This window comes from Pseudomonas sp. RA_105y_Pfl2_P56, from assembly GCF_963970845.1.
Lineage (GTDB): Bacteria > Pseudomonadota > Gammaproteobacteria > Pseudomonadales > Pseudomonadaceae > Aquipseudomonas > Aquipseudomonas baetica_A.
Genome location: NZ_CAXAPL010000010.1, coordinates 1 through 57,671 on the forward strand (window position 1 = coordinate 1; position 57,671 = coordinate 57,671).

A 57,671-nucleotide genomic window follows, 5' to 3' on the forward strand; every position below is an offset into this window, starting at 1 on the left:
ATGCCGCACGAATTCCCGGCCAGGCGTTGAGCGAACTGAGCAGCCCGAGTAGCGCCAGAAACGCCGGCACCACCAAGGTAAACAACTTGCCCCACTCTGGGTTGAGGTTGGACATGCACGATGCAAAGGCAATCACCAGAAACGACTGTGCGGCCAGATAAGCGTCGGTGCGATTGGCGAGAATGCTGGTTTCGTACTGGATCTCCCGGCGATAGAAATCCAGCCGTTCCTTGGGCGAGCCGAACATCTTGGCGTCATGTTCGGTCAGGGTTTCTTCAGCGGTCGGCTGGGTCAATATGCGAGACAAGGGACGCACGCTCCGGAGCGGGGGGAACCGTTTAGAAGCATCGCGTTACGCACTAGTTCAGCCGGATTTACCGGGGCGTCATTCAATCCGGTTGCGCAGGCGCTTCGTTATGGATGGCCCACCAGCGTGGCAACAACTGTTTGATCCGACGCTCGGCAAAGCGGTCGTCGATCAGCATCACCACGCCGCGATCCTCGCGGGTGCGGATCACGCGTCCGGCCGCCTGGACGACTTTCTGCACGCCAGGAAAAAGGTAGGTGTAGTCGTAGCCAGCACCGAAAATCGCCGCCATGCGCCGTTTCAACTGTTCATTGACCGGATTGAGTTGCGCCAGTCCCAGCGTGGCGATGAACGCGCCGATCAGGCGCGCGCCCGGCAAGTCGATACCCTCGCCGAAGGCCCCGCCCAAGACCGCAAAGCCAACGCCCTGACTCTCGGCGGTGAACTGGTCGAGAAAGGCCTGCCGCGCCCCTTCGACCATGCCTCGCGACTGCTGCCACAGGGTGATGGTTGGGTGCCGTTCGGCCAGTAACGTTGCCACCTGTTGCAGGTAATCGAAACTGCTGAAGAACGCCAGATAGTTGCCCGGGCGCTCGCTGAACTGCCGGGCGATCAGTTCGACAATCGGCTCCAGCGATGCCTGGCGATGATTGAAGCGTGTCGAAATCCGGCTGATGACCTGCACCTGCAATTGCTCGGCGCTGAACGGCGACTCGACGTCAATCCAAACGGTGTCGGCCGGCGTGCCGAGCAAATCGGCGTAATAGTGACGCGGGCTCAGCGTGGCGGAAAACAGCACGCAGCTACGCGCCGCTTTGAGGCGCGGGCCAATGAACGCCGCCGGCACTACGTTGCGCAGGCACAGTTGCGATAGCGGGCGTTTACGGTCGAGGTCGCGCTTGCTGATGTCGAACAGGAAATGCGCGTCGTACAGTTCCGCCACCCGGGCAAATTGCAGCAAATCGAAGTAGAAGTTCTGCAATCCGCTGTCGAGCCCTTGCGGGTGATCATTGAGGTAGTCGCCAATGGCTGCGCTACACAGGGCGATCGCCTGCAGGAGTTTTTCCGGAGCCTTGTCATAGGCCTGATACGGCGCCAGTTGCGGCGCCTGCAACGCATTCCACTCACGGTTGACCCGTTGCAGGGAGTTTTTCAGCGCTTGGGGGGCTGTTTTGCGAACGCTGCCCAGCGTGGCTTGATCGAGACTGGCGCTGTACATCTGCCGACCGCGCTCAACGAGGTTGTGTGCTTCGTCCGCCAGGACCGCCACCTTCCATTGATTGAGCTGAGCGAGGCCGAACAGCAACGCGCTGAAATCGAAGTAATAGTTGTAGTCGGCGATCACCACGTCCGCCCAACGGGCCATTTCCTGGCTCAGGTAATACGGACACACCGAATGCTGTGCAGCGACTTCACGCATCGCTGCTTGATCGAGCCGGCGGATTCGACTGGCCGCTTCACGGGCGGCCGGCAGGCGATCATAAAAGCCCTGGGCCAACGGACAGGACTCGCCGTGACAGGCCTTGTCCGGGTGTTCGCAGGCCTTGTCCCGAGCCACCATCTCCAGCACGCGCAAGGGCAAGGTGGCCGATTGATCGAACAACACCTGACTGGCATCCAGCGCCAGTTTGCGCCCCGGTGTCTTGGCGGTCAGAAAGAACACTTTGTCCAGTTGCTGCGGTGCCAACGCCTTGAGCATCGGGAACAGCGTACCGAGGGTTTTGCCGATGCCGGTGGGCGCTTGCGCCATCAGACAACGGCCCGTGCTGACAGCCTTGAATACCGATTCCGCCAGATGGCGTTGCCCCGGACGAAAATCCGCATGGGGAAACACCAATTGCTGCGCGGCCAGATTACGCGCCTGGCGATGCACCATTTCCCGTTCGGCCCAATGCAGGAACAAAGCGCATTGCTGCTCGAAGAAAACCTGCAAGGTCTGGGCGCTGAACGCTTCCACCAGACAGGTTTCCTTTTCGCTGACGATGTCGAAATACACCAGCGCCAGATTGATCTGCTCAAGTTGCAGTTTGCAGCACATCAGCCACCCGTAGACCTTCGCCTGCGCCCAGTGCAACTGGCGGTGATTGGCCGGTTGTTTGCTCAGATCGCCGCGGTAGGTTTTGACTTCTTCGAGGCAGTTTTGCGCCGGGTCGTAGCCATCCGCCCTGCCCTTGACCTTCAACTGGCGGAACTCACCTTCCAGTGCCACTTCGCTTTGATAGGTGTCGCTGCGCCTGGACGCGACGGTGCGATGGCCGGCCATGCCTTCCAGTGCCGTCGGTGACGGCGTGAAGCGCAGGTCGAGGTCGCCGGTCTTGGCGGTAAACTCACACAGCGCGCGCACCGCAACGCTGTAGCTCAAGCGCTCTGCTCCGCCCATTGCACGTAACACACCGCGACCGGCATCTGGTGTTGGTGGCAAAACTCCAGCCAGCGCAGTTGGTTGTCCTGCAAGCGGTCGCCAGGACCTTTGACTTCGATCATTCGATAGGTTTTGTGCTGCGGCCAGAACTGGATCAGGTCCGGCATGCCGGTACGGTTGGCCTTGATGTCGAGCAGCAAACGCTGGAACCAGTGTTTGAGGTGTTCGGCGGGCAGACAGGCCAGCGCTTGCTCCAGCAGTTCTTCATTCAATGCACCCCAGAACACGAACGGCGACTGTATGCCCCACTTGGCGACAAAGCGCTCGCGGATGGTGGCGGCATAACGGCCATCCTCCAGCTCAGCGAGGCAGGCTTGAAACACGTCGGCGCGGCGTTGCGAGAAGTCTTCATTGAGCAGGTCCACCGGCCCGCGCTGAAACGGGTGAAAGAACGCCCCCGGCAACGGTGCGAATATCGCCGGCCAGCAGAGCAACCCGAACAATGAGTTGATCAGGCTGTTTTCAACGTAATGCACCGGGCCCTCTTCGTCATGCAAGTGCGCCTGCACGTAATACTCCACCGACAGCGCGGGATCGCTGCGCGGCAAGTGCAGATCCAGACGCTCCACCGGTTTTGTCATCGCACGTTTGAGCGGCGGACCACCGAGTTTGCGCCGCAAGCGCGGCAAAATCCGTTGCAGGCCTTGCTGCTCGGCAGCGCTTTCGGGGGTTTGTTCGGCGAGCGTGGCCAGTTCCAGCGCCCGGCCGTATTCGCTGCGGCGTTCCAGCACGCGGATCATCCGCAAGCGAGCACCGGGATAGGCGCAATCGCGATAGACAGTCAGGGCCAAAGCAAACTCGCTGATGCGTTCGCAGTATTGGGCGATCTGGAACAACACCTTGGCGCGTCGCCGTTGCAGCCAGGGGTTGTCGAAGTGCAAGGCGCTGACCTGCCCGACAATGGTTTCCAGTGGCTCACCGGCCTCGAAGCGCAATTGGCAGTGGTGCAGAAACAGACACGCGTCGACGTCCTCACGGCTGCGCAGACCACGGGAATCGGCGCAGAACTCGACTTTTTCGTAGGTAAAGATGCCGAGGTCAGCCAACACGAATTCGGACCAGTCCTGATACAGGTTGCCGAAAAACATCAGTCGCAAGCGATCGCACAGGTCCATGATGGTCAGGCTGAACAAGCGCTCAGCCAGCAGAGGCGCCCAGTCGCGCAGGCTTCTGGCTTCGGGGAACTGCTCGGCGAGCAGCGCCAGCCAGTCGTCCTTGCGCCCCTTGGGTTGCTCGATAAAGGCGCCGAACGCTTGCACAATCTCGGCTTTGAGCAACACATCAAACAGTTCTGCCATCGCCAACGGCGCGTGTTCGTCGAGCCAGCCGCAAGCCAGCAACGGTTGCGCCGCACAGGCGATATCGCCGATTTCCGCGTAACTGAGCTTGCCGGCACGAAAATGCACGCCCTTGCGCATGACCATCCGCACCAGCAAGCCCTGCGACGCGCGAGGCAACGTTTTGAACGTCGCCGATAAATGCGTGCTCCGCTTCGCTCAATACATCGGCATAACGAAGCTCAAGCCAATCAAGCACTTGCCGGAAGTTGTTGAGGTAATAGAACGGATCATCAAGGGGATTGGCAGTCACGGGAATTCAGGGCCATGGAGGACGAATACTGGTTATGCGTACAGATAACAGCTCTGCCCCACCCGGCGCAAACGGAAAAAGATAAATGGCATTTTTAACCGGCCAATAGAACTTTTCCCGGCGCGATGGCACCAACCGCCTAGGACTCCGACATTGCTCGGTATCACGCGAAATGAGGCATTTGAGGTGGATATGAATATCAAGACACTGGGCATCCCCCTGGCGGTAGCGGCCCTGCTGACCTTGGGCGGTTGCTCGACCCAGACCGTGGTCACCCTGCAAAACGGCACTCAGTACCTGACCAAGGACATGCCGAAAACCGAAACCAGGGATGGCTTCTACGAGTTCGAGGATATTTCCGGTGCGAAAGTCAAAGTACGCGCTGATGAAGTGGCCACGGTGCGCAAGGAAGACTGACCGTTGCGGGCGGAGCTGCCGTTGCGGCAGCTCCTGAAGGCCATTTACTCAGATATCGTCATTCCAGGAATGCTGTTATCGCAACGCATGTAAGTCCCGCCACGCCGGGCGACTTCCCTCTGTAAGCGCTGGCACCGTTCAAGCTCCTGCTGGACCATGCGATCGATGCTCAGATTGCCGGTGGTTTGCGGTTGTTTCCCGTCCCCCAGGCGGATAGTCACGAACGGTTGTTCGGGCTGAATCTGAAAGCGGCTTTTCTCTTCGACGGGTTCCACCACCTCGGTTTTAGCCGGGCCAGGCAGTTGATCGTCGGTTATTCCATAACGGCTCAGGATCGAGCTTTGAGGCAGATCGGCCCAGGCATTGGCCGAACTCAGCGCCAGCCCCACAAACCCGACATACCTCTTGAAACCTCTCACGTTTGAATCTCCTGTACTCAATGGCTGCCTGTACATGACGTGCGCGCACGCCCAGGCTTTAGTGCCGATTCCTGTTACTGCAGGGGTTGAGAGTCAGGTAGTCGCCAATGAGTCACGTTTTACCGCCGCGCTATTGGACTTCGCGAACAAGTCCGCCCTACAGGGAACCTGTGAGCGACACAGATCCAGTGTAGTAGCGGGCTTGCTCGCGAAGGGGCCCTTACAGCCCCCCCTCCAACATCAAGCGATCACAATCGCGTCGCCACTCAAGCTATTGAGCGAGACCCCGACCAACGTTACCGAATCACTGCCAAACGTCAGCAGCGTGTCCTGCCCCACCGATGAGGCATGAGCGCGGAAGTCTTCGTTGGGCAAAACACCCTGTACGCCGAAGAACACCAGCTTGTCGTTCGACGTAAAACCCACCACCCGATCCTGGCCGAACGCGCCGTTGAACACGAACGTATCGGCCCCGCCACCCGATTCCATCAAGTCATTACCGGCGCCGCCGACAAATACGTCATTGCCCGCGCCGCCGATCAAATGGTCGTTGCCATCCAGGCCAAACAACCAGTCACCACCGGCATGTGCCTTAAGCGTGTCAGCGCCATATGTGCCCTTCACACTGGATTCGTACGCCGTGACATTGTTGCCGACCTTCAGTCCGCCGGCCGTGACGCTGTGGGTCACATCATCCTTGAACAGGCCCCAGAGGAAACCTGGCTCCCTGGTGACGATGCTGCCGATGTCGCGGGTCAGGCTGATCCCGCCATTGGCATCGCGAATGTACAGATTGCCCGCACCATCATTGGCGAAGTCGAACTTGTTCACCGATTGCTGCAGATCCAGGGTATTGCTGCCCTGTCCGCCAAGGATGATGTTGTAGCCGCCGCTGTCGCGGAAAGTGTCGTTGCCGGCGCGGCCCTCCAGATAGTCATTGCCACTGCCGCCCTGGATCAGATCGTTGCTGTCGCTGCCGATGATGAACGTGCTGCCCTTGTGGGTTTCGGCGTTGCGATTGAGGTCCTGCACCCAGGTATTGGCCCGCGCGGGGTCCGACAGGTTGGCGACGATGATCGTCGAGTCCTTGCTGGTCAGGTCGTAGAACTTCGACTCGATGACCCGATTCATCCCGTCGCCATAGGCGGTGGGCAGGTGCGAGATCCAGGTTGGGATGTTGAGGATCGAGTACGGCAGCACATTCCATGCGTTCGAAGCGTAGTGGTCATTGAAGCTGACGATGTTGTCGGTGGCCGACTCCTTGGGCGCATCGTGCACGCCGACCGAAGCGCCGGTGAACGTCGAGCCGTCGAGCGCGCGAAACACCGGGTCGTTCTCGTAGCCGACGTTGAGCACCTTGTCAGTGCTGCTTTGGGTCGGCGAGGCGTAGGCGATGTAGTTGGAATCGGCGAAGAACCCGCCCCACTTGCCGCTGCTCAAGTCCGCCATGCTGTTGACCGCGAGGCCACCGAGGCTGTGGCCGCTGACCAGCACGTCCTTGCCGCTGAGGCCGTTGGCCTTGGCGAACGCCACCACGTCATTGAGCAGATTGCCGAAGGCTTCGCCGACGTAGTTCTTGGCGTAATCCTTGGGGCCGAATGCCGCGAGCAGGTCATTGATCACGTCGCCGATCGAGTCACCGATGAGGATTTCCCGCGGGCCACTGGTGCCGCGAAAGGCAATGCCCAGTTCGGTGAGATGACCTTGTGCGTCGTACTTGCCGAGGATTTCGACTTGAGCGCTGGTGTAACCGGCCTTCTCGCCAAAGAAGGTTCCGCGCGCGTCGGTCTTGCCGTCGTAACCCAATTGCGAGGCAGTGATCGGCGTCCAGCCCGCCTTCTTCACCGCATCAAGCGCGAGTTTTTCCGAGTCGGGATTCCACGGAACACCGGGGATCACCCCTTGTGAATCGGTGCCACCAATCAGCGCGGTAACCAGCGTGGCCGGCAGGCCGAGACCGAAGCCGTTGTGCTGGTACCCGGCGGCAAAGCCGTTATCGAGGTTGTGGTAGGAATACAGCGTGATGGCCATGGCGTCGCTGAACAACGCCTTGGAATCGGCTGTACCGAAGTTTTTGTAGTCATACACACCCATTGCCATTGCCTCTCTTCTTGTTGGAATTGTTCAGAGATAGCTCACAGCCAGGGCTCCCCACGCGGGACGCCCCGGAGCATTTCAACACATCGTGCACATCGCTCTATGCGAGCAGGATCTAAGCGAACACGAACGCCGAGTCCGACAGGTTAGCCACTCCAACCCCGATCAGGGTCACGGCATAGTCGCCAATCTTCAGCACGGTATCGTTGCCAGCCTGCGCGACATGTTGCTTGTAGTCGTAGCCCTGGCCCGCACCTTCGACGCCCATGAACACCAGTTTGTCGTTGCCCTGATACCCGTTGATGGCATCAAAACCGAACGCGCCGCTGAACAGGAAGGTGTTGTTGCCACCCACCGCGGTCATCACGTCGTTACCGGCGCCGCCCACGAACGTCACATGGCCCTTGTCGCTGATCAGTTGGTCGTCACCTCCCAGACCGAACAGCCAGTCACCGTCGGCCGTCGCGTGCAGCGCATTGCCGTATGCATCGCCGTTGAGTGAATGGTTGTACTGCGTGAGTTCGCTGCCATGGGTCAGCCCCTTGGCGGTGACGCCCCAGGTGATGTCCTTGCTGCCCCACCATGACCCCGCCTCCTTGCTCACCAGCGCGCCAATGTCGCGAGTCATGCTGATGCCGCCGTAGGCGTCGCGAACGTACAGCGTGCCGTCACCGTCGTTGGCGAAGCTGAAGTTCTGCAACGGTTTGTGCAGCTCAAAGGTGTTGTGGCCCTGGCCGCCGAGCAGGATGTTGAAGCCGCCATCATCCCGAAAACGGTCATCACCGCCCAAGCCTTCGAGGAGGTCGTTGCCCGCCCCGCCCTTGAGCCAGTCATTGCTGTTTGTGCCGATGATGAAGGTGCTGCCAGTGTGCGGTTCGCCGCTGCGCCCCAAGTCTTCGACCCAGGTGTTACCCCGGGATGACGCCTCCAGGTTGGAGACGATGATGGTCGAGTCCTTGCTGGTCAGGTTGTAGAACGTTGAGCCAATGACCCGATTCAAACCATCGGCATACCCCAGCGAACCATGCGCCGACCAGCTCAGCGGATTGATGATGCTGAACGGCACCAGGTTCTGTGCGGTGGACGCGTAGTTGTCGTTGAAGTTGACGATATTGTCGGTGGTCGAATCATGCGGCTTGTCGTGTTTGCCCATCGAGGCGCTGCTGAACGTGGTGCCGTCGAGCACGCGGAACACCGGATCGTTCTCGTAGCCGATGTTCAGCACGTGGGTACCGGTGCTGCTCTGGGTGGGCGAAGCGAAGGCGATGTAGTTGGCATCCTTGAAAAAACCGCCCCAGTGACTGGCGCTCAGATCCGCGACGCTGTTGACGCCCAGGCCGCCAAGGCTGTGGCCGCTGACCAGCACGTCTTTGGCGGCGATGCCGTGAGCAATGGCAAACGTTGCGACAGCCTTGAGCAGGTTGTCGAACGCATTTTTGGCGTAGTTGCTCGCGTAATCCGACGGCCCGACGGCGGCCAGCAGGTTGTTTTTCAAGTCCCCGAAGGTGTCGCTGTAACCCAGCCCACCGGTGCCACGAAAGGCAATGCCGATACCAATCAACTGGCCGGCGGCGTCGTATTTGCCGAGCACTTCGGCCTCGGCGCTGGTGAAGCCGTCCTTCTCGCCGAAGAACGTTCCCTGCGCGCCGACGTTGCCCTGATAACCCAGCGCCGTCGCCGTGACCGGCCTCCAACCGGTCGCCGGCAATGGCTGCCCCGTCGGCGTGTAGGCGTACAGCGTCAGTGCGATGGCATCGCTGTACAACGCTTTGCCATCGGCATTTTTGTAATCAAACAGTCCCATGTTGTGCTCCCTCTTTCAAATCAGAACTGCCAGTCCAGAGTCAGGCCAACACCGTGGTCTTTCTCATGGGAACCGATCAGCCCGTTGTAATCCAGGTTGACCCGCACATCGCGATTGAGCGCCAGACCGGCACGCACGCCGACCACAGCAGCATCACGCTCCATCGACACACTCTGCACCTTGAACGCACTGTTGCCGTTGGCGAAGGCCAGGTGACTCTCGGCATCAACGCTGCTCAGGTTGTGTTGCCAGCCCAGGCTCGCACCCAGTTCCAACTGGTGCTTGTCCGACAGGGCAAACGTGCGTTTGGCCCGTACACCGAGGGTCGACAGCACTGCATCACGATTGTCTTCGCCGCCCTTCAGTGCGGTGGCGTCACCCTTCTCGGTGAAGCTGTCGCTGTTGAGGTGCACGTAAGCCAGATTGGCGAACGGTTCCAGGTTCATCGGTTGCAGACGCAGATCGTAAGCCGCCTCTGTGAACAATTGCGCAGTGCTCGCATCGCGTTTGACCTTCTGCTTGCCGCTGACATCGGCCAATTGCAGGTCACGTTTCACATCGATGCGATGCCAGCTATACGCACCGCCAACGGTCAGGCGCAGCGCATCGATTTCATGGCCCAGATAGGCAGCCAAGTGATAACTGTCGACCGACGCCGAGGAATGCGTGCCACTGCCCATGTTCAACGAGCTGTCGCTATAACCGGTCACGAAGCCCAGACGGGTATCTTCAGTTATCAAGCCGTCAACGCCGGCCAGCAAGCCGCCGATGGAGGTGGTGCTGTCAGCATTTTTGTACCCGCCGTCACTGCTCCCCCAGGAACCCAGCACCTTGACCCAAGCGTTGCTGCGATCGTCGGTGGGGGCATTGGCATTGAACAGGTCACGTTCGCGCAGACGTTCACCCACGGCATCGCGCAGGTAACGGCTGTCGTTGATCAACAGGGTACCAATGGCCGGGTGAATCTCACCGGACAACTGCTGGAACGCTTGCTGCGCCGATGCCGCGTTTGGTGACAACAACAGCGTTTCGAACAGGGCATTGCCCGCGCCCAAACGCTCGGCAGCGGCACCGACGGCGCGCTGGTTCGGCGTCAGCCCCACGCTGGCGAACGATGCGTCGTTACGCCCCACCGCCAGTTGAATGCCACCTGCCGAGTAATCGAGGGTGCCACCGAGGAACGCGTAGTCCGGCAGCACCTGCCCGAAGCGTCCTTCGATACCGCCCGCCGCTTGCAGGATGTTGTATTGGGTGCCCAGCAGGCTTTTCACTTGGCCGGTGGTCAGCAGTGTCGGGCTGTTTTCCAGCGACATGCTCACCGTCGCCCCTTCGATCACAGCCTTGCCGGTCGCAATGATCTGGTCACTGCTGGTTGGCGATAACTCCACCGCGTAGGTCGAGCCCGGCGCGAAGGTCACATCCCCCGCCACATTCAGGGTGCCGATAGAGTTGCCCGGAGCGACCGTACCGCCGCTTTTCACCGACAGCGCGCCGATGTGGCCGTTACCGCCGAGGATACCGCCGTCATTCACGGTGACCGCCGATTGCAGCGACCCGTTGATGGCCAGGCGCCCCTGATTGACCAGGGTCGGGCCGCTGTAGGTGTTGTTACCGGTCAGCACCAGCGTGCCGATGCCTTGTTTGGTCAAACCGCCGTGCCCGGAAATGTCGTTGCGCCAGGTATCGAGACCGCACGTGATGTCGGTGCACACGCGCTCGGTGGGTTTGCCTTGGTCGATGATCGCGCCGATGCCGGGCAAATCCGCGACAAACTGGCCGGAGCCATAGGCGCCGTCGATACGGAATTCAGCCGGAATGTCCTGCTCGGTGACGAACATCGCCGGGCCATCAATGCCTTTGCGCAGGTTGATCATGCCCCAGCCGTACAAGGCGTCGATGCCCGGTGCGCCAAGGTCGGTGGCCGTGGTTCGCAAAACGCTGGCGACCTGATCGCCGGACATGTACGGGAAGCGCTCCATCAACACGGCCATGGAGCCGGCCACATGCGGCGCGGCCATTGAGGTGCCGTTGTAGTTGGCGTAACCCGTGGCGAGGTTGTCAGCGTTGGTGCCACTGATGATCGAGCTGTAGATCCGCGTACCCGGTGCCGAGACGCAGAAACTCGCGGTGTAACCGCAACGCGAAGAAAACGTACTGATGATGTACGGGTCGGAACTGGCCAGACTCGGGTTCTGTTGCAACGCCGCGACGGTGATCCAGTTCGGCGCAATGTCCGGGACGAAATAGCCGAGGCCGGCGATGGCGTCCGGGTTGTTGAGGTTGTAATCGTTGCCGGCGGCGAAGATCGTGACGATGCCGCTGCGTGCGGCGGCAATCGCCCCGTCATACGCACCGCCGGGCTTGGTGCCGAGCAGTGTGCGGATCTCGTTGAACTGCAATTGTGCGTCGTTGACCGTGAAGTGCGGGTACGCCGGGTCGCGGCCGCCAAGGTCGAAACGGTCGGTAATGCCGATGCCCCAACTGTTGTTGATGATCCGCGCGCCGCTGGCGATCAGCGCATCCCACCCGGCCTTGTACACCGCGCCGTCGTTGCCGCGAACAATGCCGTCTTCCGGGCCTGGGTCGCCGTTGTCGGCGCTGATGATTTGCGCGCCGAACGCCACGCCGTGCATCGGACCGCCATCGCGACTGCCCGCCGCGATGCCGCCGACGTGGGTGCCGTGGGCGCCAAGTTTGCCGTTGGAGCCGACTGAGGGCGAACCGTCATAAAGGAACGTATCCCCGGCTTTGACCGGGATGTACGGGTCGGTGTATTCGCGAATACCCCGGGTGACCAGCGTGATGACTTTGTTGCTGCCGGAAAACTCCGGGTGCGCGGCGTACACCGGTTGGTCAAAGATCCCCAACTTGACGCCTTTGCCGGTGTAACCGGCGGCGTAGGCGTAATCGGCCCCGATAGCGCCCAGCCCCCAATCGGCCTGGAATTCGGCGCTGCGCCAACTGCTGGCATCGCCCGTGCGACCGTTTTCCACATAGGGTGCAGCCTGCGCTGTGCCCCAGGTGGTCAGTGCGCACAACACCGCGCAATTCAGGGTTTTAAGGGCGAAGCGACCACCCGATTGCGCGCAGGTATTGTTGTTATTCATCCAGCGACCTTCCTTAGTGATGTTGCGAAAAATCCGTTTGTTCAAAACAGCCAGTTCAGACTCACGCCGACGCCGTGGCTCTTCTCGCGATTGGCCAGTTGTGCGCTGTAATCAAAATTCACCCGTACATCGCGGCTCAGCGCCAGGCTCGCTTGCACGCCGACCAGCGCGGCATCGCGTACCAGCGCCGAACTCTCCACCGAGTAAGGCGTGCCCCCGCTGGCAAAGCGCAGGTGTTGCTCGGATTCGATGTCGCTCAGGCTGTGTTGCCAGCCGAGGTGGCCGCTCACATCCAGTGTCTGCTGAGCCGACAGATTGAAGGTCTTGATCGCCCGCACGCCGAGCGTGCTCAGCACCGCGTCACGCTGATCGCCCGAGCTTTTCAGCGCGGCACCAGCGCCCTTCTCGGTAAAGCCCTCGCTGTCCAGATGCACGTAGGCCAGATTGGCAAACGGCTCCAGCGCGAGTGGCTGCAGGGCCAATCGATAAGCTGCCTCGCCAAACACTTGGGCGGTGCTCGCCTCCACCTTGGCTTTCTGTTTGGCGCTGACGTTGCCGTACTGCAAATCACGCTTCACATCGGCGCGATGCCAGCTGTAGGCCGCGCCGGTGCTCAAGCGCCAGGCACCAATGTCATGTCCGGCGTAGGCACCCAGGTGATAGCTGTCGACCTTGGCCGAGGAATGCGTGCCCGAACCCATGCCAAGCGAGCTGTCGCTGTAACCGGTGACCAGACCGATGCGGGTCTGCTCGTCCAGCGCGCCGTCGACACCGGCCAGAAGACCGCCAATCGACGTGCTGTAACCCGCCGCGTCATGACTCGAATCGGTGCTGCCCCATGCGCCGAGGCCTTTGATCCAGCCATTGCTTAGCGCAGCGCGGGGTTCACGTAAACGCTCGGCCACCGCATCGCGCAACGGGCGGCTGTCGTTGATCAGCGCCGAACCGAGGGCCGGGTAGATTTCGCCGCTCAGTTGCTGGAAGGCGTGTTGCGCGACAGCCGCGTCTGGCGACAGCAGCACACTTTCGTAAACCGAGTTGCCCGCGCCCAAGCCTTCGATTGCAGCGGCCACCGAACGTTGATTCGGCGTTTGGCCGACGCTGGCAAACGTGTTCGCGTTGCGTTCGACGTTGAGTTCAATACCACTGGCGGCGTAGTCGAGGCTGGCGCCGATAAACAGATAGTTCGGCAGCACAGCGCCGAACTGGCCCTCGATGCCACCGGCCGCTTGCAGGATGGTGTACTGGCGCCCGAGCAGGCTTTGCGCCTCGGCGGTACTGAGCAAGGTGGGGCTGTTTTCCAGTGACAGGCTGACGGTTGCGCCGCTGACGGTCGCGGTACCGCCGGCAACGATACGGTCGCTGCTGGTGGGCGACAGTTCAACGGCATACGTCGAACCCGGTGCGAAATTGACATCGCCGGCCACGTTCAAGGTGCCGATGGAATTGCCCGGCGCCACCCGGCCACCGCTGTTGGCGGTCAATGAACCGACCCGGCCGGAACCGCCAAGCGTGCCGCTGTCGTTCACGGTGACGGCTGACGTCAGCGACCCGTTGACCGTCAGCAAGCCGCCGTTGATCGTGGTGGCACCGCGATAAGTGTTTTCCCCGGTGAGGATCAAACGCCCGGCGCCGGACTTGATCAGGCTGCCTTGATACGTCCGCCCCGCTGCTGCAGCGTCGCGAGCGCTGCCCACCGCGTAATCGGTTAGATCCTGTTGACTGGCATTGGCCCCGACACCGTTCTGCCAGCCCTTGTCCCGCAAGGTTTGCTGCCAGGCACTGTGTTCGGCAAGGTCTTCGCGTTGGCGCTGAATCAATGCCTTGTCGGAGATGTCGTTGCTCCACACATCGCTCTGTCCGCCCGCCAGGCTGACGTCGAACGTGCCGAGCAACTGCCCCGGCCCGTGCATCGCCCGGTTCAGGTTGGCCACCCCCCAACCGACTCGCTCGCTGGGCGCATCGGTCACTGAACCATCGAGTTGCGTGGCGGTGGTCAGCAGCGTTTCGAGCGCCTGCTGATTGTTCATGTACGGGTAACGTTCCATCACCAGCGCCAGTGCCCCGGTCGCGTGTGGCGCCGACATCGAGGTGCCGGACTTGATCGCGTAACCGCCGCCGGGAACGGTGCTGTCGACCTTCGCCCCCGGCGTGGTAATGCACCAGAATTTGGCGACGCCGCACTGGTTGTACTTCTGCTGATTGCTTTGATCCAGGCCCGACACCGCCAGCCAATGACCTTCAAGATCCGGCTGAAAGTACGGCAACGTCGAGCGCACGCTGGCGTTCGGATAGCCACTGTTGCCCGCGCTGAAGACGTTGATCACCCCGCGTCGCGAGACGTCGGCAGCCGCGTCGAGCCAGGTGCCTTTGTTGAAGTGCTGGGCGTAGGCCGCCTGCAAATCGGCGAGTGTGCGGTAACTGACATCCGGCGGCTGGCTGCCCCAACTGTTGTTGATCGCCCGCACGCCGGCATCGGCCAGTGCGTCATAAACCGCTTTGAAATAGCGCGGATCAGGATTGGGGCCAAACAGGAAACGGTCGTTCTTGTTGGTGTTGCCGACGTAGATTTGCGCGTTGTAAGCCACGCCGTGCATGCCCGCACCGTCACGGGCCGCGCCCATGGTGCCGACGACGTGGGTGCCATGGGCGTCGTTGTTGGGGTTGACGTTGCCGTCGATGCTGAACAGTGCGCCGTCGATGTAGCTGCCGTTGGCCTGCACCGGGTGATAGCGGTCAGGGGCAAACTCGGGATGGGCAGCATCGAAACCGGAATCGAGCGCGCCAATCTTGACGCCCTTGCCGGTAATGCCGGTAATGCCGGTGGCGTAGGCTTGATCGGCCTGCATGCGCTCAAGGCCCCAGTCACGCTGGAATTCGGCACTACGCCAACTGGCGGGATCGCCGGGCCTACCAGGTTCCAGGTATTGCGCCTGGGCCTGAGTAACAGAAACAGCGAGCAACAGCGTGCCGACCGCTGCCGGCTTGATGTGTACGTCCATGTTCACGACTCACTTTTATTGTTTTATGCAGATTCTTCTGCGGTGTTGCTTGAGGCCCTCACTCAGCGCTTTCCCTGACGGTCAGGGCTGATGAGCAACAACAAACGCCTCATCCACCCGAGCCAGATCCTGCTCGCTCAAGGTGCCGGCGTAGTAGTGCAATTTGGTCCAGGCCATCAAATAGTCGTACCGCGCCTGCGCCAGATCGCGGCGGGTGGTAAACAGTTGTTGCTCAGCGTTCAACGCATCCAGATTGGTCCGTTCACCGCCGAGAATGCTCTGCTTGGTCGACAACACCAGCGCTTCGGCCGAGGTCAGCGCCTTTTGATAAGCACGCAATTTATTCACCCCTGACAGGCAGGCGTTGAATTGGCGACGCAGTTCGATCAGCGTTTCGCGAGTCTTGCCATCGAGTTCGTATTCGGCCTGCTCCATGGTACGGCTGGCCTGACGTGTCGAGGCCGACACGCCACCACCCGCGTACAAAGGCACGCTCACTTCAAAACCAATGGTGTTGGTGTCATAGCGCTGGTTGTACGTGTTGCCGCTTTCCGATTCGTTCTGGCGCACCGTCGCGTACGCGCTAACCTTGGGCAGATGCCCGGCGCGATTACGTTCCACTTCATAGCGCGCCACTTCGACTGCCTGACGTTGCGAGGCCAGGTTCGGATTGTTGCTGATTGCCAGTTCGTGCCACGTGTCGTAATTGGCAGGTTGCAGCGCAAAGGTCTGGAAACTCTGATCCAGTGGCGCCAGATCGCTGATGTCCACGGCTGGCACACCGACCAGCGCCCCCAACTCACGCAACGCGGCGTCCTGCTCGTTGTGCGCCTCGATTTCCTCGGCGGTCGCCAGTTCATAGCGCGACTCGGCTTCCAGAATGTCGGTGCGCGTGCCCTCGCCCTGCTTGAACATGTGCTCGTTTTGCTGGAATTGCTGCTCATAGGCCTTCTTCTTGGCCTGGGCAATGTCGATCTGATCCTGAGCAAACAAGGCTTTGGTGTAGTTATCCAACACCCGCACCAGCAGTTCCTGGCTCCTGCCGCGAAAATTCGCGTCGGCAAACAGCGACTGCGCAACACCTTTGCGATAGGCCGCATACGCTTCGTAATCCAGCAACGGCTGTTGCAGCGTCAGGCTCGAGCCGTAACTGTTGTAGTTGCGGTTCTCGGTGTAGTTGCCGCGCTCATTAATTTGCGTGACCTTCGAGGTATTGTGGCCCTTGTTGTAGTTGTAACCGATTTTGGGCAACAGCCCGGCGCGACCAATGGCGCGGTTCTCAAGGCCCGCGTCGCGCTCCTTGATCGCCCCCAGGAACACTGGATCATTGCGCAGCGCCTGCTCGTAAATCTCGAACGGCCCCATGGCCGCCAGTGCACTGTTGCCCGCCAGCAGCGCGAACGCGGCCGTCAGTATGGAAAGCTTATTCATACAGCCGAACATCCTTATTCCTCGGTCAACGCGGAGCCGGCCCGGTCGAGCAGCGGTTTGAACAGATAGTTGAGAAGTGAGCGCTCGCCCGTGCGCACGAACATTTCTGCCGGCATGCCAGGCTTGATCACCAGACCGTTGAGTTTTTCCATGGCCTGATCGCTGACACTGCTGCGCAGCACGTAATACGGCACACCGGTTTTCTCATCGACCATCTGGTCGGCGGAAATCAGGCTGACCTCACCCGGCACCCGCGGGGTTTTACTCTGGTTGAACGCGGTAAACAGGATGTCCACCGGCAAATGAGGGCCGACCTTGTCGATCAGGTTGATCGGCAAATGCCCTTCCACCTCCAGCGTCGTGCCTTGCGGGACGATCTCCAGCAGCGTTTCACCCTGACGTACCACAGCGCCTTCGGTGTGCACGCCAAGATTGACCGCCACGCCATCGGCGGTTGCAAGAATTTCGCTGTGTTGCAAGTCGAAACCGGCGGAGATCAGTTGCTCGGACAGGGTCACGCTTTTGAGTTGCGCGTCGGCCAGTTGCGTGCGGACTTCCTTCTGATACTCCTCGCTGTGCTGTTGCAGCTTGAGGCGCGATTCGAGTATGCCCTGCTCCACACGACCGCTTTCGCCGGCGTTTTCCGCCAGTTGCTGCTGCACTTGCGACAGTTGGCGCTGGTACTCCATCAAGCGGTTGCGCGGGATGTAACCGTTGTCCGCGAGTGGCTGCAGGTTACTGAGTTGTTGTTGCAGGGAATTGGCCTGTGCATTCAGATCGGTGCGTGCACGGCGCATGCCGGCCAGTTGCGAGGTCGCCCCTTCAATGCTGGCGCGCAATCCGGCTTGCTCGCGGGAAAACGCTTCGCGACGGCTGCTGAACAGTTGGCGCTGCCCCTCCAGCACCAACGCCAGGCGCGGGTCCGGGTCGTTGCTCAGTTCGGCCGGGAAGATCACTTGCTTGAGGTTGTCGCGCTCGGCCTGCCAGCGCGCCAGGCTCGCCCACGCCATGCGGTACTGGGCTTGCAGCGATTGCACGTCAGCCGCCACTTGCGTCTGATCGAGACGAAACAGCGGCTGGCCTTGCTTCACGATCTCGCCTTCGCGCACCAGAATGCGGCTGACCACACCGCTGCTCATCGACTGCACCGCTTTGCGTTTGCCTGAGACCACCACAGTGCCCTGCACCGGAATGCCTTGATCGAGCGGCGCCAACGCGGCCCATGTGAAGAAACTGCCGGCACCGACAATCGCCAGAATCCAGCCCATGCGCGCGAAGAATTTCGCATCGCGCTCCGGGCGCTCGGTGATGTAGGCGTGTTCCATGTTCGCTTCGTTTTCTGTGTTCATGCTGGCACTGCTCATACACCCGAATTCCTTGTCGAAGGCTGGTACTGCCGACTCATACTGAGCCCGCCCGGTGCTTGCGCAGGTTTCTCGCGTTGTTGTTCATTGGCCGCACCAGACAGCGCCTTGAGCACGTCCTGGCTAGGGCCGAAGGCTTGCAGGCGGCCTTCGTTGAGCACCAGCAACTTGTCAGCCTGGGCCAGCACTGAAGAACGATGCGTCACCAGCACCACCGTCGTGCCTTGCGCCTTGAGTTGTGCAATGGCACTGGCCAATGCCGCTTCGCCGACGGTGTCGAGGTTGGAGTTGGGTTCATCCAGCACCACCAGGCTTGGCGTGCCATACAGGGCGCGCGCCAATGCCACTCGCTGCTTCTGACCGCCGGACAAGCCGCTGCCGTCCTCACCCAGTTGCGTGTCGTAGCCTTGTGGCAGACGCAGGATCATTTCGTGGACGCCGGCCTGTTGCGCGGCGGCCACGACTTTCTGCGGATCAGCGTCACTGAAACGCGCAATATTCTCGGCGATGCTGCCGCTGAACAGCTCGATGTCTTGAGGCAGATAGCCGATGTACGGGCCGAGTTGGTCGCGATTCCAGCGATGAATATCCGCGCCATCCAGGCGCACGGTGCCCCCCAGAGTCGGCCAGACACCGACCAGCAGACGGGCCAGCGTCGACTTGCCGGAGCCGGAAGCCCCCAGCACGCCGAGCACTTCGCCGGCCTCCAGATTGAAATTGACCATGTGCAAGGTCGCAGTGCGTTGCCCCGGCGGGCCGGCGCTGACTTGCTCGAAGGTAATCTGGCCTTTCGGTGCCGGCAGGGCCATCGCGTCATCGCTCGGCGGGAAGGCTTGCAGCAATGCATCGAGGCGACGGTAAGCCAGCTTCGCCCCGCTCCATTGTTTCCACACGGCGATCAACTGGTCGATCGGGCTCAGCACGCGGCCCATCAGAATCGAGCCGGCAATCATCATCCCGGCGGTCATGTCGCCCTTGATTACCAGCAATGCACCAAGGCCCAGCACCAACGATTGCAGGCACAGGCGCAGGGTTTTACTCAGCGAGCTGATCACCGCGCCGGTGTCGCTGGCCTGATTCTGCAAGCCGAGGAAGCGCGAATGCACCTGGAACCAGCGCTTGCGCAGTGAACCGAGCATGCCCATCGCCTGAATGGTTTCGGCGTTGTGCAGGTGGCTGGTGGCTAGCTGGCTGGATTTTTGCGAAAAACCGGCGGCGTCGCCCAACGGCTTTTTGGTCATGTATTCGTTGAGGCACGCCAAAGCGATCAGCAACAACGCACCCGCTGTGGCGAGCACACCGAGCCAGACGTTGAACAGGTAAATCACGAACAGATACACCGGGAACCACGGCGCGTCGAAAAACGCGAACAGCGCAGGCCCGGTAACGAATTGGCGAATGTGGGTCAAGTCGCCCAGCGATTGGCCTGCGTTGCCCTCGCCCTTGAACAGGTTGCGTTCGAACGCCGCCTGATAAACCCGCAAATTGAATCGGCGCTCCAGTTGGCTGCCAATGCGGATCACGATAAAGCTGCGCACCACTTCCAGCAGGCCGATAAAGGCGAAGAAACCAACAACCATCAGCGACAGCATCGCCAGGGTGGTTTCGTTCTGCGACGACAGCACCCGGTCATAGACCTGGAGCATATAGATAGAGGGCACCAGCATCAGCACGTTAATCAGCGCGGTAAAGCAACCGACACTGATCAGAATACTTTTGTAGTCGCCCAAGGCCTTGAATAAGGGCGCGGTGGCTGGGGCCTTCGCCATCTTCATTGATTATTCCTGAAATGTTTGATCTCGCCGAACTTTGGCGAGGTTTGAATTAGTCTTCTGTTCGCCGGCGCAAGACAACTTGCAAGTGCCCATTACAATTCAATAACAACTTCGGCTTTCACGTCGACCGACCTATAACGATTAAGCATCACCTTATATCCAACTGGCCGTCTCGACGCTTATTGCGCTACACGTTCAAAAGTGATGATCAGACCCGACTTCAAATGACTTGAATAGAGCCCTTCACGTTGTCGGCTGAAAAACACGATTCTTGAGCCTTCCTTGCCGGTAATCGAGATACCGTCCGGCTCGGGGAACCAGCCCATGGGCGTGTCTTCTATCCAGGCAGCCAAACAGTCGGCACCGTTGCCAACGGTCTGATTCGATTGCAGGTCGATGACACAAGTATTCGATGGTTTGTCCTGAAGTTTTTGCGCGTCCGGGGCGTCATTGCGAGCGGTCAGGGTCGCCTGCCATTGGCCGGCCAATTGCGAGGGATCTTCGAGTCTGAGGCTGCTTGCCATGCTTGTTTCTCCTGAAATCATCATCAGCGTCGCCACCAGCCACGCCACCGTTATGTAGGTAAAAACCTTTCGACTCATAGGAAACTTCACTCCGGCGTGTAGCCTTGCGTACCAGCCTAGACGATGCAAGCGAAGAAAGCGGCGCCTCAAGCGCCGCCCTCTTGGTTCACATCACGCCACGATGTCGCTGATCGCTGCCTGGCCAACGGTGCTGACCTGGAAGTCCGCCACGCCGTGCCCGGAGAAGTCCACCGACAACAGGCTGTTGCCACCCGACGACGTCAGCACTGCATCACCCGCCGAACCGGTGAAGTAGTTGACGAAGTGCAGGCCCGAGCCACCGGTGATGCCGGTCAGGTCGATTTTGTCCAGACCACTGACGAAATCGAGGATCTGATCAATCGCACCCGGCCTGGAATCGGAGCTGGCCGCAAACACAAAGGTGTCCGAACCTGCACCGCCCCACAGCTTGTCGGCGCCACCGGCCCCGTAGAGGATGTCGTTGCCGGCACCGCCCTTGAGCTCGTTGGCCGCACTGTTACCGATCAGCAGGTCATTGCCCGAACCGCCGATGGCGTTCTCGATGGTGACACCTTTGGCGATGGACACGTTGCCCACCAGGCCGCCAACGTCGGAGAACGAAGCCTCATTGAGGTTGATCTTCTGGTTCTGGGTGAAACCCGAGAAGTCGAAGGTGTCCTTGCCGCCCGCATCCCATACCGAGAACACCAGCTTGTCGCTCGACGACGAAGCGCTGAGGAAATCGCGACCGGAGTTGGAGTTGAAGCCGTAGGTGGTGTCACCGGTACGGGTATTCATGTTGGCGCCATAGAGCTTCTGGATCGCAGCGATATCGTCCATCAACGGCCCGGAGGAATAGGCTTCCACCCCGCCCTTGCTGAAGTTCTGGCTGGTATTGCTCTCGCTCCAGTAACTCATGACGCTGTAGCCGCGGGTGTCTTGCCCGTAGGTCGCGTCATTGTAGGTCGGGTTGCCATTGCCGGCGTTGTAGTCGCCAGGGTGAGCCAGGCCCAGGGTATGGCCGATTTCGTGCGTCAGGGTCTGGCGCCCGTAGTTGTTCAGATCCGGCGTCTTGTTTTGCGTGTAGCCACTGTTGATCAGGTACCACGACGTGCCGTCATAACCGGCGCCGGTGCCTGGCAGATAAGCGAACGCCGCAGCGCCATCCTGGCCCCCGCTGTAGTTACCGAAGGTCATGTGGCCATCGCCGCCCGAGGCTTTCTCGGTGAAGGTGACATTGGCCACATCGGCCCAGGATTGCATGGCGAGCTTGGCCTGGGTTTGCTGTTGAGCACTGAACTTGCTGAACCCGCTGATCCCGTGCTTGTACATCGTGCTGGACGATGCCGATGTCAGGAACGTGTAGGTGAGTTCGATCTTGCCGCTGCCATCCTTGTCCTGGTAGGCAGCGCCGTCGCGCAGCAACTGAGTGGCGGCCTGATCGACGGAGAAGGAGGGTTTGCCATTGACCGTGAGGTTGCCGCCACGATCATATTGATGGCTGAAGCTATTGATCTGGTTATACGCCGAACTGGCTGCGGCCAGCGGTTGTGGCGCTGCGAACAACTGGAAAGCCTGTTCGGCGGTATCAATAGCATTAGCTTTAACTTTCGACATAAACACACTTCCTTGTTTAGCAATGGAACAGTTTTTGTCCGATAGCGACAATCTCTGGCGAGATCGTCCTATCACTCGCCCAATGAAGGCGTAAGAAACCTGACACAATTTGAAATCTAACGTAAAGCCTTTTTTTGAGATCAAACTGAACTGTTCCGGAAAACTCCCGTAAACAATGCGCACGGCGATAAAAGAATGTTCTAAACGGCTGGGTTTAGCCTAATTGCCTGACGATTTTCTATTTAAATATTAAATAAAGGTAAGTTGCGTTTTGTTAGGCACGTCGCATTTTCATGCACTTTATTAGTGCGATGCCAGTGTATGGCTATCAATCAATAAACAGACAATGAAAACAAAGGTGGCAGTGGGTTTGCTCGCCAAAGCGATGGGCAGTTAGCCAGCGCATTGCCTGACACGACGCCTTCACGAGCAAATCCGCCCCCACGGTTGTTGCGGGATCAGCTACCGGTACGGATCTTGTTCCACACCCGCGTACGAATCCGGTCGATGTTCAGCGGCATAGCCTCAAGCGCAAACAATTTCCCCATCATCTGCGGACTCGGATAGACCTTGGTGTCGTTCTTGATCGCCGGATCGATCAGGCTGTCGGCCTGCTCGTTGCCGTTGGCGTAGTGCACGTAATTACTGATGCCGGCCATCACGTCCGGACGCAGCAGGTAATTCATGAACGCGTAACCGGCCTTCTCGTCGGGCGCATCGACCGGCATGGCGACCATGTCGAACCAGATGGCGGCGCCTTCCCTGGGAATCGCATAACCGATATCGATGCCGTTCTTCGCTTCCTTGGCACGGTTTTGTGCTTGCAGAATGTCGCCGGAGAAGCCAACCGCTACGCAAATGTTGCCGTTAGCCAAATCGCTGGTGTACTTGGAGGAATGAAAGTAGCTGATGTAGGGCCGAACCTTCATTAACAAAGCTTCGGCCTTCTTGTAATCCTCGGGGTTCTTGCTGTGGGGGGGCAGGCCCAGGTAATTGAGCGCCGCCGGCAGCAGCTCCGGGCCGTTGTCGAGTATCGCCACGCCGCACTTTTGCAGCTTTTCCATGTACTGCGGTTTGAAGATCAGGTCCCAGGAATCCACGGGCGCATTGTCGCCCAACACCGCTTTGACCTTGGCAACGTTATAGCCGATGCCGGTGCTGCCCCACGGATACGGGAAGCCGTGCTCGTTACCCGGGTCGTTGGTCTGCAAGGCTTTGAGCAGCACCGGGTTGAGGTTCTTCCAGTTGGGCAACTGGCTCTTGTCGAGCTTCTTTAGCGCGCCGCCCTGAATTTGCCGGGCCATGAAGTGGTTGGAAGGAAACACCACGTCGTACCCCGATTGTCCGGTCATCAACTTGCCGTCGAGGGTTTCGTTGCTGTCGTAGACGTCATAGGTGACGCCAACGCCTGTCTCTTTCTCGAAATTCCTGGTGGTGGCCGGCGCGATGTAATCGGACCAGTTGTAAACCTTGACCGTTTCGGCGGCATGACTGATGGAGGCAGCCAGCAACAGCGGCGCCAAGGCGAGGGTTTTCTGGATCATGAGTCGATTCCTGTAGAGGCTATTGTTGTTGGCAGGCAATCAAAGGATCAAACAATCAGAAAATCAGCACGTAGCTCTTGCGCACGGTTTCCTGGATATCCCAGATACCGAGCGTGTTGGCCGGCAACATCAGTGCGTCGCCACCTTGTATGTGCAGGGTTTCGCCACCGTCGTCCGGGGTGAACGTGCAGCGGCCGGAGATGAAATGGCAGAACTCCTGAGCGGTGATCTGCCGGCGCCAACGGCCGGGTGTACATTCCCAGACGCCGGTTTCAACGCCATCGTCGCGCTCGATGCTGGTGGTCGAAGCGATGGCGATCGGCTCGCCGAGGGGCACGGCCACCGGGCTGGATTCTTCAAGTTTCAGCGAGGCGGTGTTTTTGAACTGGGTGATGCTCATGGCGTTACCTGTCTTGTGAATAAACAACGTTTAGTGCATGAAACCTTCCATGAAGCCCGCCACTTGGCTGGCAAGTTTGCGCCGCCAGGGCGCCGTCGCCGGGTTGACCAGGGTTTGGTCTTCGTGGACGAAACTCTTGATGATCGCGTTGTAGCCCAGCCAGCGGCACGGCTCTGGCTCCCAGGCGCGCAGCGCGTGAATCCCGCCATCGGGCAACACCCACGGCTGGTTAACCAGTTCGCTGTCACGCTCCAGAATCAGATCCGCCAGGGTGCGACCACCGAGGTGGCTGGCACCGACGCCCTCCCCGCCATAGCCGCCGGACAGCGCGATACCGTTGGCCCGATCGCAGAGCATGTGCGGTTTGAATTGCCGGGACATGCCGAGATTGCCGCCCCACGCGTGGGTGATCTGCACGTTTTTCAGTTGTGGGAACAGTTCGCCGAACAGATAACGGCGCAGTTCAACTTCATCGCGGGTCAGGTCAAAGTTGTGGCGCAGCTTGCCGGCAAACTGATAGCCGCCGCGGGCGCCGAAAACCAAGCGGTTATCGGCGCTGCGCTGGCCGTAGGTGACTTGGCGGCTGAACTCGCTGAAGGCCTGGCCGCGATTGAGGCCGATTTCGTCCCAAGTGGCAGCGGACAGCGGCTCGGTGGCGACAATCAGGCTTTGCACCGGCAACTGATAGCGACCCAAGGGCGGCAATGTCACCGAATAACCTTCAACCGCCGGCACGATCCAGCGACTGCGTACGCTCGCCTTGGCGGTGCGCAAGCTGCCCGACTGCCAATGTGTGACCGGGCTGTTTTCGAAGATCTTCACACCCATGTTTTCCACGGTACGCGCCAGCCCCCGAACCAGTTTCGCCGGGTGCAGGGTCGCTACGTGGGGGGCGTAAATGCCGCCATAAGGCTTGGCGACACGGATCTGTTGCGCCAGTTGCTCGGGGCTGAGCCAGCGGTAATCGTCGTCGGTCAGGCCTTGTGCGTGCAGCTTGGCCAGGTATTCACGCAGAGACGCTTCCTGCTCTGGATAACGTGCAGCGCAATACAACACACCGCCCTTACGATAATCGCAGTCAATGCCCTCACGTTCGATGACAACTTCGACCTCGTCGGGGATGGCGTGCAGCAGATCATACGAAGCGCGACGCTGCTGCGGTGACAGCCCGGCGAGCAAGCGCTCCTCACCCAGCAAATTACCCATCAGCCAGCCACCATTACGGCCAGACGCTCCAAAACCGGCGGTTTGCGCCTCGACGATTGCAATGTCGAGGTCGGGTGCGTGTTTCTTCAGGTAGTACGCCGTCCACAGCCCCGTGTAACCGGCGCCGATGATCGCCACGTCGACATCAAGGTCCTGTGTCAGCTCCGGCCGCGCGGTCAGCGGCTCATCGAGTTGATCCATCCACAAACTGATAGTGCGCCACGCCGGCATGCAAGACTCCGCCACTGAAAACCTTCGATGGCGTCGATCCTAGTGCGCTTGCTCAGCCGAAGTCTTGCGCGCGTGCCCGCAAAGAAATTTGTTTGGCGTAAGCCTTGGGTGACTGACCGGTGTGCTGGCGGAAACAGCTATAAAACGCCGATATTGAATTGAATCCGGCAGCGAACGCCATTTCGTCAATGCGCAGAGGTGGGGCCGCATCGTCCAGAGATCTGAGCAAATGCTGCAGCCGCGCCTGGTTGACGTATCGATAGAAGCTTTGACCAAGGACTTGATTGAGCAAATAGGAAATCTGATTGCGGCTGTACCCACACTCCTTCGCCACACGCTGCAAGTCGAGTTGTGGATCAAGGTATGGCTGCTGACGCTCGAAGTATTGCTGCAGGTCTTCGGCCATAAAACTCAGCTGTCGCGGCGAAAGGCCCAGCCGACTGACCGCTGGCCGCTGATTCGGCGCAGCCTTGTTGCTGGCCTGCGCACGCACAAGTGAAGCGTATTCGTTGACGCGCCAGATCAGCCCGTCCTTGACCGTGATGGCTTCGCTGGAGCGGAACGACACCAGGCCGTCACCGCCGCGCAGGGTCACTTCGTATTGAATGAACGCCGTGTTGCCATCGACGCGGATGCGGTCGCAATGCTCAAGGGTTTCGTCGGATTCTCGCGGCATGCTCACGCGCACGTACTCACGCAAGTCATCGAGGCTGAGCGCACGGTTCTGGAAGAAATCGTTGTATTGGATCTCTGGGTGGTACAGCGCCATGACACTGTCCAGATCGCGGTGTCTCCAGCTCAAGTGGTAACGCATGACCGTCGCGGCTGTGGCCTGGGTCTGTTCGGGGCCGTCATCGTCGGCGTGCATATTAGGCTCGGCGAAAAAGATTCGAGCTTGCCCAAGATCGCCACGCGCATCAATGATTAATCCATAGTGGCATTTTGTCGACGACTGCGTAGGCCGTGACTTACATCAAAAAATGCGAAGCAATCGCAAAATGAACTGAAAAATCTCACAGTAGTTTCACATCAGGATGCTACTTTTAATGTCAATCACCGGTTGAGCCAATGAAGGCTCTTCCCACCTCACATGAGCAAAAGGAAGCGCTCGATGAAGAAGGCGGGCAACACATGAATACAAGTTCAAGCAAAGTCACGTTCCCCAATGCATGCCAGCTGATGCGCTGGCATTTTCATCCCATGGGTTTCGAGGCAACGATGGATGCGCCGGGCAGCATGATCGCCCGTCTGTTTGATCGTGCCAGCGGCGAAACCATGATCGCCATCGCCGGCATTCCTTGTGCCACGGTGATGAATGCGGCGGATGTCGAGCGAATTATCGAGGCTGTGGAGGATGAGCTGGAAGCTTTCATTCCTCCAGAGTCTTTTAGGAATTACGCGTAAGGTTATGATTTAAAACAAAAAAATCCCGTATTTTTACGGGTTTTTTTGTGGATGATGCTTTCAGGCGCTTTGCCTTGCAGCACGGTGATCAACGAAGAACGGCTTGCCCTTGGCGATCCGGTCGGACGCCCGGGGCATGTTCACTGCTTGCGCTTCCTGCGGTTCGACATACCAGTAGCAATGACTCACCGCTCGGGTGATACCGACGTACGCCAGGCGCAGGATTTCATCTTTCTGCGCGCTGTCGTAAGGCTCGTTGTCGCCGCTTTTGCCCAATCCTGCCATGCGGTAGACCTGATTCTTGTAGGGCGAACTGGTCAAGTGCTGACAGTCACCGAGCAAAAACACCGCATCGGCCTGCAAGCCTTTGGCGCTGTGATACGTCAGTTGTTTCAAGCGCCGCGCTTCGTACGGCAAGCTCGAATCAACATTAACTACTGAGCGAATATGCTCGTCAATCAATGACTTATCGCTACTTTTTCGATAAAGCATCAAGATCGAATGCCCCTGACGATAGTGTTCGGCGAGGCGCTGCCCCAAGGCCTGATCGTCGCGTTCCAGCACGTTGACCGGCTGCAGTGCCTTGGGCTCACCGCTGGCCTTGGCCTTCTTGCCGGGAATGGCCGGGGCGGCACGAACGATGTGTTCAGCCGCATCGATAATGTGTTGATGACTGCGATAGTTGTCACTGAGCATGACCCGGGTGGTGCTCGGCGACGGGAACTCCTGGTTGAACGCCATGAAATAACTCGGCGAACTGCCGCGCCAGCCGTAGATCGACTGCCAATCATCGCCCACACACAGCAGCGACGACCGCTGCGCACCGCGTCCGACATGCATGGCCGGCCCCCGACTGCGGATTTCGCCGAGGCTGGCGCGAATCCACGAAACGATCTGCGGCGAAACGTCCTGAAATTCATCGATCATCAGGTGCGACATCGGCCGCAGTAACTCATCGCTGAGTAGTTTGAGGTTTTCCGGCGAGTGCTCGCTGAACAGCGCAAACATACGGTTGTAGGTCATGATCGGTGGCTTTTGATCGAGCAGATGGTCTTCGAATGCCCGCCAGAACAGGCTTAGCGCCTCGAAGAAAAACCGGTCCGGATCATCCTTGGCAAAACTCATGCGAGCGACAGCGTCTGGCACATCCAGACCCAGGTTCTCGATGAAGCCTGCTGCCGACACGAAGCAGTCGAGCAGTGGCGCCGAGGCCAGTTCGCCTTTGACCTTGTAATCGAAGCCCGGGCCGGCGCTGGCATCACCAGCCAAAGTGGCGAGAACACGCCTTGATGACTCGTAAGTATCTAGCCATATCAATGGCTTACGACAGAATGCTTGAAACAGGGTGCGTTTTACCGCCCACTCTGCGCGTATGGAAAGCTTAGCGTTTGGCCGGCTGAGCTGCGCATCTTCCCGTGGGTCAAAACCCAGAACCACCCAGGCATCAAGGTTGGGGATATAGCCATGGCAATGGAATGTCGAACCGTTGATTTCGAAGGTCTGGCGATTCGGTTCGACCCCTTGGATAGGCCAGGCGCCAGCGCGAAACCACAAATCTTCAATGGCATCACAGAGTTCTTCATCCCGCTTGGCCGCCAGTTCGGTGACGGCCATGCGTTTTTGTACATCCGGGTGATCGCGCTCCAGCTCCTTGAGCTGCATGCCTGCCTTGGCCATCGGCTGGATTAGCTGACGGAATCGCTCGTCCTGAGTGACCAAGCGGTGGTAGCAGGCATTGAGTTGTTGGCGCTGGGCGTCGTTGATGCGCAGGTCGAACGGATTGCTGTCGACCTCCTCGTCAGCGCCCGGAGCCCGATGACTAAGGTTCTCAAATGCCTGCAAACGCTCGAAACCCGGCAGGCTGCGCACCATCGGCAGGATTCGCGAGTGAAAGGTTCGCACCAACTCTCGTGCCTGCTTCAGGCCCAAAGCCTGACCCCAGAGCGCAAACAACTCGATCAGTTTATTGATGAAGTCTTTGCGCGACTCGCGGGTGAACGTCACCACGGTCATCGAATCGAGCTCAAAACCCAGGTAATGCGTCAGCAACACAATACGCAACACCAGCGTGGTCGACTTGCCCGCGCCGGCACCGGCAACCACGGAAGTCGAAGGCGTATCGCTGAAAATCATCTTCCACTGCGCAGCACTCGGCTGGGCATGTGCTGGCAGCAGACGCGCGACATCAGCCTTCATGCGTTTCTTCAGCTCGGCCGTCAACGGCAGGCGCCAGTCATCGAACAAGTGATTATCGACACCCGGCGGGCAATGCTCGGTGCTGCGACTGTCGCGAATCAGCAAGACCTGCCGACCTTCCTCCAGCCCATCGAGCTTGCCCTCTTTATAGCCGTACTCGACGCCTGCGGTGTGACCACTGCGAAAACCGTCAGCCTGGCCGTGCAACCACGATGCCCGATGCTGGGCGCGCAGACGGGTCAAGCCATGGCCGAAGAAACGCGCAGCAAGACGCTTGAACCAGGGCATCTCGGCCAATGGACGAAGTTCGGGAGGAAGATCGGGGGTGTGTTGCGCCACGCGAAGGGCTCCAGTGGGTAAGGCGGTTGGCGGCTATGGTGTCTGTATTTGCTGTTGAGTTCTAGCGAAATGCTTACAGCTCATTGGTTTAGGTGATGAATTGAAAGTGGCGGGAGACAGTTTCGACGTGGTCTTTCATCAAGTTATTCGATGCTGATGCCGCATTTTTTACGCTTTTTATCGATACCTTCCTGATAGATGATCGCCGTCATAAACCACCGGTCTTGTGCCGGGTGCGGACACAGCGCCCCGTGACGAACCTTTTTTGAGGAGACGATCATGCTTGAACTCAGACCTTTCAGCTCGCTGGGCGGCGCCCATCATGGCTGGCTGGATGCCCATCACCATTTTTCGTTCGCCGAATACTACGATCCACAGCGCATGAACTGGGGCAATTTGCGGGTCTGGAACGACGACGTGATTGCCGCCGGCACCGGGTTCCCGCAACACCCCCACCGCGACATGGAAATCATCACCTATGTGCGTGAAGGTGCGATTACCCACCAGGACAATCTGGGCAACAAGGGCCGCACCGAAGCGGGCGATGTGCAAGTGATGAGCGCCGGCACCGGCATCGCGCACAGTGAGTACAACCTGGAAGCCAAGGACACCAAAATCTTCCAGATCTGGATTCTGCCGACCGAAACCGGCGCTGCGCCGTCGTGGGGTGCGAAACCGTTCCCGAAAGGGCATCGCGAAGGCTTCGTGACCTTGGCAAGCGGCAAGGACGGTGACGACCAGAGCCTGCGAATTCGCGCCGATGCTCGCTTGGTCGCCGCCAATATCAAGGCCGGTGAAACCGCCGAGTATCACCTTGATGAAGGGCGCCGGGCTTATCTGGTTCCGGCCACCGGCGTGATTGAAGTCAACGGCTTGCGTGCACAAGCTCAAGACGGTGTAGCGATTGCACAGGAGCAGGTGCTGACGGTTACGGCGATCGAAGACAGTGAAATCGTATTGGTGGATTTGGCTTGATTGCTTGATTCAACAAACAAAAAAGGGGCAGCCATGACGGCTGCCCCTTTTTTAGGCTTCGCGTTTATCGAGCCCTACTGGCTGGAAATGGCACCATCGACCAAGGTCTGCGCTTCGGCCACCAACTGCTTTAAGTGATCATCGCCAATGAAGCTTTCGGCGTAGATTTTGTAGATATCTTCAGTGCCCGACGGACGTGCTGCGAACCAGCCGTTTTCGGTCATGACTTTCAGACCGCCAATGGCCTGATCGTTGCCCGGCGCGTGACTGAGGATGCTCTGGATCTTCTCGCCGGCCAACTCGGTCGAAGTGACCTGCGCAGGCGACAGCTTGCTCAGCAGGGCTTTCTGTTCGGGATTGGCCTTGGCGTCAACGCGCACAGAGAACGGTTCACCCAGTTCGGCGGTTAGCGCGTTGTAAGCCTGACCTGGATCGCGACCGTTGCGAGCAGTCATTTCCGCGGCAAGCAATGCCGGGATCAGGCCGTCCTTGTCGGTGCTCCAAACGCCACCATCCTTGCGCAGGAACGATGCGCCGGCGCTCTCCTCGCCACCAAAACCCAACGAACCATCGAACAGCCCCTCAGCGAACCATTTGAAACCGACCGGCACTTCGTACAGACGTCGACCCAGGCGCTTGGCGACGCGATCGATCAGACCACTGCTGACCACGGTTTTACCCACGGCGGCATCGGCACGCCAGTGCGCACGGTTCTGGAACAGGTAATCGATGGACACCGCCAGATAATTGTTCGGCGCGAGCAAACCACCAGATGGCGTCACGATGCCATGGCGATCGTGATCAGGGTCGCAGGCAAACGCCACGTCGAAACGATCTTTGAGGCCAATCAATCCCTGCATCGCGTAGCTGGACGATGGGTCCATGCGAATCTGGCCGTCCCAGTCAACGGTCATGAAACGGAACGTCGGATCGACTTCCTTGTTCACCACCTCCAGGTCCAGACGATAGTGCTCGGCGATGGCCGACCAGTAGCGCACCCCTGCTCCGCCCAACGGATCGACGCCCAGATGCAGCCTGGCATCACGAATCGCATCGAAATCGATCACGTTGATCAGATCGGCCACGTAGCTGTTTACGTAGTCGTGACGGTGAGTGGTGCTGGCCTTGAGCGCCTGCTCGTAGCTGATCCGTTTAACGCCAGCCAGTTTATTGACCAGCAGTTCGTTAGCCTTGGCTTCGATCCACTTGGTGATGTGGGTGTCGGCCGGGCCGCCGTTGGTTGGGTTGTATTTGTAGCCACCGCTTTGTGGCGGGTTGTGCGACGGCGTAATGACGATGCCGTCGGCCAGGCCCGAGGTGCGGCCACGGTTGTAGCAGAGAATGGCGTGGGAGATGGCAGGCGTCGGCGTGTATTCATCACCTTCGGCGATCATTACTGTCACACCATTGGCCGCCAGTACTTCCAGCGCGCTGGCCCCGGCCGGGGTCGACAGTGCATGAGTATCGATACCGACAAACAGCGGACCGGTAATCCCTTGAGCCTCGCGGTAAAGGCAGATCGCCTGACTGATGGCCAGAACATGCCATTCGTTGAAACTCAAATCGAAGGAACTGCCCCGGTGACCAGAGGTGCCGAACGCCACGCGTTGCGTTGAAATGGAAGCGTCAGGCTGGCCGGTGTAATAAGCCGTCACCAGTCGCGGGATATCGACCAACAATTCTGCCGGTGCCGGTTTGCCCGCAAAAGGACTGAGAGTCATGCAAAACCTCTGGAATAGAGTGGTTCAGAAATAGAGCGCAGTTTACTGGCAGTTTGACCGCAGCGCGATGGGATCTATCCGGCACACTTGCGATGTTTTTTAACGTTAATCGTCGGGCGCCAGACGCAATGCGTCGCCCAATAGCCCGACAACGCTGACCAGTTCGTGATCCCCAAGACCCAGCGGGCTCAAACGCAGATGGTGCGCATGCAACCCCTGCAGACTGAACAGCTCCCCCGGCGCAATAATGATCTGTTGCTTGAGCAGACGCTGAAACACGTTACCCATATCGACCGGCCGTAACGAACGGACCCACACAGTCGCCCCACCCTGCGGTTCTGCAATCTGCAGCGCGTCGCCCAGGCGCTCGCGCAATAGCTGGATCAATTGCGTACGGCGTTCCTTTAGCATCCGCCGCAATACGGCCAGGTGCTGATCCATCCGGCCACCCCCCAACAGTCTGGCGATGGCCTTTTGGCGAATGGGTGACAATCGGAACGCACGCAGCAGGAAATGGCGTTGCAATTCACGGCGCCAATGATGCGAAAGGACAAAACCGAACGGTGCCTCTGCACCGATGAATTTTTCGAACGAGGAAAACACCAGCAAGCGATCGGGATCCAGCCAGTCCCGCAGGCGCCGGGAGTCTATCCGCTCGTCAAACTCGCTGTAGCAGTCGTTTTCCAGAACCCAGGTGCCATGGCACCCCAGCAGATGCGCAACGGTCTGCCGATTGGCCTGAGACAGCAGGCTCCCCTGAGGCATGCTCAATACCGAAGACAAAAGGATCAGCCGCACCGACTCTTTCTTGAGCAACGACTCCAGTCGTTGTGGATCAATCACTCCCCCGTCCAGCAGTGGCAACTCGATGACGCGCACGTCGGCGGCCTCCAGGAGACGCAAGATCACCCAATCACAGGGCGATTCGACCACCACGGTGGCCCCGCGCAACTCAAGTACCGAAATGAGTATCTCCAGCACACCACGAAGATCGGCACCGATATAGACGTCATCCGCATGCCAGCAGTTAACCGTTGACGAGGTGTATCGTGCGGCCAGGACCGTGCGCAATTCCAGTTCACCGCTGGGTTGCACCAACCATTGCGGCTGGCGTGGATACTGGCGTAGCAGTTCACGTTCGAGCATCAACAACGGGCTGTCCAGCGATTGCAGTGATGCCGGATCGTCGTCGCTCAACACGCGCATTCCCGGGCGCTTGGTGTTGACGTAAACAGTTTCCAGCATATCCCTGCCGCTACCGGGCAAATCCATGGCGGGCAATGCTTGCGCGTAATAACCGGATTTGGCTATCGAATAGACTCGCCCCTCCTTTTCCAGTAGCGAATAGGCGTACTGGACGGTCGAGATAGAGACATTCAGCCGATCAGCCAGTTGGCGCAGTGAGGGCAAGCGCGCTGCCGAACCACTCCCCGCGTCATCGATCAGTTGCGTCAGATAACGATAAACCGCCTGATAAACGAAGTCGTTTTCCCGCGTTGCTTTCACGAGCTCGCCTTCATGGGCTCTGATTCACCTTTTGGCAAATGGATCACGATCAGCCTTCCGCCGACCGATCGACTGCCGACCCGGAATCTACCCCGTCCAGGCTCGCGTTTTGCTCGGCGACTTCGCCGGGGGAAGGCATCTGAATCGGACTCATGGCGTAAAGACGAACAATCAGTCCGACCGACAAACCGCTGACATCGGTCATCCACTTCAGGACCTGCTCGGGTGCATGCAGGCCCTGCATCGCCCGGTGCAGATCCGGCAGCGCAACCAACATCCCGGGATGGCAATTGCGCAGGAACCGTTCAAGCCCGCAACCGCTATCAATGAACGGTGCGAACAAAAGACACGTCAGCTGGATTTCGCTCAGATCAAAACGGGTTTGCAGGCAGCACTCCGCCTGCAAGCGCAACTGGCCAGGCTCCTGCAGATTGCCAAAGCTGGAAAGCAGCTGTTCGCACACCGGTTCGGGTAACTGTTTTGCGCGCATCGTTGCCAGGCAGCTTTGCAGGTAATCGCTGATACCCGCCTCGTAGGTTCGCCCCTCGATGAGTCGCGCCTGAAGGCCACACAAATGCGCTGCCACCAGGGGATCGGCGTACTCATCATCACCTTGATACAGCGCCAGGTCATCGGCCTGAAATCCAAGAAAGTCACTCAGCAAGGGCCAGCGCTCTTCAAGCTTGCCGACGATCATGTCATTGATGCCGATGAAACTGGTGCGTCGACAGGTTTCAAATTGACCTTCAGGACGCCACGCGACCCGCTCCTCGTCCGTATAGAACTCGCGATAGTAGTCGCCACCGAGTCCGTCAAGCAGCGGAAAAAGCGTTTCGAAGCCCGCGGAACTGGCTAGCGACCCGGCGATTGCCGCTTTCTGCACCGCACGGTTCAACCCATCGAGAAATTGCTTCTGACGGCGCGGGGATTCGCTACCGATCATCGCATCGACACCATTGTTCCAGCGGGCGACCTGACCGTAGTACTCGGCGGTGGCCAGATAAGCGTCATCCCAAAACTCCAGCGTTTCACTGAAGGTCCTGCGGTGACCGAGCAGCAGCAAGTTGATACGGTTAGCCTCACGCCCTTCGTCACAGATAGGTGCCTGATGATCAAACGGCAAGACCTGACGATGATCCACCATCAACAACTCGACTCGTGGGTCATCGTACAGAAACAGTGCGCTGTAGCTGCGATGCATGTTTTGCAATGCCGTCTGGCTATTGCCATTCCAGCGCAAAGTCGCCACCCGCAACTGGAAGGTCGCGGGTGCACGCCCTGCGATACTCAACTGCGCAGCCCGCAGCAATGCAAGCGTGTAACAACTGTCGCGCGAGCCGGTCTGGTTCACCAGCACCTTGAAATGGCCAATGTTCTCCATGCCGCCAGCGGCCACGGCCAGTCGCTGTATCAATAACTGCAACGCCGTGCGCTCTGCACGGGAAAAGAAGCTCAGCAAACGCTGCAATACCTGCTGGTAGACATAATTCATAGCCTGGTCATGGATCGTGCTCATCGGTATTTACCCGGTATCAAAAGTTTCATGCCATAACGACGGAAATATCAGCCGCACGACAATTCATCAAGTAAGTAATAGACGCTCAAATGCTAACACTTACAAATTCGTAGTTATTTGAAACACTTGAGCTGCTAAAAGCCCGCCAATCACCGGAGGACAGCTTCAAGCCCCTGTATTTGTTTGGTTTTTTTCTATGTTGAATATTCCTAGGAAACTTCCCACAACGTCCCACGACAAGTGAGTACAAAAAATAGAGAAGTAGTTTCCGAATAGGCCTACAACAATTAAACAGGAGTCGGCGCGTTCAACAGCGCTAGCCGTTTTATGTAATGCAGGACAAATTGAATGCACAGCCATGGCTCATTCCTTGAGATGAAAGTAATCCTTCAATTATCAGGGCTTATAGTTCGATTAGAAGATACAGATCGGGAGCAAAAACCAGTTCAGTTGCTGAACTGTCCGCAGGCAGCGCCAAGGAAGTCTGTTGTTCTGCAGAGGGGGGATAAACGCAAAGGAGTCCGTGGGGCCACGGACTCCAGGGCCAGGCTTTACGCCGGTTCGACTTGAAGAGCGACCCGTTCGCGGCAGGGGCATTCGTCCATATAGCGATGCGCTTCGACGAACTCGTTGAACGGGAATACACGGGTCTTGAGCGGCACCAGCACGCGGTCAGCGGTCAACTGGTTGATGTCACGCAAGGCTCGTTGCAGGGCGACGTGATCCTGGGTGATGCCCAGTTCCGGTTTGCCGGTGAAGTTGCCGATGCAATGCACGAAGAACTGAATATTTTTCTGGAACGCCGCACACGCTGGAAATGGCGTCTGGTTACCGCCTTGCAGACCATACAATACAAGGCTGCCACGCGGTGCAAGGACATCGCCAAGCAGCGACATCTGCGGACCGCCAAGGCCATCGAAGACGACGTCGACACCACGGTTGTCGGTGATCTTGTTGATTCGCATCAACAGATCTTCCTCTTCGGTGACAATGACCTTTTCCGCGCCAAGGGACATCAGGTATTCGCGCTCTTGCGCCTTCTTGGTCGCGGCAATCACCCGCACGCCCATCGCCTTGCCCAACTGGACAAACGAAGGGCCGGCGCAATGGCTGGCGTCGGTCACCAGAGCAAACTGTCCCGGTTTGACCCGCGCCAGATCGGCGTAAGCAAAATAAGCGATCAGCAGCGGTGTGTAATGCACGCTCGCTTCGATTGGGCTGAGCACATCCGGATAACGGGTCAGCGCGGTACGCGGCAGCACAATCGACTCGCCGTAGACGGGGTAGTCATTCGGGCTTTCAGCCGGGAAACTGGCGACCTTGTCACCAACGGACAGGTCTTCGATATCGGCACCGACCGCCGTGACCACACCGGCCATCTCATGGCCAAGGCCTGATGGCAGGCGTGCCTGGGACGAGGCCAGGTTTTGACGCCAGAGCGTGTCGTACCAACTGATGCCGATTGCCTCGACACGCACCTGCACTTCGCCAGGACCTGGCTGAGCGGCCGCATGCTCTTCGCATTTGAGCACCTCGGCCGGACCAAACTTGTGAAAACGGATCGTGCGGGACATCGCAAACCTCGTCAAAGTAACCTCTAATGCCCTGAACTCTATCTGGGCTTTTAACCCAAGACTATCAGTGGCTATTAATAGTCGACATGCCTGTCATTGATTCCGCAGCATGGGTGGCATGGGTGAAATCCATGAAAAACGGCTGCCACCGTCTGAGTAAAACTGAATTTACGGGTGCAGAGTAACAGCCTTTCCCCGTAAGATTCATGCCGGCCATTGTTCTCATATGGCCGCTCTCGTCAAGCTTGATGACTCTGCCAGGACTCCAGATGAATCGTAATGACCTGCGTCGTGTCGACCTGAACCTGTTGATCGTATTCGAAACATTGATGCACGAACGCAGTGTGACCCGGGCGGCGGAAAAACTGTTTCTCGGGCAACCGGCGATCAGCGCGGCGCTTTCGCGCCTGCGCAGCCTGTTCGATGACCCACTGTTCGTGCGCACCGGCCGGAGCATGGAGCCGTCCGCCCGCGCGGTGGAAATCTTCGCCCTGCTCTCGCCCGCGCTCGACTCGATTTCGACCGCGGTCAGCCGCGCAGCGGAGTTCGACCCGGCGACCAGCACCTCGGTGTTTCGCATCGGTTTGTCCGATGACGTCGAATTCGCTCTGCTGCCCATGCTGCTAAAACGCCTGCGCGCCGAGTCGCCGGGGATCGTACTGGTGGTGCGTCGGGTCAACTACATCCTGATGCCGGGTTTGCTGGCATCAGGCGAAATCTCCATCGGTGTCAGCTACACCACAGACTTGCCGGCTAACGCCAAACGCAAGGTCTTGCGCCGTAGTCAGCCCAAGTTGTTACGTGCCGACACCGTACCCGGCCCACTTAGCCTTGATGATTACTGCGCACGCCCGCATGCGCTGGTGTCGTTCGCTGGTGACCTCAGTGGCTTTATCGACGAAGAACTGGAAAAACTCGGCCGCAAACGCCATGTCGTACTCGCCGTGCCGCAGTTCAACGGCTTGAGCACGTTGCTGGCGGGCACCGACATCGTCGCAACCGTGCCGGACTACACCGCCGATGCACTCACGGCGGCCGGTGGTGTTCGAGCAGAAGATCCGCCGTTGCCGACCCGAACGTTTGAACTGCACATGGCTTGGCGCGGGTCGCAGGATAACGATCCGGGTGAGCGTTGGTTGCGGTCGCGGATTCAGATGTTTTTCGGCGACCCTGACAGTCTTTAGACGAACACCAAGTACGTATTGCCGAGAATCGCTTCGACCATTCGATAGACTGGCCGAGTGAAAACGATGAAAGTTCACCGCTTCACTCGGGTAGGGATACTAATATTTGAAGCGACCCACCAGGCCTTTGAGCTGACCAGAAATTTCTGTCAATCGACCCGAGCCAGTCTGTGAGGATTGGGCAAAGCCTTCGACCAGTTGGGCATCGGCATGAATCTGCGCGATGTGCCGATTGATCTCTTCGGCCACCTGGTGCTGCTCTTCGGCGGCTGTGGCGATCTGGGTGTTCTGGTCGCGGATCGAGTCCACCGAGCCACGGATCTTGTCGAAGCTGTCACGCGCCTGCTGGATGCGTTCCACACTGGCGTGGGACACCTGCAGGCTGCCTTGCATCTGCTGCGTGACTTCCTGGGTGCGGCGGGCGAGATTGCCCAGCAAGCTGTCGATCTCGCCGGTGGAGTCGGCTGTCCGACGCGCCAGGGCGCGGACTTCGTCGGCGACCACGGCGAAGCCTCGGCCCTGGTCTCCGGCGCGTGCCGCTTCAATCGCTGCGTTGAGCGCCAGCAGGTTGGTCTGCTCGGCAATCGAGCGGATGGTGTCGAGAATGGTGTTGATGTTCTGGCTGTCCTGCTCCAGCAACTGCATGGTCTGGGTGGACTTTTGCAGGTCTTCGCTGAGCTTGAGCACGCTGCCGGTGGCTTCGCCTATGTGCTGCTGGCCGTCATGTACATCGCGGTAGCCTTCGTCGGCACTCGACGCGGCGGCGCTGCACGAACGCGCAACTTCGTTGGCAGTCGCGACCATTTCGTTGAACGCCGTGCTCACCAGTTCCACGGCTTCACGCTGGCGACCTGCAGCCTGGTTCATGTTGTTGGCCACTTCGCTGGAGTCGGCGGCGGCGGCCTGCAGGTCAGATGAGGCATTGCCGATGCGCTGCACCAATTGTGCAATCATGCCCAGGAACTGGTTGAACCAGCCCGCCAGACCGGCGGTTTCGTCCTTGCCCTGCACCTTGAGTTGGCGCGTCAGGTCGCCTTCTCCTTCGGCGATTTCTTGCAGGCCGTCGGCCACGCCGCGAATCGGACGCACGATGACGCTGGCAAAGCTGGCGCCTACAATCGCAAACACCAACGCCAATGCCGCTGCAATGGCCGCGATCAACCAAGTCAGGCGGGTGGCGTCAGCCATCACTTCATCACGCTTGATCAGACCGATAAAGCGCCAGCCCAGGTCCTTGGAACTGACCACGTTGGCCATGTAGGGTACGCCATCGATCTCGATCTGGGTCACGCCGTCGCCTCGCTTGGCCAGTTCGGCGTAGTTGGGGCCCAGGTCAGCCAAGGGTTTGAAATTGTGCTTGGCGTCGCTGGGGTCTACCAACACGTTGCCGTTGGCTTCCACCAGCATCAGGTAGCCGCTGTCGCCCAGCTTGATGTTGCGCACCAGTTCGGTGAGCTGTTTGAGCGACACGTCCAGGCCAACCACGCCCAGGATATTCCCGGCGGCGTCGGCGACTGTGTGCACGGTGCCGATCAGCGTCACATCGTCCGGGGCCCAATAGTAGGCACCAGTGCGCACGGTGGCACCTGGCGCGGCGATGGCCGCTTTGTACCAGGGACGTACGCGCGGGTCGTAGCTGTTCAGTTTGGTGTCGTCTGGCCAACTGGCGTAGCCGCCGTCGCTCAGACCCAAGGACAGGTAAGCGGTACTCGGATGGCTTTTGGCAAACTGGTCGAATATCGCCAGCAGCTCTTTGTTGGTCTGAGTGAGGGGGATTTGCGCTGCATCGGCGCCAGCGTAGTTCTTGAGATCTTTGGCCGCGATAACGCGTGGATCCTTGGCTACGTAGTCGACGTTTTGGCTGATGCCGTCAAAAAACTGCTTCATGCCATTGTCGATCTGGCGGATCTCGCGACCGCTGCTGTCGAGGAAATTGGCCTGGGCCCCCTCTCGCAGATTCAGCACTACCAAAACGGCGACCAAAATGACCGGGACGCACGCGATAGCCGCGAACGCCCAGGTCAGCTTCTGCTTGATATTCATGACTTCACCTGCGGGTATTTATAGTTTTGGCAAGGAGAAACGCTAGCGCTGAACGTTGCATGTGTTGTTATAAGGAGATAGAGCCCATGCGTAATTGAGTTATCGACCGCGACGGTGCGCACTTTAGGGCGATACCGATACCTGCCTTCAAGCAAGAAAGATACGGCGTCTTAGAACACCTCTCGAATCCGTGTGTTTAGAAATGTTTTAAGGTCGCGGGTTATTGTCGTGCTCCTTGAACGTCATCGAATCACGCCAATTTCAGGTAAAAAAACCGCTTTTCAACCAAGAGGTAACTTTCCAGCCTGAGAAAATAGCGATTGATGTCATCCAAGGACAGTCATAGGATGACTGACCACAATCATAAAAATAAGGGATCATCTGTGAGAACGCCCCTCCTCTTGACCGCTGCGGTTGTCTACGGTCTCAGCCTGCAAGCCAATGCCGACACCTTTGCCTATATCTCGAGCCCGGGAGACGGGCTGATTTCCCAGTACAGCCTTGACCAGAACAACGGCGCGCTGCGCCTGATTGACCAGGTCAATGCCGGTGATCAGGTCAACCCCATGGCCATCACCCCTGACGGCAAAGTGTTGTTTGCGGCCTTGCGAGTCAAGCCGTTCCAGGTGCTGGGTTACAGCATCGATCCCAAGAGCGGACATCTGACTCCACTGTCCAAAGCGCCGCTGGCAGAAAGCATGGCTTACCTGTCTACCGACAGAAAAGGACACGCCCTGCTTGCTGCATCCTACGGTGGCGACACCATCACCGTTCAGCCCATCGACAAGACCTATCAGCCTTCTGCCAGCATCCTGAGCTACAAGACAGGCCCGCATGCGCATTCGATTCGTACCGACCCGAGCAACCGTTTTGCCTACGCGGGCAATCTTGGTGCGGACAAGGTCCTGCAATATCGCCTCGATGCCACCACCGGCGCGCTCACCCCTATCGGCAGCGGTTACATCCGTGTCGCGGACAATACCGGGCCTCGGCACCTGGCCTTTTCCCCGAATGGCAAATACCTGTATGTGGTCGGTGAAATGAGCGGCACGGTCACAGCGTTTTCAATCAATGACAGCACCGGCGCATTGACTCAGATTGCCGTTGCCAATGGCATTCCCGAGCGTTTGAAACTGGCTCACGGCGAAGTGCGTGATGCACGTAACAACGACTTGAAGGACGACCCGACACCACGCATATGGGCGGCGGACCTACGGATCTCGCCCGATGGCTCGCTATTGTTGATGACCGAGCGCACCAGCAGTTCGGTTTCGGCATTCGCAGTTGACCCTTCAACAGGCGGCTTGAGCTTCATCGATAATTACCCGGTCCAAGAGAAGCAGCCACGCAATATCGCTTTTTCACCCAATGGGCGCTGGTTGCTGGTGACAGGCGAGAAAAGCGAAAAAGTCGGCACTTACGCAATCAGCAACAACGGCGCGCTGAAACGTGTCGGTGAAGCGGCGTCGGGCAAAGGCGCAGTATGGATTGAAGTGTTGAAAACGTCGGCGAAGTAATTAAGGCTCGGCGCATGGAGGTCGGGGGTTGGCTCATTCCGTCCTCCCTGTCGATGATGATCTTTCTTTGGCTAAGGGCACATCTTGCGCCGATGGGCGACTGCACCCGCCTCTTCGGTTCGAACTGGAATTAAAACTCAATCAAAAGGCCCGTGAGCTCAATTTCAAGCTCCGGGCCGAGTGATTCGAGAAACTGACAAGCAGTAGAACGCCAGTGCCAGCGCCGCCAACGTACCGCCCACCACGCCAGTGAACGCAAAGCCTAACTGGCCGCCGACCCAACTGCCCAGCAGTGCCCCGCCGCCAATGCCGACGTTATAGATCCCGGAAAACAGCGCCATCGCCACATCGGTCGCGTCCGCAGCCAACACCAGGACTCTGGACTGCAACGCCAGCCCAAACCCCATGATTGCCATCCCCCAGAACAGGCTCAGCGCGCCCAGGTACGAGACCTTCCCACTCAACGGCCACAGCAATGCCAGGCACAAGGCAAGCAACGACACGCAGATGATCAGAAAGCGCTGCGGGTTATAGCGGTGCAGCCAACTGAACAGCAGCGAGCCGAAAATGCCCGCACCGCCGAATAGCAGCAAAATAAGGGTCACCACATCGCCACTCAGGCCCGCCACCTGCTGGATGAAAGGCTCGATGTAGCTATAGGCAGTGAAATGGGCCGTCACTACGACGGCCGTCAGGAGATAGAGCGCTACCAGCGCAGGTCGCTTCAACAACAGGGGCAGACTTCTGAGCGAGCCTGAGTTCTGGCTGGGCAACAACGGCAAGGCCTTGGCCAGCCAGAACACCAGCACAGTGGCCAGCACCGCGATAACGATGAAGGTGGTGCGCCATCCCATGGCCTCGCCCAATAGCCGGCCTAGGGGAATTCCCAGCACCATCGCCAGGGAAGTACCGGTGGCCAGCAAACCAAGGGCCTGGACCTGCTTGCCCGCTGGCGCGAGGCGCACCGCCAGAGAGGCCGTGATCGACCAGAACAACGCATGCGACAACGCCACGCCGACCCGGCTCACCAGCAGGACACCGAAACTGTTCGCCAGACTCGACAGGATGTGACTGACGATGAATATCCCAAACAGCACGAGCAACAACTTGCGCCGCTCGACGTTGCGGGTCATCAGCATGATGGGCAGCGACGCCAGGGACACAACCCACGCATAAATCGTCAACATCAAACCGACCTGAGCGGTGGACATGTCGAAGCTGCTGCCAATCGAACTCAACAGACCGACAGGTACAAACTCGGTGGTGTTGAACACAAACGCAGCCAGGGCCAGTGCAATGACCGGATACCAACTGCCCTCGGTTGTCGCCGTAGAAGTGTTCATTGAAAGCCACATTACTCTGTCGATGTTTTGTACACCCATTGCCTGGAGCATCCGGCGACAGGTGTTTCGGCGGCGACTGTACTATAAACAAACGGCGACTTGTCCAACGGGTTCGAAGCGCACTGGCCAGTGGCAACAGGGGCTCATTGACCAACGTAACCTTTGAGGCGCATGCAATCATTTGTCAGGTCGATCTGTTTTTCCGCAATAACGATGCCATCCCCCACGGCACTGCCCATGCCGTGGGTCTTGTCGTTCGCCGCCGGCGTTGAATGGTAGCTGGCAGTTGCTGCTTTGGCCTGGTACTGGCATTGAGCTTTGTCGTGCTGGATGTCAGCAGCACTTGCGCCTGACCTGGCCCAATCGTGAACAGAGGTCACACACGCGCTCAACAGCGTAGCGAGCACCGCAACAATAATTAACTTCATGGTTTGTACCGCCTATAGATTTAAGGTTTCAAGGTTCCTGGACTGATTCGGATTGCGGTGAGGGAGATCACTTGCAAACGAACGTCACGTTGGCCACTTCATGCTCCTGATCCGCCGGCATGCGCGATTGCACATCAAACTCACCGACTTGCTTTCCCAGCGATGCACACTTGTTGTTGGCGCGGTTCAAGGCCAACTGACGCGCGCCTGGGTGAGTGCCTTGCGACAGTAGACTATTCGCCGAGGCCTGGTACTCATAGGGTCCCAGTTTCAAGTCGTGGGATTGCCAGACATAGTTACAGACCAATGCAACAGCACTCACAGCAATAATCATGTTGAGTTTCATGGCAAGTATCGGACGCTGGACATTTGTTTCTCCATAACGCTCACCCTACGGGGTCAATAACGCTTCAACGCTGTCATCCGGAATTTCGATGACGCCTTGGGCGACGCGTTGCGCGGGGCAAAGCTGCTCTATGTCGCCGTGGCGCAATGATTGAGCAGTTCGCTATCGAGATGAAGAAAAACGAAGTATCTTTCAGTGACCATTAGAAATACTTAACGAGCGTAGCGGCCATGCAACTTGATGCAAAACAGATGCAGGCGTTCCTGGCCGTGGTCGACAGCGGTAGTTTCGAGAAGGCGGCAGAACGTCTTAACGTAACGCCGTCGGCGGTATCGCAACGCATACATGCTCTGGAAGTTCGTCTGGGCAGTTCAGTGATCGTGCGCGCAAGGCCGTGCGAGCCCACCCAGACGGGACGAAAACTGATGCTCTATCTTCGCCGTGCGACAGTGCTTGAAGAAGAACTCCTCAATGATCTGACCGGCGACGAACAAGATCATCTGCGTGTGGTCATCGCGGTCAATGGCGACACCCTGGCGACATGGTTCTTTCCTGCACTGGCCGAGATATTCGTCAACGAAAACATTCTGCTCGACGTTGTGGTCGACGATCAGGATCACACCTACGCATTGCTCGAAAGTGGTCAGGTGATCGGCTGCATCGGCACACGCTCAGAGCCTATGCGAGGTTGTTTTACAGAGCCGCTGGGGTCAATGCGTTACCAGTTGGTGGCATCGCCAGCGTTTCAGGAGCGATGGTTTGCGAAGGGCTTGACCCGCTCTGCTGCGCGCAAGGCACCTGTATTTGCCTATTCGCGCAAGGACACCTTGCAGTCTGATTTCATGCAGTCACGTTTCGTCCTGCACGCAGACGCCTACCCCACGCACTACTTGTCACTTCCAGAAGCACGCCTCAAAGCCATACGCCGTGGTCTCGGCTACGGGATGGTGCCGTATATGCAGGTGAGCGATTTGCTCAAAAGTCGGGATCTGGTGGACGTCGCGCCGGAACACTTCACCGATGTAGCGCTTTACTGGCACGCCTGGGCGTTGCAATCACCGCGCATGGAAGCGCTTTCGGAGCGAGCGGTCCATGCCGCACGGCGCATCTTGAGCAGCAAGGGGCCGGTAAAACGCTCCACCATGCCCAAGCAGTAAGCCGCGCCACTGTGCGTCGGGAATACACTCGGCAGCGGCGACTTGAGTCGCCGCTGCACAGTAGTGGATGAAAATGGGCCCTTAGCGTAAAGCCCCCTGCTCAACATCAAGCGGCCGAGCCATGGCCAGGCCCTCCTCGCACAGCGGCAACCCGAACAACAGCACGTCTGCCCGCTCCTCGCCAAAACGGGCGATACGGGGCAAGCGCGCCCAAAGCACCGCACCGATCGACTGCACGATGTGCTGACTGGGGACGTTGGCGGCCATGATCCAGGCCACGAGGGTTTCCAGGCCAAACTGGCGGCCGAGTATCACCGTGGCATGGCCCAGGCGTACGCCGATGCCGCTGCCGTGACGATCGGCGCGCACATAAATCGCCGTTTCACCGGTATTGCGGCACGCCTGAGTCCCCCAACTGAAGCGATTGATCGACAGCCAGCCAACCACTTCGCCGCCGCGCTCCAGTACATACACCGGCAAGCCGTCGCGTTTATAAAGGTTGATGTAGAACGTCACTTCTTCGAGCGTCATGGGCCGGGTCACCGGGGAATTGGCGCCGGTTCCCGCCGTTTCGTTGAAGATGTCCATCATTGCCGGCAAATCGGCGTCACAGGATTCACGTACGCCCCTAGGCAGGACAGTCGGCTGAGGCCGGCGGACAAATACGTTCATGCGCTGGCCCTCTCGTTATAGACGCTGCTCTTCAACTGGCCCCGGGCCCGCGCCAGGCGAGAACGCACAGTGCCGATAGGCACGCCCAGTTGCTGCGCAGCGTCCTGATAGCTGATGTCTGAGTCCACGACCAGGTCAATCACGGCGCGCATGTCAACCGACAAGTCGTCGATGGCTTCCAGGGTGCGGCTGAGCAAGCGCTGGTGCTCACTGACCTGGCTCGGATCATGACCATATTCCAGGCTTTCGATTCCTGAATCTTCCAACACGGTGTTCTGCGGCCGGCGATAGAAGTTTTTGAAGTGATTGCTGACCAGATTAGTGGCAATGCCGAACAACCAGGTTTCCGGTTTCGATGCCCCGGTGAACTTGTGCTGGTTACGCCAGGCTTCCAGATAAGTCATCTGCATCAGATCGTCGACATCGGCTGGATTGAATACCCGTTTGGTAATGAAACCGCGCAACTTTTTCTCGCTGCTGTGTGCCAGACCGCCCAAATCCAGTTTGATGGCGGCAATGACTTTCGCTTCCGTTTGAACACGACTCGATTCCACGCTTGATCCCTCATCACTCACGCTATGCCGACAGTGGCGGGAGGGATAGAGAGCAGCGAGCGTACCAACCTTGGTACTTTTTCAACCGACTGTTTTTAAACAGTTTTTAAACCTGAAAAACGTGATTTTTGCCATTTGTTGCACTTTTGACAAAAACCCCGTGCCAGTTCTTGCACAGGTTTTTGAACCTGACGACAACGAGGGAACCCGACGCCGCCAAACGCCACTCACTGCCCACCTGTATAGCGGTGGAACGTGCGCCTCCATGAAAGTATCCAACTACAACGATGCCCTGCCCCTGGATTTGCTGCCGCGTCCTTTGCCCGGCACGGAAACGTCGTCGACCGTGGCCAAAAATCCTCTGATTGATTCCATGGAAGAAGTGGCGCTGAAGTTCAGCGAGAGCATCGAACGCCACAGCAAAAGCCTGGACGAACGCCATATCAGCGACGCGACCCGAGGACAGCGGGTCGAGCGCATCGAAAAGCTCGTTGAGCTTTATCGCCTGCTTGATCACACCGACCAGCCGAGCCTCGAACAACAGGCCCGCCGCATGCAGCAGCAGTTGCAGCAACAGCCGTCGCTGCAGACGGCCCTGAACCTGGCGGACAACGATCCGGCGCGCGCCGATATTCTGCTGCAGCAGGCGATGCACCTGGCTCTCGGTGAAGGTCATGAGGCCCAAGCGCAGAGCACCCGAGACCTGATCGACGAGTTAAGGTTGGTGCACGGCGATAAAATCCGTGCCGGGTTCAACACGGCCAGTGCCATCGCCCTGTTCAGCCGTGATCCACAGCAACGCGCGGCCATGCGTCAGCTGTATTACAAGGCGATTATTGGTCAACAACCCTTGGCCAGTCTGCTCGAAGCCCTGCTCGAACACTTCAGCGAGGAACAGTTCTCCCGGGGGTTGCGTACCCTGCAGCGCGCGCTGGCCGACGATATCGCCGCCCTTTCGCCGTCCCTGCCCGGCGCAGTACTGGGCTCGATGCTGCGTGGATTGGGCTCCTGCGGGCAGCTCAACAACATGATCAAGGCGTGTCACGACCTGTTGCAACGCTTGAGCCAGCAACAGCGGCGCGACAGCATGACGCCCCTGGCCATGAGCAAACGCCTGCTGCGCTTTTGCGCCACCGGCTTTTTCGCCCGCGACCTGACCCTGCTCAGCGATGACACCCTGAGCAATGCAGCGCACTTGCAGCCGCTGTACTTCAATGGCTTGTATCCACTGCTGCAAAACCTGCCACTGGTGCTGTGGAAGGATCTAAAGACTCGGCAAAACGGCCTGCGCCTGCTGCATAACCTGATGGATCAACTCGCCCGGCAAGAACGTCAGGCCCTGGGGCTGGCCGAACCAGGGCGGGGCCTGCAATGAATCGCCTGATTCACAGCCTCAACCGCCTGGCACTCGCGGTGATGCGCCGTACCGAGATCGTCGGCGCGGTCATGGTCATGGCCATCGTGTTCATGATGATCCTGCCGCTGCCCACGGCGTTGGTGGATGTGCTGATTGCCCTGAACATCTGCATCTCGTCGTTGCTGATCGTTCTGGCCATGTACCTGCCGCGGCCGCTGGCGTTCTCGACATTTCCTGCGGTGCTGCTGCTGACCACCATGTTCCGGTTGGCGCTGTCGATCGCCACGACCCGTTTGATCCTGCTGCAACAGGATGCCGGGCACATCGTCGAGGCGTTTGGCAGCTTTGTGGTGGGCGGCAATCTGGCAGTGGGTCTGGTGATTTTCCTGATCCTGACGATCGTCAACTTTCTGGTGATCACCAAGGGCTCCGAACGCGTGGCCGAAGTCGCGGCACGTTTCACGCTGGACGCCATGCCCGGTAAACAGATGTCCATCGACAGCGATCTGCGCGCCAACCTGATCAACGTCCGCGAGGCTCGCCAGCGTCGCGAGCAGTTGTCCAAGGAGAGCCAGTTATTCGGCGCCATGGACGGTGCGATGAAGTTCGTCAAAGGCGATGCCATCGCCGGCCTGGTGATCGTCTTCATCAACTTGATTGGCGGTTTCTCCATCGGTGTCCTGCAAAACGACATGCAGCCCGCGCAAGCCATGCACCTGTATTCGGTGCTAACCATCGGCGACGGCCTGATCGCTCAAATTCCGGCGCTGCTGATTTCTCTCACCGCCGGCATGATCATCACCCGCGTAGCCCCGGACAGTCAGGCCGGTGACGCCAACATCGGTCATGAAATCGCCGAACAGTTGACCAGCCAACCCAAGGCCTGGGTGTTTTCCTCGATCGGCATGCTCGGCTTTGCGGCGATCCCCGGCATGCCCAGCGTGGTGTTCATCAGTATCAGCATGATCTGTCTGTTCAGCGGTTTGATCCAGTTGTGGCGCATCCGCCAGAAACAGATCCTCCAGGACCACGACGGCGCCGCGCGCAACGGCGCACCAGAGCTCAATGGCCGCGAAGACATCCGGCGTTTCAACCCGTCCCGGGCCTATCTGTTGCAGTTTCATCCCAGCCACAAAGACAGCGTGGCGCTGGAGCGACTGCTGCACGGCATTCGCCAGCGACGCAACACGCTGGTGCACCGTTTCGGGCTGACACTGCCCTCCTTCGACCTGGAGTTTTGCGAGGACTGTGGCGAAGACGAATTGCGTTTTTGCGTCTACGAAGTGCCGCTGATCCGCGCCACCTGGAGCGATAGCCGAATGGCTGTGCACCTGCGCCAATGCGGCGAACTGCATGACGGTGAGCCGGGACTGGCAGAGCGTGATGAAACCGAGTGGGTGTGGTTCGCGCCCGACCACGCCTTGCTGCGCATGAGCAGCGTGGAGCCGGTCAGTGCCGAGGACCTGATTCTGGAACGCATGGACCGCGCCTTCCAGGCGACTGGTCCGAAATTCATCGGTTTGCAGGAAAGCAAAGCGATCCTCAGTTGGCTCGAAAGCGAACAGCCGGAGCTTGCCCAGGAACTGCAACGCACCCTGCCGCTGGCGCGTTTTGCCGCGGTGTTGCAGCGCCTGTCCGCCGAACTGGTATCGCTGCGCTCGGTGCGCCCCATTGCCGAGACACTGATCGAACAGGGCCAGCATGAGCGGGACCTGAACGCCCTCACCGATTACGTGCGCATCGCCCTCAAGGCGCAAATCTGCCACCAACACACCGAGCATGGCGCCCTCAACGCTTGGTTGGTCACGCCGGAAACCGAAGTCTTGCTGCGCGACGCCCTGCGCCAAGGCCAGAGCGAAGCCTGGTTTGCCCTTGAGCCGGAGGTGGGTAATGCCTTGCTCCAACAATTGAGCGCGGCGTTCCCGCTGCGCGCCAGCCCGGCACCGGTGCTGCTGGTGGCCCAGGACCTGCGCAGCCCGCTGCATGGGCTGCTCAGAGAACAATTCAACCATGTTCCAGTGCTGTCCTTCGCCGAGTTGCTGTCCTCGGTGCAAGTGCAGGTGCTGGGACGCGTTGATCTGCAAGAAGCCCATGACCTGCTGGCCTGACGGAGTTGTGCGATGAAACCGGACATGATGTATGAACTGCGCGTGCTCACCGGCCTGCACCGTGGGGCGGCGCTGCCATTGAACGGTGGCGAATGGTCGATCGGCTCTGCAGTGGGCGCCGATCTGGCGTTGTACGACCCTGGCATCAAGGATCGCCACTGCCTGCTGCGGCTGGTCGACGACACCTGGTCACTGGCGCGCAAAGATGGCCCGGTGACCGACAGCGAGGGGCACAAGGTTGACGCCATCGCCACGTTGCAACCGGGAACACCGTTCGCCCTCAACGGCGTATGGCTGTCGGTGGTCAGCGCCAACACCGAGTGGCCGCAAGATCAGGACGACGACGCGCACGGTCCACACGCCGAACCCGTTGAAACAACGTTGCCGCCAATGAATGCCGAGCGCGACGAAGCAATGCCCGCAACGCCAGCGCCATCACGCTCACTGTTGGGCCCGGCATTGGTTGCAGGATCTGTGCTGCTGTTTCTCGTGGCGTTGTTCTGGGGCGTGAATTCCGGGGTTTCAAATTCGACACCTGTCCCGGTGCCCGTGCCCACCCGCACGCCGCTCAAGGACGCCGCCCAGGTGCGTGAGGTCTTGGAGCGCATGCTCACCGAACGCGAGTTGCAGGGCCGCATCCGCCTGGTCGAGCAACCGGGCAAAATCCTCCTCAAGGGACGCTTTGACGAGGACGATCTACTGCAATTGACCGAACGCATGTTGTTGCGTTTCGAGCAACAGTACCGCAGCCCGATACCGGTGCTCAGCGACTTGCCCGAAGCCACACCTCTGCTGCCGTTCAGCATTGTCCAGATCAGCCTGGCGCGGTTGCCCAACGTGCTCACCAGCGATGGTCGCCGCGTGTTCCTCGGCGACGAAGTGGCCGGCGTGCGACTGGTGGGCATCAGCGAACATCAGGTGGTGTTCGAAGGCGATCAGCGCATCGAGGTGAGCTGGTGATCCAGGCAGCCATCGCGCAATTACAGGATTGGTGCGGCGGGCACCAGCAACGCCTGGCGAACTGCGCGCCGGTGTCCATCCATGGGCGCATCGCCGGGGTGAACGGCATTCTTCTGCACAGTCGCATGCCCCGCGCGCGAATCGGTGACCTGTGCCAGATCCAGCGCGCCGACGGCAATCAGGTGATGGCCGAAATCGTCGGCTTCGACCGTGAACACACCTTATTGGCAGCCCTTGGAGCACTCGACGGCATCGCCATCGGCGCGCGGGTCACGCCGTTGTTCCAGCCGCACAGCCTGTTGGTGGGCGAGCACCTGCTGGGCTGCGTACTCGACGGTTTTGGCCGCGCCCTCAACGGCGAAGGCCCCGAAGCCTTCGCGGCGGCCGGATCGGTGGGGGCTTTGCCGGTGATCCGCGATGCACCAGCGGCCAGCGAGCGCCCGCGAATCGAGGCACCGCTGGCCACTGGGCTGCGCGCAATCGACGGTTTGCTGACCCTGGGCGAAGGCCAGCGCGTGGGGATCTTCGCCGGCGCCGGGTGTGGCAAAACCACCTTGCTCGCCGAACTGGCCCGCAACACCCCGTGCCAGGCCATTGTGTTTGGTCTGATCGGCGAACGGGGTCGGGAACTGCGCGAGTTTCTTGACCATGAACTGGACGAAGAACTGCGCAGCCGCACCGTACTGGTCTGCGCCACGTCCGATCGCAGCAGCATGGAACGCGCCCGAGCCGCGTTCACGGCCACGGCGATTGCCGAAGGTTTTCGCCAGCAGGGCAAATCGACGTTGCTGATCATCGACTCGCTGACCCGGTTCGCCCGTGCCCAGCGAGAAATCGGCCTGGCCAGCGGCGAGCCGGCCGGTCGTGGCGGCCTGCCGCCTTCGGTCTACAGCCTGCTGCCACGTTTGGTGGAACGCGCAGGACGCACCCAAAGCGGTGTCATCACGGCCCTGTATTCAGTGCTGATTGAGCAGGACTCGATGAATGACCCGGTGGCCGATGAAGTGCGCTCGCTGCTTGACGGCCACATCGTGTTGTCGCGACGCCTGGCTGAGCGTGGCCATTACCCGGCGGTGGACATCCTCGCCAGCCTGAGCCGAACCATGAGCCAGGTGGTGGGAACCGAACAGCAACAAGGGGCCACACAGTTACGCCGGCTGATGGCGGCCTATCAGCAAGTGGAAATGCTCATCAAGTTGGGCGAGTACCAGCCTGGCAATGACCCGCTGACCGATTGCGCCGTGGACGCTCGCGCACGGATCGAAGCCTTTCTGCAGCAATCGCTGCGCGATCCGGTGCCGCTCGATGAAACCCTGGACCACCTTCTACAGGTAACCGCTCATGCCCCAGTCTGATACCGATTCCCCGTCACCGGCCAATGATTCGATGGCCAACAACCTGACGGCGACGCTCGATGTGCTGACGCCGATCCGCCGCCATCGGCTGACCATGGCCGAACAGGCCTGGCAGCGTCAACGCTCGGTGCTCAAGGCCCTGCACACAAGCCTGGAACAACTGACGAAGGAGCTTGAACAACGGCGCGAACAGCATGGCCTGGCGCGCCTGGAACAGCGCGATGCCCACATCAATCGTCGTCTGCCGCTCAACGAGATGAACCAATGGCTAACCGGCGAGCAGCAAGCCCTGCGCCAAATCGAGCGCTTGGAGCAGCGCTACAAAGCGTTGCAGGAAGAATGCCGGCAACAGCAGCAATGGACTGAGGACAGCGAACGGCAACTGCATCGCCGCCAACGTGACGTGGAAAAACTCGACTACTTGCGCGACCTCGCCCAGGAGGCTTCATGAACCCGCGTCACGCCACGCTCAAGGCGCCACCGCGCCCGCCGGAAGCACCCCGACCGCGTCAGGAGACGGTCTCGGCGTGGCCAGTCAGATCCGAGCGCCGTCACGACCTGCGCGGTGAAACCCGTGACGAGAGTGAGCAGTTCGAGCAACTGCTGCAAACGTTCGACAACCTGGCCCCGTCACTGATGGCCGACGTCGGCGGGAGCGGGTTTCAGGATCCGCAGCAACACCCTGATTCGTCTTCACAAGGCGCCGCTGTGACACCGGAACCAAGCACCCTCGCGTTATGGGAGACCTTGCTGGCCCGACTGGAACAGCACTTGGATGAGCTGCAGCCCGGCGTCCTTGAAGCGCACCTGGAACTGCCGAACCTTGGCACGGTAAAGGTCAATGTGACACCTCGGGGGACGACGCTGGAAATCGCGGTGCATATGGCCCGCGAGGCGTGGCGCCAAGTCGAGCCTCAGCAGCAAGCCAGCGCCGCATGGCTGGCACAGCAATTGGGCCGCACGGTGCGCTTGAGCCTGCACCGCGAGGACGATTGAAGTGAATGCTCAAGCATTGCGCCTGCGCAGCCTGTCACAGGCCGAGGCCTCGGTGCGCGAACGTGTGGGCGCGGGTCTGAGCTTGCACCTGTCGCAGCCATCGCCCGCCACCCTGACCCTGCGCCTGGCGCCACGGCCCTTTCACACTCCGCCCGCCACGGCCTTCGAATCAGCCTGCGGTCTGCTCTGGCTCGATGCCGCCGGGCCGCTGCTGAGCGAGCTTTCCTCATGCCCGGCAATCCTCGCCGATCCGATGACGGCCACAACGGACTGCCCTTGGTATTGGCCGCTGTACAACCAATATCTGGCGCCCGAACTGCAAGTCGCATTGAGCCCGCTGCATGCCGTGGCAACGGCGCCCGCGCCAGGGCTGGACTGTTTGCTGGAACTGCACCGCACCGCAGCGGGCGCGCACATCAGTCGCTTGCGAATCGCCGCCGACACCCTGCTGCGCTGGCTCGACCATGGCCCGTGGCGAGCCTCCCGGGCCAGCACCGGCGATCGGGACTGGCCGGTGTCCTTGCCGTTGCTGCTGGGCCATTGCGCTTTGAGCCGAGGCGAACTGCTCACCCTGCGAGCGGGGGACGTTTTGCTCATTCCCCAACCGCTGTTTACCGCCCAAGGGCTGGGCAGCCTGCAAGTCGGCGCCTGCCGCCTGCACCTGCGCCAGCAAGCGGCAACCGCCCTGCACTTCACACTCACCGAACTGGAAGATTTGCCGATGAATGCCTCCCTCGATCACTTTGCCCTTGGCGATCATGAGCCGCTCAACGAGGTCGACGCGTCGACGCTAGCGGTTGATGACACGGCCAGCGAACGCTTCGACGATCTGCCGGTGGCGCTGACCCTGCGAGCCGGCAGCCTCAACCTGAGCCTCGGCCAGCTACGCAGCCTCAGCGTCGGCTCGGTCTTGCGCTTTAGCGGTTGCACGCCGGGTCAGGCCATGTTGTGCCAGGGCGAACTCGTTTTGGCTCAAGGTGAACTGGTGGACATCGAAGGTCGGCTGGGCTTGCAAATTACCCGCCTGGAGCTGCGCCCGTGAATGTGCAGGACGTTGATCCGCTGACGCTGGCCCTCTTCCTGGGCGCACTGTCGCTGGTGCCTTTATTGATGATGATCTGCACCGCGTTCCTGAAGATTTCCATGGTGCTGCTGATTACCCGCAACGCCATCGGCGTGCAGCAGGCGCCGCCGAACATGGCGCTGTACGGCATCGCGTTGGCGGCAACGCTGTTCATCATGGCGCCCGTGTTCAACGACATGGGTCAGCGCTTTCGCGAAATGCCGCAGCGTCTGGACAATTTCACCGCCATGCAAACCGCCGGCACGCAAGTGCTGGAACCCCTTCGCCACTTCATGGCACGCAATGTCGACCCGGACATCCAGACCCATCTTCTGGAGAACACTCAACGAATGTGGCCGGCGGCAATGGCAGCCAAGGCCAGCCGCGACGACTTGCTGCTGATCGTCCCGGCGTTTGTGCTGTCGGAATTGCAGGCCGGTTTCCAGATCGGCTTTCTGATCTACGTGCCCTTTATCGTGATCGACCTGATCGTCTCCAACATTCTGTTGGCGCTGGGTATGCAGATGGTGGCGCCGATGACCATTTCCCTGCCCCTGAAAATCCTCCTGTTCGTCCTCGTCGATGGCTGGACACGGCTGCTCGACGGCCTCTTCTATAGCTACCTGTGAGGGCAACATGGACACATTGACGCTGTTCAAACAAGCCATGTTGCTCGTGGTGGTCCTGTCGGCGCCGCCACTGATCGTCGCGGTGATCGTCGGCGTGCTGACGTCTTTGCTGCAAGCGGTGATGCAGTTGCAGGACCAGACCCTGCCCTTTGCCATCAAGCTGGTGGCGGTGGGCATTGCACTGGCCCTGACCGGACGCTGGATTGGCGTCGAGTTGATGCAACTGGCCAACCTGGCGTTCGGCATGATCGCGCAGACGAGGGCTTGAGATGTTCGGGCCGGCGTTCAACGAAGTGTCCCAATCCATTCTCGCCCTGACCTTGGGCATGGCTCGTCTTTATCCGTGCCTGTTCCTGGTGCCGGCGTTCGCCTTTCGCGAGATCAAAGGCATGCTGCGCCACGCCATCGTGCTCGCGCTGGCACTGGTGCCGATGCCGGGGATTCGCGCCAGCCTGGCGGGGCATGATCTGGGTTGGATCGATCTTGGCGGGCTGATACTCAAAGAGAGCGTGATCGGCCTGTTGCTTGGGCTGCTGCTGGCGATGCCGTTCTGGATGTTCGAGTCCATTGGTTGCCTGTTCGACAACCAGCGCGGCGCGCTGATCGGCGGTCAGATCAACCCGGCGCTGGGGGACAACACTTCCGAACTGGGGCACATGTTCAAACAACTGCTGATCCTGTTGTTGATCCTCGGTGGCGGTTATGCCGCCCTGACGCAGGTGATCTGGGACAGCTACGCCGTGTGGCCCGCCAACCACTGGTTGCCGATGCCCGCCACAGACGGGTGGGATCTTTATCTGAGGCTGCTCGCGAGCACCTTTCGCTGCATGGTTCTATACGCCGCACCGTTGGTGGGCCTGTTGCTGCTGATCGAGTTCGGCATGGCGATCCTCAGCCTGTACAGCCCGCAGTTGCAGGTCTCGACTTTGGCGATGCCGGCCAAGAGCCTGGTCGGCCTGGGCTTTCTGGTGCTCTATCTGCCGATGCTGTGTTGGCTTGGCCAGGGTCAATTGGCGCAACTGGCTGACTTCAAGCACCTGCTGCCGTTGTTGCTCAAGGCAACCCCTGGAGCCCTCCCATGAGCGAAAAAACCGAGCAGCCCACGCACAAGAAACTCGCCGACGCACGCAAAAAAGGTCAGGTCGGACAAAGTCAGGATGTGCCCAAACTGCTGATTTTCGGCGCGCTGCTGGAATTGATTCTGGGCCTGGCCGAGGGCGGTATCGAGCGACTCAAGGCGCTGATGAACCTGCCCTTGCAGCAGATGGACCGGCCCTTCGGCGCGGGCGTCGGCGAAGTGCTGACCAAGGCTGGCTGGGAGCTGTTGCTGTTCATGTTGCCCGTGCTGGGCATTGCCGTGGCCATGCGCCTGATGGGCGGCTGGGTGCAATTCGGGCCGCTGTTTGCGCCCGAGGCGCTGAAGCTGGATTTCGAGCGGCTCAACCCGCTCAATCAATTCAAGCAAATGTTCTCCTCGCGTCAGTTGTTCAACCTGCTCAACAGCCTGTGCAAGGCTGTGCTGATCGGCGTGGTTCTGTATCTGGTGCTGCCGCCGGCGCTGGGCGATCTGATCGGCCTGGCCAACAGTGACCTGAACACCTATTGGCACGCAATGATCGCTCTGTTCCACCGACTCTCGCGGATCTGCCTGGGGTTGTTGCTGGTGTTGGCGATCGTCGATTTCGCCTTGCAGAAATACTTCTTCATCAAGGGCCAGCGCATGAGCCACGAAGATGTGCGCAAGGAGTTCAAGCAGATGGAGGGCGACCCACACATGAAGTCGCACCGCAAGTCGCTGGCCCGAGAGATGCTCCAGCAACCGGCCGGCGCCACGCCTGCCAAAACGCCGGTGGAAGACGCCGATCTGCTGCTGGTGAATCCCACCCACTACGCCGTCGCCTTGTTCTATCGCCCCCAGCAGACACCGCTGCCGCGCATTATTGACAAGGGCCACGATGCCCACGCGCGGGAACTGATTGAGCGTGCGCGCAAGGCCGGCGTGCCCGTGATCCGCTATGTATGGCTGGCGCGCACGTTATACCGCAGCGAGGTCGGCCAATTCATCCCGCGCGAAACCCTGCAAGCGGTGGCGCAGGTCTATCGCCTGCTGCGCGAACTCGACGACCACGTTCAGTCGCAAACCATCGAAATGCCCGGCACGCCCTACTGAGACACGAAGGAACCAGGTGCAAGCGACGACCACTCAGGGCAAAGGAAATTTTCCTGAACGCCCAAGGCGGACCTAACGACCCCGCCGTGTCAGTTTCTGACCTGGAGTCCTGCTATGGAGTCATCGATTCAACGGGCCGCGTCGACGCCGCTGCCAATCATTTCCCAGACGACAAACAATGCTCAGGGGCTAGAGCAACAATCTCAGGCACCGACCCAGCGCAGCGGTCACTCCTTGCGCGATCTAGGCAGACGTTTCATGCATCTGGTCGGCCGTGTTCGCCAGGATACGCAGGCGACACCGCGGCAGTCCGCCGCCTCTTCGAGCAGCCGGCGCAATGTGGCGTCCCAGGCCAGCGCAGGGGCTAGCGAGCCCGCCGCCTCTTCCTCCACCGCCAGCAATGCGCCGCCGTCGCCAAGGCTGAGCCGCAGTCATGCCGCCCGTTTCAGTGCTCCGGGCGAGCGCGCTCAATCGAACGTGCCGGCCGAGAACAGTTCGGCGCATGTACGTCTGGATGACAAGGGGCAGCCGGACTTCGTCAATTTCACATCCACCGCTGTCGCGGACCTGCTGCGCAATGCCCTGACCCGATCCGGTCAGCACTTTCAGGCGGCGACGAGTAATGACAGTGGCGAGGATCATCTGCTGCTGGAGCCCCAAGGTCATTTGCTGCATGTAAAGCAGTCACCCTCGGCGGTCGTGGCGCTGCGCAGCAGCCAACCCGCAGGCCCGGTAGAAAACAACAGTGCGCCATCCTCCCTGGCCCTGCATGACCAGCAAGCCCGCGTGAGTAATGGCGGCGTTCTGGACACCATCGGGCGCAGCCATCTCGGGCACCTGACCGGTATCCATCAGGACAGCGACGGCCAGCCGTTACGGCTACACGACGAAAAACTCTACGAATTCGACCAAGCCAATGGCACCTGGCATACACCACCGGATCACGAACAGATCAAGTTCAGCCAGTTGTCGAGTCAAGGTAACGGCAAACTTTATGGGCAAACCGGCGACCACCTGGTGGATCTTTCCAGTGAAGGCGTACTGCCTATCGAGGTGCCGGGCCTGAAAGCGTTTTCCGTCAGCGCCGATCAGCACGTCGCCACCTTGAGTGGCGATCAGCGCCAGACGCTGCAGTTGTTCGACCTCAATCAAGGCGCGTCGACGTCCAGCCACACCAAAACCCTTGAACTGAACGGCGGCACTGCCGAGCCCAAACACATCGGCATGAGCCCTGAGCGCTTGTTCATCAGCGATACCGAGGGCCGTTTGTACAGCATCAA

Annotated in this window: 44 protein-coding genes and 4 pseudogenes (1 of these 48 running past the window's edge); 18 read left to right on the forward strand and 30 right to left on the reverse strand. The window is 59.5% G+C overall.

The features are described from left to right. The 3 genes and pseudogenes from AACY11_RS09105 to AACY11_RS09115 all read right to left on the reverse strand — a co-directional run. Positions 1 to 307, reverse strand: a pseudogene (locus AACY11_RS09105) (hypothetical protein); the annotation flags it as partial. Between the two features lie 82 nt (positions 308 to 389). Next, entirely contained in the window at positions 390 to 2,669 is a 2,280-nt protein-coding gene (locus AACY11_RS09110) for an ATP-dependent DNA helicase (RefSeq protein ID WP_339494481.1), read from the reverse strand. Further along, positions 2,666 to 4,319, reverse strand: a pseudogene (locus AACY11_RS09115) (VRR-NUC domain-containing protein). The gene AACY11_RS09110 and the pseudogene AACY11_RS09115 overlap by 4 nt, the downstream one beginning before the upstream one ends. Positions 4,320 to 4,511: 192 nt before the next feature. Here AACY11_RS09115 and AACY11_RS09120 point away from each other — a divergent pair. Then, positions 4,512 to 4,736 carry a YgdI/YgdR family lipoprotein gene (locus tag AACY11_RS09120; protein WP_339464212.1) on the forward strand — a complete coding sequence of 75 codons (225 nt, stop codon included), beginning with the start codon at positions 4,512 to 4,514 and terminating at the stop codon, positions 4,734 to 4,736. A gap of 44 nt (positions 4,737 to 4,780) precedes the next feature. On the opposite strand, the gene AACY11_RS09125 is transcribed toward AACY11_RS09120, so the two are convergent. The 14 genes from AACY11_RS09125 to AACY11_RS09190 all read right to left on the reverse strand — a co-directional run bounded on the left by AACY11_RS09125 (position 4,781) and on the right by AACY11_RS09190 (position 26,146). After that, positions 4,781 to 5,155 (reverse strand): hypothetical protein, encoded by a 375-nt coding sequence (locus tag AACY11_RS09125; protein ID WP_339464213.1) that lies wholly within the window; start codon positions 5,153 to 5,155, stop codon positions 4,781 to 4,783. Between the two features lie 240 nt (positions 5,156 to 5,395). Next, on the reverse strand, positions 5,396 to 7,249 hold the full coding sequence (locus AACY11_RS09130) for a polyurethane esterase (protein ID WP_339464309.1): 1,854 nt from the start codon (positions 7,247 to 7,249) through the stop codon (positions 5,396 to 5,398). 118 nt (positions 7,250 to 7,367) lie between these two features. After that, entirely contained in the window at positions 7,368 to 9,056 is a 1,689-nt protein-coding gene (locus AACY11_RS09135; RefSeq protein WP_339494483.1) for a polyurethane esterase, read from the reverse strand. Positions 9,057 to 9,076: 20 nt separating this feature from the next. Continuing rightward, entirely contained in the window at positions 9,077 to 12,163 is a 3,087-nt protein-coding gene (locus AACY11_RS09140; RefSeq protein WP_339494484.1) for an autotransporter domain-containing protein, read from the reverse strand. 41 nt (positions 12,164 to 12,204) lie between these two features. Next, positions 12,205 to 15,165: an autotransporter serine peptidase EprS gene (gene eprS, locus AACY11_RS09145; protein ID WP_339494486.1), complete on the reverse strand. Its 2,961-nt coding sequence runs from the start codon at positions 15,163 to 15,165 to the stop codon at positions 12,205 to 12,207. Between the two features lie 81 nt (positions 15,166 to 15,246). Further along, positions 15,247 to 16,608, reverse strand: a complete 1,362-nt coding sequence (locus tag AACY11_RS09150; protein ID WP_339464217.1) for a TolC family outer membrane protein — start codon at positions 16,606 to 16,608, stop codon at positions 15,247 to 15,249. Positions 16,609 to 16,610: 2 nt separating this feature from the next. Then, positions 16,611 to 17,960, reverse strand: coding sequence for an HlyD family type I secretion periplasmic adaptor subunit (locus tag AACY11_RS09155; RefSeq protein WP_339494487.1), 1,350 nt, complete (start codon positions 17,958 to 17,960; stop codon positions 16,611 to 16,613). Further along, complete coding sequence (locus AACY11_RS09160) at positions 17,957 to 19,735, reverse strand: type I secretion system permease/ATPase (protein WP_339464220.1); 1,779 nt, start codon at positions 19,733 to 19,735, stop codon at positions 17,957 to 17,959. The genes AACY11_RS09155 and AACY11_RS09160 overlap by 4 nt, the downstream gene beginning before the upstream one ends. A gap of 179 nt (positions 19,736 to 19,914) precedes the next feature. Beyond that, positions 19,915 to 20,337, reverse strand: a complete 423-nt coding sequence (locus AACY11_RS09165) for an AprI/Inh family metalloprotease inhibitor (RefSeq protein WP_339494551.1) — start codon at positions 20,335 to 20,337, stop codon at positions 19,915 to 19,917. 93 nt (positions 20,338 to 20,430) lie between these two features. Continuing rightward, the gene (locus AACY11_RS09170) at positions 20,431 to 21,897 is read right to left on the reverse strand and encodes a serralysin family metalloprotease (RefSeq protein ID WP_339494489.1); all 1,467 of its coding nucleotides are present in this window, start codon (positions 21,895 to 21,897) and stop codon (positions 20,431 to 20,433) included. Between the two features lie 458 nt (positions 21,898 to 22,355). Continuing rightward, a complete protein-coding gene (locus AACY11_RS09175; protein ID WP_339494490.1) occupies positions 22,356 to 23,441 on the reverse strand; it encodes a polyamine ABC transporter substrate-binding protein in 1,086 nt (361 codons plus the stop codon). Between the two features lie 55 nt (positions 23,442 to 23,496). Further along, positions 23,497 to 23,841: a cupin domain-containing protein gene (locus tag AACY11_RS09180; RefSeq protein WP_339464224.1), complete on the reverse strand. Its 345-nt coding sequence runs from the start codon at positions 23,839 to 23,841 to the stop codon at positions 23,497 to 23,499. A gap of 30 nt (positions 23,842 to 23,871) precedes the next feature. Then, on the reverse strand, positions 23,872 to 25,278 hold the full coding sequence (locus tag AACY11_RS09185; RefSeq protein ID WP_339494491.1) for an NAD(P)/FAD-dependent oxidoreductase: 1,407 nt from the start codon (positions 25,276 to 25,278) through the stop codon (positions 23,872 to 23,874). 52 nt (positions 25,279 to 25,330) lie between these two features. Continuing rightward, positions 25,331 to 26,146, reverse strand: coding sequence for a helix-turn-helix domain-containing protein (locus AACY11_RS09190; RefSeq protein WP_339464226.1), 816 nt, complete (start codon positions 26,144 to 26,146; stop codon positions 25,331 to 25,333). Positions 26,147 to 26,409: 263 nt separating this feature from the next. Here AACY11_RS09190 and AACY11_RS09195 point away from each other — a divergent pair, with 263 nt between their 5' ends. Further along, positions 26,410 to 26,682: a DUF1652 domain-containing protein gene (locus AACY11_RS09195; protein WP_339464310.1), complete on the forward strand. Its 273-nt coding sequence runs from the start codon at positions 26,410 to 26,412 to the stop codon at positions 26,680 to 26,682. Positions 26,683 to 26,742: 60 nt separating this feature from the next. On the opposite strand, the gene AACY11_RS09200 is transcribed toward AACY11_RS09195, so the two are convergent. Beyond that, positions 26,743 to 29,217 (reverse strand): UvrD-helicase domain-containing protein, encoded by a 2,475-nt coding sequence (locus AACY11_RS09200; RefSeq protein ID WP_339494492.1) that lies wholly within the window; start codon positions 29,215 to 29,217, stop codon positions 26,743 to 26,745. Positions 29,218 to 29,360: 143 nt separating this feature from the next. Then, positions 29,361 to 29,498, reverse strand: a complete 138-nt coding sequence (locus tag AACY11_RS09205; protein WP_339464229.1) for a hypothetical protein — start codon at positions 29,496 to 29,498, stop codon at positions 29,361 to 29,363. Between AACY11_RS09205 and AACY11_RS09210 the strand changes: the two genes are divergently transcribed. Next, a complete protein-coding gene (locus AACY11_RS09210) occupies positions 29,497 to 30,192 on the forward strand; it encodes a pirin family protein (RefSeq protein ID WP_339494494.1) in 696 nt (231 codons plus the stop codon). The two genes, AACY11_RS09205 and AACY11_RS09210, sit on opposite strands and share 2 nt — an antisense overlap. A gap of 74 nt (positions 30,193 to 30,266) precedes the next feature. Here AACY11_RS09210 and pgm read toward each other — a convergent pair whose 3' ends face one another. From pgm to AACY11_RS09230, 4 genes are all read right to left on the reverse strand, one after another. Further along, positions 30,267 to 31,913, reverse strand: coding sequence for a phosphoglucomutase (alpha-D-glucose-1,6-bisphosphate-dependent) (gene pgm, locus AACY11_RS09215; protein ID WP_339464231.1), 1,647 nt, complete (start codon positions 31,911 to 31,913; stop codon positions 30,267 to 30,269). Positions 31,914 to 32,018: 105 nt separating this feature from the next. Further along, positions 32,019 to 33,419: an aminotransferase-like domain-containing protein gene (locus AACY11_RS09220; protein ID WP_339464232.1), complete on the reverse strand. Its 1,401-nt coding sequence runs from the start codon at positions 33,417 to 33,419 to the stop codon at positions 32,019 to 32,021. 49 nt (positions 33,420 to 33,468) lie between these two features. Then, the gene (locus AACY11_RS09225; RefSeq protein ID WP_339464233.1) at positions 33,469 to 34,935 is read right to left on the reverse strand and encodes a hypothetical protein; all 1,467 of its coding nucleotides are present in this window, start codon (positions 34,933 to 34,935) and stop codon (positions 33,469 to 33,471) included. A gap of 551 nt (positions 34,936 to 35,486) precedes the next feature. Next, positions 35,487 to 36,509, reverse strand: a complete 1,023-nt coding sequence (locus tag AACY11_RS09230) for a zinc-dependent alcohol dehydrogenase family protein (RefSeq protein ID WP_339464234.1) — start codon at positions 36,507 to 36,509, stop codon at positions 35,487 to 35,489. 269 nt (positions 36,510 to 36,778) lie between these two features. Here AACY11_RS09230 and AACY11_RS09235 point away from each other — a divergent pair, with 269 nt between their 5' ends. Then, the gene (locus tag AACY11_RS09235) at positions 36,779 to 37,693 is read left to right on the forward strand and encodes a LysR family transcriptional regulator (protein ID WP_242489501.1); all 915 of its coding nucleotides are present in this window, start codon (positions 36,779 to 36,781) and stop codon (positions 37,691 to 37,693) included. 99 nt (positions 37,694 to 37,792) lie between these two features. On the opposite strand, the pseudogene AACY11_RS28345 reads toward AACY11_RS09235, so the two are convergent. Both AACY11_RS28345 and AACY11_RS28350 read right to left on the reverse strand, forming a co-directional pair. Beyond that, positions 37,793 to 38,329 (reverse strand): annotated as a pseudogene (locus AACY11_RS28345) (methyl-accepting chemotaxis protein); the annotation flags it as partial. A 324-nt stretch (positions 38,330 to 38,653) separates the two neighbouring features. Beyond that, positions 38,654 to 39,736 (reverse strand): annotated as a pseudogene (locus tag AACY11_RS28350) (HAMP domain-containing protein); the annotation flags it as partial. 383 nt (positions 39,737 to 40,119) lie between these two features. On the opposite strand from AACY11_RS28350, the gene AACY11_RS09245 reads away from it, so the two are divergent. Further along, positions 40,120 to 41,253, forward strand: a complete 1,134-nt coding sequence (locus AACY11_RS09245; RefSeq protein WP_445261977.1) for a lactonase family protein — start codon at positions 40,120 to 40,122, stop codon at positions 41,251 to 41,253. A 164-nt stretch (positions 41,254 to 41,417) separates the two neighbouring features. Here AACY11_RS09245 and AACY11_RS09250 read toward each other — a convergent pair whose 3' ends face one another. The 3 genes from AACY11_RS09250 to AACY11_RS09260 form a co-directional block, all read right to left on the reverse strand. After that, positions 41,418 to 42,596 carry a sugar transporter gene (locus AACY11_RS09250; protein ID WP_339494497.1) on the reverse strand — a complete coding sequence of 393 codons (1,179 nt, stop codon included), beginning with the start codon at positions 42,594 to 42,596 and terminating at the stop codon, positions 41,418 to 41,420. Between the two features lie 143 nt (positions 42,597 to 42,739). Further along, positions 42,740 to 43,024 carry a hypothetical protein gene (locus tag AACY11_RS09255; RefSeq protein WP_339464239.1) on the reverse strand — a complete coding sequence of 95 codons (285 nt, stop codon included), beginning with the start codon at positions 43,022 to 43,024 and terminating at the stop codon, positions 42,740 to 42,742. Between the two features lie 67 nt (positions 43,025 to 43,091). Further along, entirely contained in the window at positions 43,092 to 43,358 is a 267-nt protein-coding gene (locus AACY11_RS09260; RefSeq protein ID WP_339464241.1) for a hypothetical protein, read from the reverse strand. 242 nt (positions 43,359 to 43,600) lie between these two features. Here AACY11_RS09260 and AACY11_RS09265 point away from each other — a divergent pair, with 242 nt between their 5' ends. Beyond that, a complete protein-coding gene (locus AACY11_RS09265) occupies positions 43,601 to 44,527 on the forward strand; it encodes an HTH-type transcriptional regulator ArgP (RefSeq protein WP_339494498.1) in 927 nt (308 codons plus the stop codon). Between the two features lie 81 nt (positions 44,528 to 44,608). On the opposite strand, the gene AACY11_RS09270 is transcribed toward AACY11_RS09265, so the two are convergent. Both AACY11_RS09270 and AACY11_RS09275 read right to left on the reverse strand, forming a co-directional pair. Beyond that, on the reverse strand, positions 44,609 to 45,199 hold the full coding sequence (locus AACY11_RS09270) for a GNAT family N-acetyltransferase (RefSeq protein ID WP_339464243.1): 591 nt from the start codon (positions 45,197 to 45,199) through the stop codon (positions 44,609 to 44,611). Further along, a complete protein-coding gene (locus AACY11_RS09275; protein ID WP_339494500.1) occupies positions 45,196 to 45,753 on the reverse strand; it encodes an RNA polymerase sigma factor in 558 nt (185 codons plus the stop codon). Before AACY11_RS09275 ends, AACY11_RS09270 begins: the two co-directional genes overlap by 4 nt. 265 nt (positions 45,754 to 46,018) lie before the next feature. Between AACY11_RS09275 and sctW the strand changes: the two genes are divergently transcribed. The 12 genes from sctW to AACY11_RS09335 all read left to right on the forward strand — a co-directional run. Further along, entirely contained in the window at positions 46,019 to 47,128 is a 1,110-nt protein-coding gene (sctW, locus tag AACY11_RS09280; protein ID WP_339494502.1) for a type III secretion system gatekeeper subunit SctW, read from the forward strand. After that, positions 47,125 to 49,218 (forward strand): type III secretion system export apparatus subunit SctV, encoded by a 2,094-nt coding sequence (gene sctV, locus AACY11_RS09285; RefSeq protein WP_339494503.1) that lies wholly within the window; start codon positions 47,125 to 47,127, stop codon positions 49,216 to 49,218. The genes sctW and sctV overlap by 4 nt, the downstream gene beginning before the upstream one ends. A gap of 12 nt (positions 49,219 to 49,230) precedes the next feature. Beyond that, positions 49,231 to 50,178 carry an FHA domain-containing protein gene (locus AACY11_RS09290; protein WP_339464247.1) on the forward strand — a complete coding sequence of 316 codons (948 nt, stop codon included), beginning with the start codon at positions 49,231 to 49,233 and terminating at the stop codon, positions 50,176 to 50,178. Further along, positions 50,175 to 51,533: a FliI/YscN family ATPase gene (locus AACY11_RS09295; protein ID WP_445261478.1), complete on the forward strand. Its 1,359-nt coding sequence runs from the start codon at positions 50,175 to 50,177 to the stop codon at positions 51,531 to 51,533. The genes AACY11_RS09290 and AACY11_RS09295 overlap by 4 nt, the downstream gene beginning before the upstream one ends. Continuing rightward, on the forward strand, positions 51,520 to 51,984 hold the full coding sequence (locus AACY11_RS09300) for a type III secretion protein (protein ID WP_339494505.1): 465 nt from the start codon (positions 51,520 to 51,522) through the stop codon (positions 51,982 to 51,984). The genes AACY11_RS09295 and AACY11_RS09300 overlap by 14 nt, the downstream gene beginning before the upstream one ends. Continuing rightward, on the forward strand, positions 51,981 to 52,529 hold the full coding sequence (locus AACY11_RS09305; protein WP_339464249.1) for a type III secretion system HrpP C-terminal domain-containing protein: 549 nt from the start codon (positions 51,981 to 51,983) through the stop codon (positions 52,527 to 52,529). Before AACY11_RS09300 ends, AACY11_RS09305 begins: the two co-directional genes overlap by 4 nt. A gap of 1 nt (position 52,530) precedes the next feature. Next, a complete protein-coding gene (locus tag AACY11_RS09310; protein ID WP_339494507.1) occupies positions 52,531 to 53,571 on the forward strand; it encodes a FliM/FliN family flagellar motor switch protein in 1,041 nt (346 codons plus the stop codon). After that, positions 53,568 to 54,221: a type III secretion system export apparatus subunit SctR gene (gene sctR / locus AACY11_RS09315; RefSeq protein ID WP_339464251.1), complete on the forward strand. Its 654-nt coding sequence runs from the start codon at positions 53,568 to 53,570 to the stop codon at positions 54,219 to 54,221. Before AACY11_RS09310 ends, sctR begins: the two co-directional genes overlap by 4 nt. 7 nt (positions 54,222 to 54,228) lie before the next feature. Then, positions 54,229 to 54,489 (forward strand): type III secretion system export apparatus subunit SctS, encoded by a 261-nt coding sequence (gene sctS / locus AACY11_RS09320; protein WP_221729835.1) that lies wholly within the window; start codon positions 54,229 to 54,231, stop codon positions 54,487 to 54,489. A 1-nt stretch (position 54,490) separates the two neighbouring features. Next, positions 54,491 to 55,303, forward strand: a complete 813-nt coding sequence (gene sctT, locus AACY11_RS09325) for a type III secretion system export apparatus subunit SctT (protein ID WP_339494508.1) — start codon at positions 54,491 to 54,493, stop codon at positions 55,301 to 55,303. Further along, complete coding sequence (gene sctU, locus AACY11_RS09330) at positions 55,300 to 56,391, forward strand: type III secretion system export apparatus subunit SctU (RefSeq protein WP_339464253.1); 1,092 nt, start codon at positions 55,300 to 55,302, stop codon at positions 56,389 to 56,391. Before sctT ends, sctU begins: the two co-directional genes overlap by 4 nt. Positions 56,392 to 56,505: 114 nt before the next feature. After that, positions 56,506 to 57,671 carry the beginning of an AvrE-family type 3 secretion system effector gene (locus tag AACY11_RS09335; RefSeq protein ID WP_339494510.1) on the forward strand. It continues 3,799 nt past the right edge of the window, so the window shows 1,166 of its 4,965 coding nt (coding positions 1-1,166); the start codon lies at positions 56,506 to 56,508; the stop codon falls past the right edge of the window.

Bases quoted from the DNA above. Each gene is read 5' to 3' on its own strand.
- AACY11_RS09120 (WP_339464212.1), top strand. From the start codon at position 4,512: ATGAATATCAAGACACTGGGCATCCCCCTGGCGGTAGCGGCCCTGCTG.
- AACY11_RS09130 (WP_339464309.1), bottom strand. From the start codon at position 7,249: ATGGGTGTGTATGACTACAAAAACTTCGGTACAGCCGATTCCAAGGCG.
- AACY11_RS09135 (WP_339494483.1), bottom strand. From the start codon at position 9,056: ATGGGACTGTTTGATTACAAAAATGCCGATGGCAAAGCGTTGTACAGC.
- AACY11_RS09140 (WP_339494484.1), bottom strand. From the start codon at position 12,163: ATGAATAACAACAATACCTGCGCGCAATCGGGTGGTCGCTTCGCCCTT.
- eprS (WP_339494486.1), bottom strand. From the start codon at position 15,165: ATGGACGTACACATCAAGCCGGCAGCGGTCGGCACGCTGTTGCTCGCT.
- AACY11_RS09150 (WP_339464217.1), bottom strand. From the start codon at position 16,608: ATGTTCGGCTGTATGAATAAGCTTTCCATACTGACGGCCGCGTTCGCG.
- AACY11_RS09155 (WP_339494487.1), bottom strand. From the start codon at position 17,960: ATGAGCAGTGCCAGCATGAACACAGAAAACGAAGCGAACATGGAACAC.
- AACY11_RS09160 (WP_339464220.1), bottom strand. From the start codon at position 19,735: ATGAAGATGGCGAAGGCCCCAGCCACCGCGCCCTTATTCAAGGCCTTG.
- AACY11_RS09165 (WP_339494551.1), bottom strand. From the start codon at position 20,337: ATGAGTCGAAAGGTTTTTACCTACATAACGGTGGCGTGGCTGGTGGCG.
- AACY11_RS09170 (WP_339494489.1), bottom strand. From the start codon at position 21,897: ATGTCGAAAGTTAAAGCTAATGCTATTGATACCGCCGAACAGGCTTTC.
- AACY11_RS09175 (WP_339494490.1), bottom strand. From the start codon at position 23,441: ATGATCCAGAAAACCCTCGCCTTGGCGCCGCTGTTGCTGGCTGCCTCC.
- AACY11_RS09180 (WP_339464224.1), bottom strand. From the start codon at position 23,841: ATGAGCATCACCCAGTTCAAAAACACCGCCTCGCTGAAACTTGAAGAA.
- AACY11_RS09185 (WP_339494491.1), bottom strand. From the start codon at position 25,278: ATGCCGGCGTGGCGCACTATCAGTTTGTGGATGGATCAACTCGATGAG.
- AACY11_RS09190 (WP_339464226.1), bottom strand. From the start codon at position 26,146: ATGCACGCCGACGATGACGGCCCCGAACAGACCCAGGCCACAGCCGCG.
- AACY11_RS09195 (WP_339464310.1), top strand. From the start codon at position 26,410: ATGAATACAAGTTCAAGCAAAGTCACGTTCCCCAATGCATGCCAGCTG.
- AACY11_RS09210 (WP_339494494.1), top strand. From the start codon at position 29,497: ATGCTTGAACTCAGACCTTTCAGCTCGCTGGGCGGCGCCCATCATGGC.
- AACY11_RS09205 (WP_339464229.1), bottom strand. From the start codon at position 29,498: ATGATCGTCTCCTCAAAAAAGGTTCGTCACGGGGCGCTGTGTCCGCAC.
- pgm (WP_339464231.1), bottom strand. From the start codon at position 31,913: ATGACTCTCAGTCCTTTTGCGGGCAAACCGGCACCGGCAGAATTGTTG.
- AACY11_RS09225 (WP_339464233.1), bottom strand. From the start codon at position 34,935: ATGAGCACGATCCATGACCAGGCTATGAATTATGTCTACCAGCAGGTA.
- AACY11_RS09230 (WP_339464234.1), bottom strand. From the start codon at position 36,509: ATGTCCCGCACGATCCGTTTTCACAAGTTTGGTCCGGCCGAGGTGCTC.
- AACY11_RS09235 (WP_242489501.1), top strand. From the start codon at position 36,779: ATGAATCGTAATGACCTGCGTCGTGTCGACCTGAACCTGTTGATCGTA.
- AACY11_RS09250 (WP_339494497.1), bottom strand. From the start codon at position 42,596: ATGAACACTTCTACGGCGACAACCGAGGGCAGTTGGTATCCGGTCATT.
- AACY11_RS09255 (WP_339464239.1), bottom strand. From the start codon at position 43,024: ATGAAGTTAATTATTGTTGCGGTGCTCGCTACGCTGTTGAGCGCGTGT.
- AACY11_RS09260 (WP_339464241.1), bottom strand. From the start codon at position 43,358: ATGATTATTGCTGTGAGTGCTGTTGCATTGGTCTGTAACTATGTCTGG.
- AACY11_RS09265 (WP_339494498.1), top strand. From the start codon at position 43,601: ATGCAACTTGATGCAAAACAGATGCAGGCGTTCCTGGCCGTGGTCGAC.
- AACY11_RS09270 (WP_339464243.1), bottom strand. From the start codon at position 45,199: ATGAACGTATTTGTCCGCCGGCCTCAGCCGACTGTCCTGCCTAGGGGC.
- sctW (WP_339494502.1), top strand. From the start codon at position 46,019: ATGAAAGTATCCAACTACAACGATGCCCTGCCCCTGGATTTGCTGCCG.
- sctV (WP_339494503.1), top strand. From the start codon at position 47,125: ATGAATCGCCTGATTCACAGCCTCAACCGCCTGGCACTCGCGGTGATG.
- AACY11_RS09290 (WP_339464247.1), top strand. From the start codon at position 49,231: ATGAAACCGGACATGATGTATGAACTGCGCGTGCTCACCGGCCTGCAC.
- AACY11_RS09300 (WP_339494505.1), top strand. From the start codon at position 51,520: ATGCCCCAGTCTGATACCGATTCCCCGTCACCGGCCAATGATTCGATG.
- AACY11_RS09305 (WP_339464249.1), top strand. From the start codon at position 51,981: ATGAACCCGCGTCACGCCACGCTCAAGGCGCCACCGCGCCCGCCGGAA.
- sctS (WP_221729835.1), top strand. From the start codon at position 54,229: ATGGACACATTGACGCTGTTCAAACAAGCCATGTTGCTCGTGGTGGTC.
- sctT (WP_339494508.1), top strand. From the start codon at position 54,491: ATGTTCGGGCCGGCGTTCAACGAAGTGTCCCAATCCATTCTCGCCCTG.
- sctU (WP_339464253.1), top strand. From the start codon at position 55,300: ATGAGCGAAAAAACCGAGCAGCCCACGCACAAGAAACTCGCCGACGCA.